This window comes from Laspinema palackyanum D2c, assembly GCF_025370875.1.
Lineage (GTDB): Bacteria > Cyanobacteriota > Cyanobacteriia > Cyanobacteriales > Laspinemataceae > Laspinema > Laspinema palackyanum.
The window spans coordinates 90,460-148,130 of record NZ_JAMXFD010000006.1 but is presented as its reverse complement, the minus strand read 5'-3'; the positions used below and the strand labels follow the sequence as shown (position 1 = coordinate 148,130).

Here is a 57,671-nt window from a genome sequence, read left to right as displayed (position 1 = left end):
ATTGCCAATTGGTATTTTGAACGGGTGATGTTTCCCGGTCAACGGCTCCTGTTTAAGGCCCCTGAGCAGTCCCTGTTAGAAGTCCATACGGGAGGAACGGCAGGGGCGATTCTCTCGGATACGATTCCTTGCGATCGCCTGATTTGTGACGAATAGAAACAGGTTTAACTTGGCATTTTTTTTGAAAAATCCAAGACTGAACCCCCGATGGGTTCGTCGATAAAAGATATCGAATTTAAAACCTGAAATATTGCTGAGATGGTAACCACGGATTACACAGATTTTCACTGATTAATTCAAAGGAAATTAGGGTAATCTGTGGTTAAATATTTTTAAAAGGATGGGTGATGAGTGAACTGCGGGCTGTGATTTTTGATGTGGATGGGACTCTGGCTGAAACTGAGCGAGATGCTCATCGTCCCGCGTTTAACCGGGCATTTTCGGAGGCGGGATTAGATTGGGAATGGTCGGTAGAGTTTTATGGAGAATTATTAGAGATTGGGGGAGGGAAGGAACGAATCCGCCATTATGTGCAGCAGTATCAGTCAGATTTCCCCATTCCCAATCAAAATTTAGATCAGTTTGTTATCGATTTGCATGAGATTAAAAATAAGTATTTTGGTCAGTTAGTGGTGGATAGAATTCCCTTACGTCCTGGGGTGATGCGGTTAATGCAGGAAGCGCAACGGGAGGGAGTACGTCTGGCGATCGCCACGACTTCTGATCCCCATAATGTCGAGGCGTTGTTAAAAAGTGCAATTTCCCAGGATGGTCCGAGTTGGTTTGAAGTGATTGCGGCGGGGGATATGGTTCCGGTTAAAAAGCCCGAACCGGATGTCTATCAATATGCTCTCCAGGCTTTAAATTTACAACCGGAGGATTGTTTGGCGATCGAGGATTCCAATCAAGGATTATTAGCAGCTAAAGCGGCTGGGGTAAAAACGGTAATTACAGTTAATAATTATACCCGCAATCAAGATTTTTCTGGGGCAGAATTGGTGATAGATTCTCTGGGGGAACCGGATGAACCGTTTAGGGTTTTATCTGGAGATGCCGGTGAAGCGACTTATTTTGATTTGGCATTGGCGCGACGGTTGCATCAGAGGGGATGAGTTGTTGGGTTTGTGGGAACTACTTGCACCCGGAAACGACTGAAGTCGTTACTACGAACAGGGGAGAACGACTGAAGTCGTTACTACGAACAGGGGAGAACGACTGTAGGGGCGAGAAAGCGAATCGCCCCCAAAATGGGTTATAGGGAATCAATTTTTCGGGCGGTTTCTGATAGGTTAGCTTCTCGTTGACCTTGCGATCGCGCTTGGGTACAGATTAAACCGATGGGAGTTGATAGGATATCTGCTAGGGTGGCTTTTTGGGCAACTGCTTTTAAGGTATTTAGAGGTAACTCTTTTAAAACCCAGCGAGTTAATCGATAAAGATATTCCCGTTGGTCCAACTCTCTCATCAAATCAATTCCGTGGAGTTCATGTAAGTAGCGATTGGATTTGCCATATCTGCGCCATTGACTTTGTAACGCTTTCAAGGTTGTCCGATGGCGATGTTTGACGATCGCAGTTGGGGCAAATTCAAACTTCCATTCGGTTTCTCTGAGGATGCGCCAGCAGATATCCGCATCTCCTCCGGTTGTTAGATAACTGCGAAATAACCCAACTTCGGCAAAAATAGACCGGCGAATGCCCAGATTTGCCGTTTGTCCGTAGGGACAAAAGGGATGAGCTAAGGTATGTTTTTGAGAGAGAGTTTCTTCCCGTTCCGCATATTGTTCTAAGATGTTATTTCCGGGGAATGCGGCAATTTCTCCCACCACAATTCCCAAATTTTCTTGAATAAAGGGCTGAATTAAGGAGAATAACCAGTTGGGTTCCGGACGACAATCGGCATCGGTAAAGGCGATGAATTCCCCCGTGGCGGCGCGGATGCCGGTGTTACGGGCGGCGTAGGAACTTTGGATTTGTGGTTCGCTAAGGGCACGAAGGGTGATTTCTGGGGTGTTTTGAACCGCATCTTGGAGGAGGGTTGGGGTGCGATCGCTGCTATTGTTATCCACAATAATATACTCTACCTTCTGAGGGGGATAGGTTTGCGATCGCAGGCACTCTATCAAGTCAGGTAAATCTTGTTCGCCATTATAAACCGGCACCACGACGGATACCGGGGGCAAAAACGAGGGAGGCATCGGTTGGGATATAGGTTCAGGGTTCATCAGAATTTATAAAATAATGATTTTAATTGATTTTAATTGATTTTAAATGGCAATGGCGCACGATTGTGCGCCATTGGAGGGGAGTCATTGCGCCGAAGCTGAACGCCAATTAACCTAAAGTCAGACCGAGGATAGCCAGAACCCCACAAATCACATAAAATGCAGCGACGATTTGCAATTCTGACCAGCCACTCAGTTCTAAATGATGATGAATTGGAGCCATTTTAAATAAGCGTTTGCCAATGCCATCGGGTCCTTTGGTGGCCTTATAATAAAGCACTTGGGCAATTACCGAGAGGGATTCTACAAAGAACAGTCCACTGAGGATAAATAAAGCCCAAAGACTATCACTGGTTAGAGCAACGGCAGCTAAGGCACCGCCCAAGGCAAGAGACCCGGTATCCCCCATAAAGACCCGCGCTGGGTTGCGATTATAGGCGACAAAACCGATACAGCTACCACTGATGCAGGCACAGAAAATTCCTAAACTGGGATGGGTGGAGGCGACTAACCCACCTAATCCCAAAAAGGCAACGGCCCCAGTTCCTCCCATCAATCCATCCACGCCATCGGTTAAATTGGTGGCATTACTTTCGGCAACTAGGACAAATTGGGCTAGGACCCAAAAGAAGAAACCCAAGGGTAAAACGATGCCAAAGGGGAGGGTAATATTGGTAATGGTTGGGGGTTGAGTTAAGGCTAATCCCAAACAAAAGAGTGCGCCGAAACCGAATTGTAAGGCCAATTTCATTTTTGGAGAAATGCCTTTATTCGACTTGCGCCTCAGAATTTGCCAGTCATCCAACCAGCCAATAAAACCATAACTGAGGGTGAGGGCGACGGAGGCAGTCGCCTCCGGTGCAAACCCCGACCAAATCAGCGCCACCAGGGTTGCCACCGGAATAAAAAACACCCCGCCCATTGTCGGAGTGCCTGCTTTTTTCAAATGACTTTGAGGACCATCCTCTCGAATCACTTGTCCAGTTTTGAGTCGTTGCAGGGCGGGAACCACCCAGTACCCCACGGCAACCGTTGCCAAAGTACAGGCAAACAGGGGTAGGGTCAAGGTTTCACCGAGATTGGCGATTCTCCCACTCAACCCATCCAGGATGAGCGATGCCCCAGTCACGGCAACGGTTAAGAGCCAAAATAAACGAGTTCCTGACAGGTTCAACGACTGAACCGCTCCCATTTTTGCGTCCACTGATTTAATATCCTCACTCCACACAGACTGTTACTCCAAGCTCGGCGATCGCTTCTCCGGTGAATCTCCATTAAAATACTCTAAAAGTGAACAACAGGTTCAAACGGGGGCGAATTGCTCCAAGAGACCTCTCCTTGGCCCTCTCCTACAAAAAGAGGGAGAATCAGGAAATTTTTTTCTGGCTGTAAGGGCCTCTCCGGCTCCCCCTTCCCTCGGAGGGAAGGGGGTTGGGGGGTGAGGTCTCTTAGCCTACACAATCAAGACCCATCCGAGGCAACCCAAGATAGATTTAACCTAAGTTAATCCTGAAACTCAGCGGTTTAGTCTTCCTCAACTAACTCATTATCATCATCATCGTCATCGTAGGTGCTATCTTCTACAGACATGAGTGCAGCAATTTCTTCTTCATCAATGGCATACTCATTCTCTTTGTCCTCCCGGGCAATCAAGCGACCATTGGATTCTAGCCAATCAAGGATAGACGTTTCTTGTTGCAAAGGAATCACATCAGCAATTTTATAACGAGATTCTTCGCGTAGAGACGGGTTGTACATCTAAAACTCCTGAAAGTAAAGTCGCTCAAACTTAACGAGATCGGGCAAACTGTGGCGGGAGTGGCTGTCTTGGGGAGTGACCCCTTCCTATTCAGAAGTTTGGAGACTCCGGCAGTGTAGACCCTTGTCAACCCTTGTCAACCGCTTCTTAGGAAGCAGAGACGACGGGCTAACCCGTAACAGTACCCCTTGACAATTTTATCGGAAATTGAGTCATTCCCCCGATTTTGGAGAGAGAAAGCATCAATATTGCCTGCATCGGCAACAGAATGGCCTCCATAATGGTAGAAGCTGCTGAGTTGAACTTGAGGAAGTCTGAATGATTGGCAAAACGGAATTATTAGAGGCGATCGCCGGGAAAAATCGCGGAATACTCGCCACCCCCTCCCAAAAACAAGCCATTCTCGCAGCGGTTTCCCAATTGGAGGACCGCAACCCCACCCCCCGTCCCCTGGAAGCAACGGACCTCTTAGGGGGAAATTGGCGACTGCTGTACACCACCAGCGACGAACTCCTCCGTCTCGATCGCTTTCCCCTGGCAAGTTTAGGTCAAATCTATCAATGCGTGCGTCCCAGTCAAGGCAAAATTTATAATATTGCCGAAATTTCTGGATTGCCCTACTTAGATGTTTTAGTCAGCGTAGCGGCTCGATTTGAAGGGGTTTCGGAACGGCGAGTTGAGGTGAAATTTGAGCGGGCTGTTGCCGGATTACAGAGTCTTATTGGGTATCAATCCCCGGACCCCTTCATCGAAGAAATTGAAACAGGCAAAAAATTTCTAGCGTTGGATTTCCAAATTCCTACCGGAGAACAACAAGGGTGGTTAGATATCACCTATCTGGATAGTGATTTGCGGATTGGAAGAGGAAATAAAGATAGTGTTTTTGTATTAACCAAATCATGATGAATGCCAACGCCACCCGAGAAGATTTTCCCGTCACTCGCCAAAATCGCCTCTCCCAAGGCCAACTGAATATGCTGCAAACTTGCCCGCGCAAGTTTCAATATACTTATCTGGAACATCTCTCTTCCCCCGTTACCCCGGACCAACGAGAAAAAATGGTCTGGGGGAGTCGGTTTCACCTGTTAATGCAGCAACGGGAATTGGGGTTACCTGTGGAACTGTTGTTGCAATCTGATGAGCAAATGCAACGGTGTTATCAGGGATTACTGGAGGCTGCACCGGACCTCTTTAAACCGGAGTCTCCTGGAAATCGCCAATTTCGAGCAGCGGAACATCGGCGGATTATGAATTTTCAAGGGTATTTATTCACAGTTATTTATGATTTAATCATCGCTGATGAAACCGGCGCTCAAATCTTGGATTGGAAAACCTATCCCCTGCCCAAAAAAGAGCGCACCCTCGAAGAGAACTGGCAAACGCGGTTGTATCCGTTTGTGTTAGCGGAAACCAGCGATTATGCACCGGAAGATATTACGATGACCTATTGGTTTGTGCGGTCGGCGGAAACAGGGGAGAATGCCAAGTCTAAGTCAGAATCTTGGACTTTTTATTACAATCGCGCCAAACATCAAGAAATGGCAAAACATCTGACTCAGTTGTTGAATCAGTTACAAACCTGGACTCAAGACTATGAGAACAGGAAGCCCTTTCCCCAAGTTGCGGTAACGGAGGGAGTCTGTTACAGTTGTCCCTTTGTGACGCGCTGTCAGCGTGGAGGCGAGTCCGGGTTCCGGGTCAATGAGGGCGATCGCATGACGGCTTTTTCTGACATTGAAGAAGTAGAATTGTAACCCGCCAAGGGAACGGAAAAATGATGACGAAATCAGCGGAGCTCCTTAAATGCAGAACAGATTATCGCCCTTTTAGGACCGGGAATGACAATTTTCCGGGGTATTCCAGCGATCGCCGGGGTGCTTGGGAGTGGGTGCAGTGGTGAGGATGAGTTGACCATTGGGGGCGATCGCCCAGGTATTGGCCTCGACTAAGGGAGGAGTCGGGGGTATCATCGCGGGTTGATCGCCGGTGAACCGCTGTGGGGTTAAATCCCGATTGCTTTGCACGGTTCCCAAATCCTCCAAAATGCGATCGCCATTGAAGGGGTCGGTGGGATTGGGGGGTAATCCTCCGCGTCCTGTCACAATAAACTCACTTTGGGATGCTCCCGTACCACAACCTTCAAAGACCAGATTTCCCAGGTTAAGCATTTCTGAGGGGAGAGCAATTAACCCGTGGGTGGGTTGGAGATCCGGGGTATTGACTGAGACTACTCCATCAATGCCTTGGTTAGAACTGGCGGTAATTTGACTCTTGGGACTCTCAAACAGAGCTTGGGTGAAGATTTGGATGTTCCCGCCCATGCCTTCTACGGCAGTGGCCCTAATTCGACTATTTTCCAGTAAGGCGATCGCATCGGTGGTGACTGCCACATTGCCACCATCTCCGGTTCCTAACGCTTCAGCGGAAATAGTAGACCCTTGTCGCAGAGTCAGCAGATCATTCACCTCTAATTGAACATTCCCGCCTCGACCGGATGCGGCAATTCCCAACAAAAATCCATTATTCAGACTCAAACGATCGCTGGCAATGTTAAGATTGCCTGCCTCTCCCGTCCCTTGAGCGCTGACGGAGATGCCACTGTTTTCTAGGGTCAGCGATCGCGTATCGATTTCTAAAAATCCGGCATCGCCGATTCCCTCGGTGGACGTTTCCAAGGCACTTTTTTCTTGCAGTTCCACCGATTCGGATGCGGCAATTCCCAAAAAACCTGCATTTCCCTCACCTGAGGCAAAGGTGGAGACAATGGATTGATTTTGGAGGCTCAATTGATCGGTTTGGATTAGCACATACCCCGCACTTCCCGCTCCTTGACTGGTGGAAATCATGGAGGATTGGTTTTGGAGTTGGACAGACTCCGATGCGTTGACCCGAATATTTCCCCCGGATCCGGTGGCGAGGGTGGAAGCGATGATTTGCGAGCCGTCTTGTAAGCGTAAGTCACCTGTATCAATAAAGATATCACCGGCGGGACCACTACCGCCCGTGCCTGTTAGCAAATAAGCGCCTTGGAGATCAATGCGATCGCTGGCGCGGACACTCAAGGTTCCCCCATTTCCCTGAGTGAGAGTGCCGGTGGCGATGTGAGCCGAGTTGCGAACGCTGAGTCTTCCGGTTTCCAGGGTGAGATTGCCTGCGTTACCGGAACCGGAACTCACAGTAAATAATCCATCCTGAATCTGCTCCGGTTCAAACCCGCCTTCTACAACCGATTGAACTAAATTAAAGGTTCCGGTTCCGGTCAGTTCTACAAAGTCCGTCGCTCGAATAGTGAGGTTGCCTCCGTCGCCGGTGCCTTCCGTGGAGGTGGAGATGAGCGCCCCATCCCGGACAATCAGCGATCGCGTGTTGAGGGTCAAACTTCCCGCCGGTCCCTCGGACTGAGCTTGGGTTTTGATACTGCTGAGATATTGTCCATCGGGACTGCTGCCGCTGACTTCTATTTCTGAGGCAGTGACGGTGACGATTCCCCCGGGAACTGCGGCGAAGGTGGTGGCGACAATCTGAGCGCCCCCGCGAAGGTTGAGTTGTCCGGTTTGAATCTTAATATTTCCGGCAGGTTGAGTGGCATTGACATAAGCACTGGCAAAGATGCCACTGTTAAACCGACCGCCGAAACTGGTTCCCCCTATTTCGATGGAGTCAGATACCGTGATGCTAATGGTTCCGCCTAGACCTGCACCAAAGGTGGAGGCGGCGATCGCACCCCCATTTTGGAGTGTCAGGGTTTGGGCATTCAAGGTGACATCCCCGGCATCCCCACTGCCCAAATTATCGGCAAACAGTTCGGATTCGATGAGGTGTACCATGCCACTGTTGACGGTCATATTGCCTCCCTTCCCATCCCCAAAGGTAGCGGTAGACATAAAGGCGGAGTCAGTGAGCTTTAGGGAGGGGGTATTCAGAGTGAGATTGCCTCCGTTGCCCGTACCGAAAGTGATAGAAAAAATGCCGGTTCCGACGTCTTCGGGGCGGGTGATTTCTTGGCTAAACAGGCGATCAAGGGTTTGGTTAAAGCGGTTGTCCCCAGTCATGACCACTGCCTCGGTTGCCTCGATGGTGAGTTGGCCTCCGGTGCCACTGCCAAAGGTGGAGGCGGAAATCAAGGCGCGATCGCTTAAGTTCAGGCGTTCCGTGGTGATTTCGATGCCTCGGCCGGTTCCGTTCCCCAAGTTATCGGCTAAAATTCGGGATTGGTCGGTGAGGGTGAGGTCGCGACTGCCGATGCGGATTTGTCCTCCCGCTTCTGCGCTCACGTCGAGCAATGCACCGGCTGAAAGTGCGATATTTTGGGCAGTTAGGTCAATTGTGCCACTCGGTGCTCTCAGTTGCGCGCCCTGGAGGGCCAAGTTGTCCCCCACTAAGGCTAACTGTTGGCCCGTGGGGACTTCTAGGCGAGCACCGTTGAGGGCAATGTTCCCCGGGTTTGTTCCCAGTTGCAACCCCATTGGTGAGCTCACCGTTAACAAGGGGGGGGTGTCTCCGGGATTGGCGGGAAATTCAGTGCGATCGCTAAATTGGATGCGGTCCCCGGCACTGACCACAAATGAACCCCCGATATTTAACTGAGCATTTGCCCCGAATATGATTCCATTAGGGTTTAATAAAAATAGATTAGCGCTGCCATTGGCTTGGAGAATTCCATCGATATTCGAGGGGTTAATTCCCGTGATTCGGGTGAAAATATTTTGAATACTATTGCCCTGATTAAAATAGGCACTCCCCCCGGTGGGCAAGCTAAATTCCGTAAAACTATGGAACAGATTGGGCCCGGCAGGAGTGCCGCCTGTAATGACCAGGCGACTGCCCTCTGGGGTGACGATAGAATTAACGGGAAGTGTGGTATCAGGAACAATTTGAGCGCTGCTGGGATAGGAAAGTAGGCCAATGGAAAAGGGTAAAAGCAACCAGGGGATTTGCCAGGAGGGCTTGGGTTTAACCTGCCGAATTAGAGACAACATAATGGCACGAAAGTGACAGGCCGGATATTATGCCCTAGGGTATCACAAGTTGGGGACAAACTGTCAGAACGGTTTAGTTTTTTATAGGGGGTGCTTAGAACCCTAGTCAAGTCTTCCATTAAGGGGACTGAGACCGGGTTTTTGGCCCTGATAGGGAGCAAGATGTGAGGGGACCCTGCACAGGCAACACCCGCCCGGGGTTGAAACGATTGGCGGTCTAATAACTTAAGGCAACAACCGGCGGGGGATTTATCCCCCGCCTGAGATCTTGCACCTGTTGCAACAACCGGCGGGGGTTTAAACTAACAGCTAAAGTCGTCTAAAGACGACTGAAAACACCACGGGATATAGACTTGCAGTCGGTTTTTAACCGACTTTAGCTATTAGGCGGGGGTTTAAACCCCCGCCGGTGTTGAAAATGCTGCAAGATGTCAGTTGAAACCGACTGAAACTATTAGACTGTAATATTTTTAGAGGGTTTTTAACCGACTTGATTTTGTTAGGCTGGGGTTTCTACCCCGCCTGGTGTTCCCCCATTTTTAGAGGCGATCGCCAAAGTCAAACGGTTTGTCCAGAACAGGGACAACATTATGATAATATGATTAAAATCATCTAACTTTATGAGTAGGAAACCCTTGATGAGTTCTGAGACTCCCCTTTCAGAAGAAAACCCAAGCGAGGCTAGTTTAGAAGCCCTTGACCCTAGACCGGAAATTTATCCTGGGGAAGTTTTTGCGAATGTGGCGGATTTTGATAGTGGCATTCGCCAACTGCTGCCGATTTATGATGACTTATTGGCGGCACTACTGCGTTGCATTCCTGTTACCAGTAAACAAATTTTAGAATTAGGGTGTGGGACGGGGGAACTTAGCCTTAAACTATTGGCTCACTGTCCCGATGCTGAATTAGTGGCGGTGGATTATTCCCCACGAATGTTGAGCGTTTGTCAGGATAAAATTGCAGCAGCAGGCTATGGGGAACGGGTGCGATGGATCGAGGCAGATTTTGGCAATTTGGCAACCTTAAATGTGCGAATTGCACCGCATCAAGGGTTTGATGTCTGTGCCTCTTCGTTAGCGATTCATCATCTTAGCGATCCGGTCAAATTAAAACTGTTTAAATGGGTTCGTCAAAATCTGTCCCCAGGGGGATGTTTTTGGAATGCTGACCCCGTACTATCAGAAACTCCAGGTTTAGAGGCCGTTTATGATGCAGTCACAGAGGAGGGGGTCAAGGCACAGGGAATCACCCTAGAAAAAGTACGGGCTAAATGTGGTCAAACCATTCCCCAGGGATACTCGGGTCCCGATCGCTTGGCAACGGTGTTAGAACAGGTAGAGCTTTTGAAATCTGCCGATTTTGCCACAGTAGCTATCCCTTGGAAACACTATGGACTGGCAGTTTTTGGGGGAATTTCTGGAGCGATTTAGAGCTACGGAGGCTGGGGGATTGGCGAGATAGAGAGCCAGTTTGCCGAAAAGGAGCAGAAACCCGCCGCTCATCGCCCAATTTATCCCGGGGAAATTCTGAGTCGAAGTCAGTCCTAGACGGGAGTAAAAACCGCTATAATTGCCACAACAGGTGGCGATGGGGACTTACCCCGATCACTCCTGTGGTGAAAGATTTCTCTAAATTTTCCGAGTCGGTACAATATTTAAGAGAGTAATCTGGCTCAAGCAATGGTGTCTTAATTCAAAAGACTCGTGTCCCCCTAGCGAGAAAATCAATGTTGGAACAATCACGCTCCCCGATCCGGCGCTATAGTTTTGCTGTGACAACGGTAGTCTTGTCTTTGCTCCTGAAGTTTTTAATTTCTTCAGAACTGATGACAAACAACCCATTTTTGTTGTTTAGCGCAACAGTGGCGGTGAGTGCTTGGTATGGAGGACTTCAGGCTGGATTATTGGCTACACTATTAGCCGCAGCTTGCGGGGAATATTTCTTTTTGTTCCCATTTTATTCCTTCGGAGTACATAGCCCCGGGCAAACTTTAGCCTTGGGGGTATTTCTGCTAGAAGGATTAGGAATTAGTTGGCTGATTTCGGCACTTTACACCTCGCGACAAAAAGCCGAATTGTATGCTCAGGGGTTAGAAAATACCCAGGAACAATTCCGACAGATTGCGGAAAATATTGATCGGCTGATTTGGATGACTGACCCGGAAAAAACCCAAATCTTTTATGTTAGTCCGCAATATGAACAGATGTGGGGGCGATCGCTAGATAGTTTGTATCAGCAACCCTCCTCGTTTTTGGAGGGAGTCCATCCCGAGGACCGCGATCGCGTCAGAACCGCTTTAGCTAAACAATCAAGCGGGGAATATCATGAAGAATATCGCACGGTTCATCCGGACGGCAGGATTCGTTGGGTGCGATCGCGGGCCTTTCCAATTCACGATAATCGTACCGGAAAGGTGTATCGAGTTGCGGGAATTGTTGAAGATATCACCGAACACAAGCAAATAGAGCAGGAGTTTTTACACGCCAATGAGCGGTATCAACGGGCTTCAAATGCCGTCAATTGTGTCATTTATGACTGGGATTTAGAAACTCAGCAGGTGGTTCGCAGTGAAAGCCTCACCCAACTTTTAGGCTATCCCTTAAACGAGGAAGGACAAGATGCCCAGTGGTGGCTTTCTCTGATTCATCCTGATGACTTAGAACCGGCCTTTATTGCGATGAATAAGGCGTTAGAACATGAGAATCGGTTTGATATAGAATATCGCATTCGGCACCAAGATGGCCGATATTTGAATGTATCCGATCGCGGAGGGATTCAGCGAAATGAATCGGGGAAAGCGGTGCGCGTTATTGGCACAACCCTGGATATCAGCGATCGCAAAAAAGCCGAAACCGAATTACAAAAACGAGAAGAACTCTTCCGAACCTCGGTGGAAAACTTGCTGGATTGTTTTGGAATCTATACGTCCGTGCGGGATGAATCGGGAAAAATTATAGACTTCCGCATTGAATATATCAATGCCGCAACTTGTGCCAGCAATGGATTGACTCGGGAACAACAGACTGGAAAAAGACTCTGCGATTTATTTCCTGGACACCGAACCAGTGGACTCTTCGACGAATATTGCCAAGTCGTTGAAACCAGACAACCATTGGTTAAAGATTCCTTTCTGGACGAACAACTCACCACCGAAACCGGAGTCCCTAAAGCATTTGATATCCGAGGCGTTGCATTTGGAGATGGATTTTTGGCAACCTGGCGCGATATCACTGAACGCAAACAAGTGGAAGATGAACTCTACCGACGGGAACGAGAATTTACAGCCTTGGCCGAAAATTCACCGGATATTATTAAGCGGTTTGACCGAAAAATGCGTCTTTTGTATGTCAACCAAGCCATATATCGAGTCACCGGGCGATCGCCAGAAGAGTTTCTGAACACAACTAACCCGGAACTCACCTTTCCCGGAACTCCGTCGGCAGAGTGCCAAGGGGCCATTGCCCAAGTTTTTGCCACGGGAGAGCAAGGCGAAATTGAATGTGATTTAACGGATGTCAAAGGGGTGACTCGCTATTATCAGTCTCGCTTAGTTCCGGAATTTGACCGCGATGGCGCAGTGGAATCGGTACTGTCTCTAAGTCGCGATATCACCGAATATAAACTTGCTCGGGCCACATCGGACCGCAACCAGGAACGGCTACGATTGGCGTTGGAATCTGCAAAATTAGGCTTGTGGGATTATGATTTAGAATCGCAAGAAATTTCGGGGTCCCGGCGATGTTTGGAAATAGTTGGACTGGACATCCCCTCGATGGTCATGAAATATACTCGGTTCGTGGAATGCCTGCATCCCGAGGACCGGGACCGGGTGAATCGGGCCGTACAACGTGCGATTACCGATCAGGCCGATTATGACATTGAGTATCGGATTATCCGAGGAACGGATGAATCGGTGCGATGGCTTGCGGCAAAAGGTCGAGCGTTTTATGATGACCGAGGGACTGCAGTGCGGATGGGGGGAGTCATCCTGGATATTACTGAAAGGAAAAAGGCCGAGGAAGAACGCGATCGCCTGCTCAAACAACTGGAATTTGAGCAACAACTGTTAAAAGCAGTCCTACAACAAATGCCTGCCGGTGCGATCGTGGCGGAAGCGCCTTCGGGGAAAGTGCTGCTGAGCAACAAGCAAGCGCAAGCGATTTTGACGGGTGCGATCGCCGCCGACACACATTTAGAAGAGGATCGCTTGTTCCAAGGCGTTCATCCCGATGGACGACCCTATCAACCGCAAGAATTGCCCATGTCTCGGGCAATTACTTTGGGTGAGACGGTGATTGATGAAGAACTCGAAATTCCCCTCACGAATGGTCACTCTCAGATTTTGTGCCTCAGTGCTAAACCCGTGAAAAATTTAGCGGGACGAATTGTTGCCGGGGTGGTGATGTTCTACGATATTAGCGATCGCAAGTTAGCCGAACGCCAGCGTGAGGAGTTGCTCCTGCGCGAACAGGAAGCCCGGAGGCAGGCAGAAGCCGCCAGTCGCATGAAAGACGAATTTTTGGCAATTGTTTCTCACGAGTTGCGATCGCCCTTAAATGCGATTTTAGGCTGGTCTCGGCTACTGCGTCGTCGCAAACTCAACCCAGAAAAAATGGCTCAGGCCCTGGAATCCATCGAACGCAATGCCGAAATGCAAACCCAGTTAATTGAAGACCTCCTGGACATTTCGCGCATCATTCGCGGCAAAATTCGCCTCTACCTGCGTCCGTTGCAATTAATCCCGGCAATTGAAGCCGCCATCGATACCGTGCGTCCCACTGCCGAAATTAAAAAAATCCAGTTGGTAACGACCCTTGATCCAGGAGTGGGATTGGTTTCCGGAGATGGCGATCGCCTCCAACAAGTCGTCTGGAATCTGCTCTCCAATGCGGTAAAATTCACGGCAGAAGGCGGACGAGTGGAGATTTGTTTAGAACGGGTGGAAAACTGGATACAAATCCGGATTAGTGATAGCGGAATCGGCATCGAACCGGAATTTTTACCTTATATGTTTGAACGATTCCGGCAGGCGGATAGCAAAACCACGCGATCGCATGGGGGGTTAGGACTGGGGTTGGCGATCGTTCGCAACCTCGTCGAACTACATGGCGGCCATATTTTTGCTCAGAGTCCCGGACTTGGAAAAGGTTCTACCTTTGTAGTGCAACTCCCCTGCTTGCAAGATACAAGCGATGGGATAGAGGAGCAATGTGCGGGGTCGTCATCGGTGGAGTGCGATCAATCCTTCTCAGAACTCGCCGGGTTAAAAATCTTAGTCGTGGATGATGAATTTGATACAAGGGAGTTTTTAATTACTGCCTTGGAACAATATGGGGCCGAAGTTTTTGCCGCTGCCTCCACTGCCGAGGCGATCGGCTTAATCCAAAAAATGCAACCGGAAATTCTCCTCAGTGACATCGGAATGCCTGGAGAAGATGGCTATACCTTAATTCGCCAAATCCGCAGCTTACCCCCAGAACAAGGGGGACAAATTCCTGCTGCCGCCCTCACTGCCTATACTCGCACCGAAGACCGCATTCTCGCCCTCGCCGCCGGATTTCAAATGCACATTCCCAAACCTATTGACCCTAGGCATTTGATAGAAGTGGTTGGACAACTGCGGAAAAAATAATCATGCCCTTAAAATTTACTGCAATCCGCAACTTTTCGGAGAATTAATCCCCTTAATTCCCCGACAGTTTTGCGTCAATAATACTCGGATTTTTCTCCCTCAATAAATAAGTGGTCATTTCTCCCTTGCCCTTAATAAATACCTTCCCCCGTTCCTGAAACAGATACTCGCCTTTCAAAAACTGATAGGTTTCCCGAGTCACCTGAATCGCCCCGGGAATACCATGAGATTCCATCCGAGAGGCGAGATTAACCGTATCCCCCCACAAATCATAAATAAATTTTTTAATGCCAATCACTCCTGCAATTACCGGACCCGTGGCGATGCCGATGCGGATGCTAAAATTCTGCCCAGTTTTTTGGTTAAATGTGGCGATCGCCCGCTGCATATCCAACGCCATATCGGCAATGGCTTGAGCATGATCATCCCGAGGTTCCGGTAACCCCGAAACCACCATATAAGCATCCCCAATTGTTTTAATCTTTTCTAACTGATGCAATTCCGCCAAGGCATCAAACTCCGAGAAAATCTGATTGAGCAACTCCACTAAATCCCAGGGAGAAATTTGGGAAGACAGTTCCGTAAATCCGACAATATCGGCAAATAAAACCGAAACATTCGTGTAACTATCCGCCAAATTTTTGGGATTTTGCTTTAACCGAGTGGCAATGGAATGGGGTAAAACATTCAGTAATAAACTTTCTGAAAGTTTTTGTTCTTCTTCCAATTGAGCATAAGCCTCCTCTAAATCCCATCGGGCTTTAAACTCCGCTTTTTGTAACTGTTCATATAAATAAACGGATAAGTTGCCAATAAAACAGACCCAGAAGAAATACAAAGCCAGTACGGAAGGTTTCATCCAACTTATCGAGTTACTGAAGTTTACCCCCAAGGCGGAATTTACCCCCAGAAAATACAAAAACACCCCCAATTGAGCCGCTAAATGGAGATACCAACGCACCGGAGTAAATGTCGCTTGACCGAAAAACATAATTGTCCAAACTAACAGTTCCGGTTGAGCAACTCCTGACAAAGTACGCGAAATCTGCGGAACAATCGTCACCACCCAATAAAAGGCGAAAAAGACTAAACTCGGATAGCGGCGACCTAATTTGCTATGCTGAAGTAACAGACATAACAGTAAACAGATTTCAATACTCACCTGCGATCGCAACCAGTCCGGCCTAAATTCCTCGGGACGGAACAACCAATTGCTCACTTGTAGCAAACTGGCACTCAAAAAGGCCATCAATCCAATCCACAACCCCACATCCAGACGCTTGCGCATGAAACGGTCCCGCCATGCCTGATATTCAGCATTACGGGAAGCATCGGCAGAGAGGGGGGACTTGAGTATCTTAGTCAGTAGGGACGCTACCGGGTTGTTTTCAAGAAAGTCATGCTGCATGGGTGTTTGCCATCCGGTTGAGGGACTTGAATGCCAATCGGTTCTCCTGAGTCTGCCACATTTTGCGCCCAGTGATTAGTCTTTGAGTGTAGCATTATTCCGAAGCGACCTTGACTGGATGATTCGACGTGGAGGATTCTACAGGAAAATCAACGGGATTCGGGAAACAAACCACCCAAATTTCCCGATTAAATTCGGGTTAAAGCAAGGGAAAGAGACGCGGATTTAGGAAAGGGACTCGGATTCCCAATACAAACAAATGCCGCCCAATATTTGGTCCCGGCAAAGGGTGTAAATTCATCCGGTTTTGTAGTTAATTCCTGTAACTGTTTTGCACAGTCATAATTCAATTGTTCAACTTGCGCGATCGCCTCTGGAGTTAACCAATCCTGCCGCAATTGGGAAACCTGGAGAGTTTTGAGATACTCTTGTGCCTCCTCCAACGCCACCGTGCGACCCAAATCCGTCTCAAACAAATTGTGATAAAATCGTTCCATTAAAATCGCCGTGGGTACATCGGGAACCTTCCACAGACTCATCACCACCGTTTCAGCACCCGCCAGAATCAGCGATCGCCGTAAACCCAGTACCCCCTCCCCAATAGACTGATCCCCCAACGCCGTATCACAAGCAGACATCACCACCAACCGCGTCCCCGTCAAATCGAGATGAACTGCATTTTGTGCCGTCAACAACCCATCCTCCGCCTGTTCCGGCAACAACCGTTCTTGCAACACCGTATTCGCCCCAGCAAACGCCAACCCCGATCGCCTCATCGGGTCCTGTAATCCCTGTAACTGTAAGCGTCTCCCCTGTTGCATCACCATTCCTGCGGAGCCGACTCCCCCCATCTCGATAGTCGGCAAACCGAAGAAACCCCAGACATCCGGCAGAGTTTGGTCCAGGGGTAGAAAATAGCCGTGGGTGGCAATATGGACAATTTCCGGGGAGTGGCATCGAGACAGCAAGGACTTCACCGCCTGCGCCTGGGTATATACAGGAACCTCCAATAATTTGGCAATGCGACTCCCCTCAATTTGCGTCCCCGGCAACGGTTTGAATACCTCCTCCGAACCGCGTCCCAAGTCCCGAGAGAGCGATCGCACCTCATCATACTCCGACGGTTTCGAGAGGATTCCCGTAACCGCCACATCCTCCCCAGATTCCCCCCGCAAATTATAATCCGGATTGGCAATCACCAAGGATTCCGTATGTTTCACGGGAATTGGGAACTGAAACCGCAACAAATCTCGTCCCACCGCCAGATAGCGCAACTTATACTCATCCATCAAATAGGCAGTTCCGTCTCCAGACAAAATCCCAAAAGGCAGGGTTGCCAGTTCCCCATCCGGGGCAATGTATAGAGTTTGCTGGGGTTGCAAATACGCCTTCAGGGGTTGAATCAACCGTTGATACAACTCCAGTCCCTCTGGGGTAGTCAAGATTGCCGGAACATCAGATTCCTCTATCGGATCAGTTTTCGGTTTCCCTAATCCTGACAAATCCAAATCGCGATCGCCCTTTTTCCCCTGTTCCTCTCCCGAAACCGACTGCCGGAAGATCCGACAGAGGCGATCGATCTCCTCCGCCTCCCCTAAATCAATCATTTCCACCCCTGCCGCATCCCCCGCAGACAACACAAACGCCAGATACCGCGCTGGAAACGATTGTTTATCTCCATTCGCTTCCACTGCCTGGAAATTACGGACCCGCACCCGCACAAACTCCAGCAGCGTTGCCCCTTTTGGCAGGGATTGAGTAATAGCCTCACGACTGGCAGAATCTAATTGGGTTTGCAGATTCATTTCTGGAATTTGACGACTCAGCGATCGTTCCACGTCCTCTTGTTCTTGCTTTAACCGCGCCAATTGTTGCTGGTAAGCGGGGTACTGTGACAGTTCTGTCGGGACTTTCAACGTAAAAGCACCCACTTGCTGAGTTAATTGCCCCAGTTTCTCCAATTCAGGTTTGAGGTGAGGGTAACGTCCCGATACAATTAGAGTTCTCATCAACAACCCCGCCTCCGTCGCCAACCCCTTGCGCCGCAACACCAAATCCAACCCCGCCCGTTTCGCAGCGGCATCCGTTGGGAAGTATTGGGTAATCAGAGAGAGAAATCCCTCTAAATGGTAATAGTTTTGTTGCATATATTCCAGACGCTGGCGATCGCTGCTAATCGATAAAATTTCACCGATAAGCCGGTTTGTAATTTGGTTCGCCTCTTGCATGAGTCTTAATGCCTCGTGAGGGCGATTCATTGCCGCCATCAGTACCGCCAAACCTCTCAAACTCCTGGCATAGCTAGGATGATTCTCACCCAACTGCACCTTCCAAATCTCCTTTGCTTGCAGGAAAAGGCGTTCGGCATCCGTCAACCGCCCCATTGTTCTGTACAGTTCTGCCAAATTGTGCAAACTGGTGGCATAGTCGGGATGATTCTCACCCAACTGCACCTTGATAATCTCCTTTGCTTGCAGGCAAAGGGGTTCGGCATCCTTCCACCGCCCCATTGCGGAGTACAGTAGGCCCAAATTGTTCAAACTGCTGGCATAGTGGGGATGATTCTGACCCAACTGCACCTCGCAAATCTCTATTGCTTGCAGCAAAAGGGGTTCGGCATCCGTCAACCGCCCCATTGTTCTGTACAGTTCTGCCAAATTGTTCACACTGGCGGCATAGTCGGGATGATTCTCACCCAACTGCACCTTCTGGATCTCCATTGCTTGCCAGTAAAGGGGCTCGGCATCCGTCAATCGTCCCATTGCCGAGTACAGTTCCGCCAAATTGCTCAAACTTTGGGCATAGTCGTGATGATTCTGACCCAACTGCACCTTTTTAATCTCTATTGCTTGCCAGTAAAGGGGTTCAGAATCGGTAAACCGTCCCATTTTTCTGTACAGTATCGCCAAATTGTTCAAACTGGTGGCATAGTCGGGATGATTCTGACCCAGCTGGACCTTCCGAATCTTCATCGCCTGTAGGTAAAGGGGCTCGGCATCCGTCAACCGTCCCATGTCTCTGTACAGTTCCGCCAAATTGTTCAAACTTTCTGCATAGAGGGGATGATTCTGACCCAACTGGACCTTCCGAATCTTCATCGATTGCAGGTAAAGGGGTTCAGAATCGGTCAACCGTCCCATTGCTCTGTACAGTCGTGCTAAATTGTTCAAACTGCTGGCATAGTCAGGATGATTATGACCCAACTGGACCTTCCGAATCTTCATCGATTGCAGGTAAAGGGATTCAGAATCGGTAAACCGTCCCATTACTCTGTACAGTATCGCCAAATTGTTCAAACTGTTGGCATAGTCAGGATGATTATGACCCAACTGCACCTTTTTAATCTCCATTGCTTGCAGGAAAAGGGGTTCGGCATCTGTTAACCGCCCCATGTCTTGGTACAGTCCCGCCAAATTGTCCAAACTGGTGGCATAGTCGGGATGATTATGACCCAACTGCACCTTTTTAATCTCCATTGCTTGCAGGAAAAGGGGTTCAGCATCGGTCAACCGCCACATTGCGGAGTAGAGTACCGCCAAAACGTTCAAAATGCGGGCATAGTCGGGATGATTCTCACCGAAAGCATATTTTCCCAGTTCGCACGCTTCTGTGGCGAATTGAATTCCTTGCTCATACTGACCTTGATGGTAAGCGGTTTCTGCATTCCTATGTAGTGAGATAAGTTGCTCCATCAGATTATCAAACATCAGTCAACCTCTAATACTTGTGTAAACTAAGATTCCGTCCGCTCACAATTGGGCCTATTCCCTTGTCTAATATTCCCAATCCCAACCCAGAATAACCCAACTCTCTGCCTGCGGACCGAGGGGCCCATCTTGATGAAGATTTTGAATCTAACCTCGTCGTCAATCAAGGGATGACGATAGAAAATGCCCACAATTTAGCACAGGCAAGATATCCTGGGTCTAAACTTTTAAAACCAAGGAGATATCATGAATCAATCATCTCTCGAAAAATTTTACCAATCTTTACAGGTTTGCAAATCTTTAAAAACCATTCAATCTCAGCGTTCCACTCTCCCTTGTGAAACCATCCATCTGCTGTGCGACGTTGCACAGGACCCATTCGAGTTACTGGATTTGTGCCAACAGCATGATAGGGAGATAGAACCCGCACTCACCGCTATTGCTGACTATGCTGCCACGGTGGATAACTGGAAAGCGGGGGATTGTCCTTTTGGGGTGAAAGACCATTGTAATATTTTGCACTTTCTCCTGAATGTTCACACCCAACAATTTGAGTTTTTTAGAGGCCGGGAAACCTTCACTCCGGAAATCATCTGTGAATTTCTTAAGGATTGGAAAGGCATTGATTTGACTCCTTTAATTGCATCTCGGGAAAAAACACCCGTTGCCTAATCTGCGGTTAGCTGAGAACGTTCGTAGTAGTGGCGTCACCCGGCGGGGGTTCAAACCCCCGCCTAATAGCTAAAGTCGGATAAATCCGACTGAAATAGCTGAGGGCTGTTCTGATGGATTGAAGGCGTTTAAATTGGATTCATTGCCAGATGCTCAATCGTTAACGATGGGACGGATGCCGGTTTCATCAATAATAAAACCACCTCATCACCCCTCAATCTTCTAGTCGGTTTCAACCGACTTTAGCTATTAGGCGGGGGTTTAAACCCCCGCCGGGTTAGGGGGGTAAACTATCCATGCCCATAAATTACTCCACCACCTCAAACTTTTTATAAAATACCTGTGCATTCCACTGCCGTCCCACTTGCTTAAATATTTCCTGCAACCGTTCATCGGTAACGACAATATCGTTTGGGTTAGACTCCCGACGCCCCCAGGATAAATTAACCGGATTTTCAGTTAGTATTGCTAGAAAATATTCGTCCCCAATCTTCATATATTTCAAAGCACTTGCTAACGCTTGGATACCGGGAATATGTAGCTTTTTCTCGGGCAGCACCTGGGTTTCCTCAGAAAATGCCCCCGATGGACAAAGGCAATACAGCGTACCGGAAACCCCCTGATTAATCAAGAGCAAATGACCCTGATGCGGGAAATGCGCCTGTAAGACATATTCTTCCCCTTTACGAATCGTCACCGGGTCTTTCGCCACATTCACGCATATATCCCTGTCCCCATTCTTTAGCTCAATCATCTGCAATTCTTCCATCCCATAAGTCGCCATTTTCTGCGCCAATTCCCACCCCCGCCGAGGAAATTTTATTTCCCACAACCACTGATAAATGATTTGCCAAGGTGCTTGGTAACCGGGATGTTGCTTTTGCCGCCCTCTTGGTCTTGGTAACGAGTCAAGCACTATCCCATCATCTTCCATCTCTTTGCCAAATCTGAGGATTATCTTTTTATTGACATTCCCTAAACACTGTTCAATATTTTCGGTAAAGGAACCGTTTAATACCTTTTCATCATTAATTTCTACAGCTAAATCGGTATTGCGAATATTTTTGTGCTTCGGATGATAGCGATACCAACAGCAAAACCGCTCGTTGTCGCTCCCTAAAGGTGGAATAACGTCGTTGGTAAAATTATTGAGAAATTCTTCTTGTAACGAGGTGGCTAGTGGAAGGTTTATCATTTCCTCTCTCCTGTGTTGCTTGAATAACCGGGTAGTTAAAAGTGCCGGGTTGCTTACTGTTCTTACTCTACCATAATTTTACAAAACCTTCCGCCAATCCGGGAAAAAAAGGCCTATATTATTTGTCGTTATTTGAATTTATTTTGGCGTATATCAGCTTATTTGAAGTGATTTTTAGGGATTAGTACAGGGTTTTATCCTGGGCAAGTAATCCCTCAAAACGAATATTTAATTTTATTTGTAGACCATTTACAGTGATTTTGCGAATCCATTTAATGGGGATATAGCCGTTCAGAGTTAACCCCATGAGCAACAAAATCTCCCAAAATCAAAAAGTCTGGCAACTGATGGAATGCATTATCCCCAATCTAATTGGACTGTATATTGATAGCTATTTCGGATGTGGATTGAGCTTAGTCCTGTTATTATGGCACTGGACTGGAGACAAAACCGATCGCACTTCCACCCCGCGTCAAAAGGCGATCGCATTGTTGCCGGTGGCGATCGCCTTTTGTGCAATGAATGGAATGGTTTCTGTCCCCGGTGAATCGGGTTCCGTCAATCCGGGAGGGGGAACCTTAAACCAAATGCCGTTGATTGCAGTCCTCCCTCCCAAGACAAAACCGGGTTTTCTTGATACTGTAGAGTTTTAAACCGTCACTGGGAGGGAAAAATTTGAAACAGCAGCGCGATCGCCGTCGTTTGATGATGCCACTGTTGGCGCTACCTTTTCTCGCTGCATCCCTGTTGTCTGGATGCGGAACCAACCCCACCCGCCAGATCCAACAATCGGATGTTTTGCGCTTACTCTACTGGCAAGCGCCAACCATTCTCAATCCTCATCTGTCGGTGGGGTTCAAGGATTGGGAAGCGAGTCGAATTACCTTAGAACCCCTGGCAACGTTCAATAATCAGGGGGATTTAATCCCCGTGTTGGCGGCAGAAGTTCCCACTCTGGAAAATGGCGGAGTGGCGGCAGATGGGTTATCGGTAACCTGGAAACTCAAACCGGATATACAATGGTCCGATGGTACTGCCTTCACTGCTGCTGATGTGGTGTTTACTTATGAATTTATTTCCAATCCCGAAACTGCTTCGGCGAACTCTTCCAATTATGATGCGATCGCCTCAGTAGAAGCAGTTGACCCCCTAACTGTTAAAGTTAATTTTAAGGCGGTTAATCCCGGTTGGTTTTTACCCTTTGTCGGTTCCGAAGGGATGATTTTACCGCAACATATTTTTGCCGATTATACCGGCGCAAATTCTCGACAAGCACCGGGTAATTTATCCCCCGTGGGAACAGGTCCTTATCGCGTCGTCGAATTTCGACCCGGAGATACGGTAGTTTATGAATCCAATCCCTATTTCCGAGAAGCAGAAACCCTCTATTTTAAGCGAATTGAACTCAAAGGCGGGGGAGATTCCACCTCAGCAGCGAGGGCGGTTTTACAAACCGGCGATGCGGATTATGCTTATGGTTTGCAAGTCGAACCCCAAGTTTTAGAACAATTAGAAGCGGGAGGACAAGGACAAGTTATGGCAATTTTTGGTCCGTTAAGCGAACGGATTCAACTGAATCAAACGGACCCCAATCGCGCAACCGCTGCAGGCGATCGCTCTAGTTTACAATTCCCCCATCCCTTTTTGAGCGCTCGCCAAGTTCGCCAAGCATTCAACCTGGCGATCGACCGTAATACCATTTCTGAACAACTCTATGGTGTCACCGGCATCCCCACCCCAAACTTTCTCGTTTCTCCCCCCACCTATCTCTCCCCCAATACCCGATTTGAATTTAACCTAGAACAAGCAGCAGCATTATTAGAACAAGCAGGTTGGCGCGATACCAATGGCAATGGCATCCGGGATAAAAATGGCGTAGAAATGCGCGTTGTTTTTCAAACTTCAGTCAACCCTGTTCGGCAGAAAACTCAGGAAATCATCAAACAAAACTTCCGAAACCTCGGCGTAGAAGTAGAAATCAAAAGTATTGATGCCAGTATCTTCTTCTCCGGCGATCCATCCAATAATGATTCCCTCAATCGCTTCTATGCCGATTTACAAATGGTGACCACCGGCAACACCTCCCCCGACCCCACCCGCTACCTCCAAACTTTCACTTGCGAAGAAATAGCGCGTCCTGAAAATAGTTGGTCCGGTAGCAATACATCGCGCTATTGTAATCCAGAATATGACCAACTCTGGCAACGTTCTACGACGGAACTGAACCCTGAAACTCGGGCGCAATTGTTTATACAAATGAATGATTTATTAGTGGAGGATGTGGCAGTGATTCCGTTAGTCCATCGCGCCGATGCGATCGCCGTTAGCAATTCCCTAGAAGGGGTGGAGTTAACCTCTTGGGATAGAGTCGTTTGGAATATCCACCAATGGCGACGGAGATAGTTTAAACCTAACAGCAAAACCCGGCGGGGGTTCAGTTCACCACAAACGGCGGGGGTTCAGTTCACCACAAACGGCGGGGGTTCAGTTCACCACAAACGGCGGGGGTTAAAACCCCCGCCTAACAGCTAAAGTCGGATAAATCCGACTACAATGCCTTCACTGTATGGGTTTGAGTCGGTTTCCAACCGACTTTAGCTATGAGGCGGGGGTTTTAACCCCCGCCGGATCGTGAACTTGAAATTGAACCCCCGCCGGATCGTGAACTTGAACCCCCCGGGTTTGAACCCCCGCAGGTTTGTCGGAACTCATGAATCTTGTGCCTATGAAAACCTACTTGTTGAAACGCCTGCTGATTTCCATTCCCACCTTAATTGCCATCAGTCTCGTCATTTTCATCATTCTAGCATTAGCACCTGGAGACCCTTTAGGAGAATTTGCCACCAATCCTGCCATCACCGCAGAAGTGCGAGAAAATCTGCGGCGTTCCTTTGGATTGGACCAACCGATTCATATCCGATATGTGAAATGGGCCGTCGCATTTTTTACCGGAGATATGGGATACTCCTTTACCAGTCGCAGTCCCGTCATCGACTTAATTCTGCAACGATTACCCACCACCTTATGGGTCGTCGGTTCCGCCTATCTCTTTGGCATCTTAATCGCCTTTCCCCTCGGCATTATCTCCGCCCTCAACCGCTATTCTCTAGTAGATAAACTAACTACAACCTTTGCATTTTTATGGTTTTCTTTGCCAACCTTTTTCACCGGAGTGCTATTTATCATTATTTTCAGCGTTCAACTCAACTGGTTTCCCTTCATCTATAATAGCACCTTAAGGGTAACTGATTGGAACAGTTTTATCGCCCAAATTAAGCAGTCAATCATGCCAATTGCTGTTTTAGGACTGTATCAAGCAGCGATTTTGATGCGTTTTATCCGGTCCTCGATTTTAGAACAACTGTATCAGCAATATGTCCGCACCGCCTACGCCAAAGGGTTATCCAAATTCACAGTCATCAAGCGGCACGTTTTAAGGAATGCCTTAATTCCCGTCGTTACTCTGGTGGCCCTCGATATTCCCGCAGTATTTACCGGCGCATTAGTCACCGAACAGGTGTTTCGAGTGCCAGGGATTGGTTCTCTGTTAATTGAGTCCATTTATCGGAGTGATACGCCGGTAGTCATGGCCATTACGTTTATTTATGCGGTATTAATTGTCATTTTTAATTTAATTGCCGATTTACTCTATGCGATATTAGACCCCAGAGTGAAATATCATTCATAATCCCATTCTTGATTCTTCCTTTACTCCAGTGATTCCGTTGAAAATATGTCCAATGCTAACCCGATTGAAGCTGAAGTGAGTCCCAATTTTACGCCAAATTTAGGTAAAAAAGCATGGCAGAGATTTTATCAAGATAAAATGGCGGTTTTAGGTGCGATCGCCCTGACCATTCTCCTCCTCTGCGTTATCTTCGGTCCCTTTTTTTACACCACCGCCATTGATGAAATTGACTTCAGTCGGTCCTCAATGGGTCCAAGTTGGAATCATCCCTTTGGCACCAATTCCCTGGGTCAAGATATCCTCGCCCGAATGTTATCTGGAGGACGAATTTCCATTGCCGTTGGTGTCGCTGCCATGTTGGTGGCGATTACTGTTGGAGTGTTCATCGGTTCAGTTGCTGGATATTATGGCGGCATCATTGATGCCTTACTCATGCGTCTGACTGACTTATTTTTAGCCCTTCCGCAGTTACCCTTACTCCTGTTAGTCGTTTATCTATTTCGTGACCCAATTCGGGCAGTTGCTGGACCAGAATTTGGCATTTTTATCCTGGTTGTTTTAGTGATTGGTTCCCTCACCTGGATGTCTGTAGCGAGACTGGTTCGGGCCGGATTTTTAACCGTTAAACAATTAGATTTTGTCACCGCCGCCCGTGCCTTGGGTGCATCCCCCCGACGGATTATTTGGATTCATATTTTACCGAATATTATTGGTCCAGTAATTGTTGCCGCAACCCTGGCGATCGGCAATGCCATTATTACCGAATCCACCCTCAGTTTCTTTGGATTAGGATTTCCCCCAGACGTTCCAACCTGGGGACGAATGCTTTATGATGCGCGGGATTACTTACAAACCTCACCCCATCAAGCAATTTTTCCAGGACTAGCAATTTTTATCACAGTCAGCAGTATTAATTATATCGGGGATGGATTACGCGACGCCCTCGACCCTCAAAGTCGTTCTATTTAATCTCCATTTTCCTCAAACACTGGGGGCCATAAATCAGCAATTTGTAATTCCCATCCCGGAAGCAATTCGGGAAGTGTCAAGATGTCGGTGTCGGTAAAAACGATTGGGGTTTGATTGGGGCGATAGAGGGTAACGGTTAACTCATCCGGGTCAATTAAAATGCCAACTTTCACCCCTTGTTCCAAAAACATTTGGATTTTTTCCCGTAGTTTCGTAATCCTATCGCTTTGAGATTTGATTTCCACCACTAAATCCGGAACCACTTCACTAAAATACCGGACGGTGCGAGGCATTCGCGATCGCGACACATAGGACACATCTGGGGCGGTTAAATCGGCATTCGGTAGAATGAAACCCCCGCTAGAGTCAAAAACTAACCCCAACCGTCGGGGATTCACCCACACATTGAGGAGAAAGCTCAATTGTGCACCAATATAGCTGGAGACAATATCTGATGGACCCATGACAATCAGGTTTCCTTCGCGCAATTCTATCTGGTAATCATTAGAATCATTTTGGAGTTGGGATTGCAGGTTCTTCAAGTGTTCAATGGTTAAAGACATAAGTTTTTATAGGCTCAGTTTATTTAAAACTATTCTACCTCAATTTAGCCCCTTTTGAGTGACATACCCAGCGCCTATTCCCCTGACTTCCCCTTATTTTAATCTCCATTTTCTTCAAACACGGGGGGCCATAAATCAGCAATTTGTAATTCCCATCCCGGAAGCAATTCGGGAAGTGTCAAGATGTCGGTGTCGGTAAAAACGATGGGGGTTTGATTGGGGCGATAGAGGGTAACAGTTAACTCATCCGGGTCAATTAAAATGCCCACTTTCACCCCTTGTTCCAAAAACATTTGAATTTTTTCCCGGAGTTTAATAATACGATCGCTTTGGGATTTGATTTCTACAACTAAATCCGGAACCACTTCGCTAAAATACCGGACGGTGCGAGGCATTCGCGATCGCGACACATAAGAGACATCCGGGGCCGTTAAATCAGCATTCGGTAGAATGAACCCCCCGCTAGAGTCAAAAACTAACCCCAAGCGTCGGGGGCTCACCCAATTACCCAGTAATCGACTCAACTGTGCGCCAATGTAGCTGGAGACAATATCTGATGGACCCATGACGATCAGGTTTCCCTCGCGTAATTCTATCTGGTAATCACTGGAATCATTTTCGAGTTGGGATTGCAGGTTTTTTAAGTGTTCAATGGTCAAAGACATAAGTTTTTATCGGTGGAGTTTATTGAAAAATATCATACCTCAATTTGGGGATTTATGGGGGTTAAGAAACCGGGTTTTTATCCCAAATTTGGATAGAAAATCAAAGATTAGGGCAAAAACCCGGTTTCTGGTTTGGTGTAGGGGGCTAGAAACCGGGTTTTTATCCCAAATTTGGATAGAAAATCAAAGATTAGGGCAAAAACCCGGTTTCTGGTCTTTTGCATAAGATGGAGAAACCGGGTTTTTATCCCAAATTTGGATGGGGACTCGTAAATTAGGGAAAAAACCCGGTTTCTGGTTTGGTGTCGGTTGAAGTGAGAATGTCTAAGGAGTGGTCCGGGCGGGTTGCTTGATCGCAGTGGGTTCGTAGAGATATTCAAACCAATTGCCATCGGGGTCCTTGCCGTAAAATGAGGCAGTCCCATCGCGGTGATCGTGGATTTCGCGGACGTCGGCCCCTTCTGCTTTGAGGCGATCGTAGGCGGACTGAATTTCGGCCCGATCGCTGAAGACGAAGCCAAAATGGGGTCCGGCGTGTTGGTAGCTGGGACTCAGGAGGGCCAATCCATCCTCTCCGGCTTTTAAATAGGCCCAATCAGGGTCCTTCCAGACCACAGTCATGCCTAAGTTGTGATAAAAATGCACTGCGCGATCGAGGTCCGTGACCCGAATGGCAATATGTCCGATCCGTTTCAGCTTCATCATCCTTTAAGTTTTATGAACTTTCTTTCTATTCTTATTCTAAAGTTCTTGCCAGCCCAAAGTGTCCACTTTAAGCTTCAACGCCGAATCTCCCCCATCCTCCCCATCCTCCCCATCAACCAGGGACCAAGGACCAAGGACAAATGACATAAGACAAATCACAAATCTCAGTCAGTTTGCCTGTAAATTTGATAGTCTAGCATAAATAGTTTTGGGAACGGATAGAAGCAGTGGACATTCAAATTGGGCGTGGCAAAACGGCTCGCAGGGCATACGGAATAGATGAAATTGCCTTAGTCCCGGGTACGAGAACGCTAGATCCTTCTTTAGCGGATACGCGCTGGACCCTGGGCGGGATTGAGAGAGAAATCCCGATCATTGCCAGTGCGATGGATGGAGTCGTCGATGTCCGCATGGCAGTTTTGCTTTCTCAATTGGGCGCGATGGGTGTGCTGAATTTGGAAGGCATCCAAACTCGGTATGAAGATCCCGAACCGATTCTCGATCGCATTGCATCTGTCGGCAAAGAAGAGTTTGTCGGATTGATGCAAGAACTCTATGCTAAACCGATTCAGCCCGAGTTAATCGAGAAGCGTATTCATCAAATTAAAAGCCAAGGTGGGATTGCTGCAGTCAGTGCCACTCCGGCAGGGGCCGCCCAGTATGGCGCAACGGTTGCCAAAGCAGGGGCCGATTTATTTTTCGTTCAGGGGACTGTAGTTTCCACGGATCACTTATCTCCCGAATCCATCACTCCCCTGGATTTAGCCAAGTTTTGTCAGGAAATGCCCATACCCGTGATTTTGGGCAATTGCGTCACCTACGAGGTGAGTCTGAAGTTAATGAAAGCGGGTGCTGCGGCAATTATGGTGGGGATTGGACCCGGTGCCGCTTGTACGTCTCGCGGGGTTTTGGGTATTGGGGTTCCCCAGGCAACAGCAGTGGCGGATTGTGCTGCGGCACGGGATAACTTCTACCGGGAAACGGGCAAATATGTTTCGATCATCGCCGATGGCGGTTTGGTTACCGGGGGGGATATCTGTAAATGTATTGCCTGTGGTGCGGATGGGGTGATGATTGGCTCTCCCTTCGCTCGGGCGAAAGAGGCTCCCGGACGGGGCTATCACTGGGGGATGGCGACTCCTTCGCCAGTGCTACCTCGGGGGACGCGGATTCGGGTGGGCAGTACCGGGAGTTTAGAACAAATTCTCCGGGGGCCAGCGGGTCTGGATGATGGGACTCATAACCTCCTCGGGGCGCTGAAAACCAGTATGGGGACGTTAGGGGCTAAGGATATGAAGGAAATGCAGCAGGTGGAAGTGGCGATCGCTCCTTCTTTGCTTACCGAAGGAAAAGTCTATCAAAAAGCCCAACAACTGGGAATGGGTAAGTAAATTTACTAGCCTTCTGTGGTGATGTAAAATTTGTGCAAAGTTTTACACCAGCAGAGCCTTCTGTAGTTTACAATAGAATATAGCGGAGACGCATGTTTCCGTTCACTCCTCACACCACACTCCGCCCGGACTTCTGTTCGGGCGGTTTTTTATTTAGGACGGCTTGTTTAAATGCGAAAATAGACTAAACTAAAATCTGCATCCAAACCAATCGTCCTAAACTAAATCGACTCAATACATGAGATTTAGCCCCGTGCTACCCTCTTGCCAGAAAGTCTGACCACAGGCGATCGGTTCTGGGATGGTAAAATTACTCGTTGAGAAACCCTATAGAAAAGGAATCAAGGGCAATGTCAGCAGCCGCACAAGTTACAGACTCTACTTTTAAGCAAGAAGTGCTTGATAGCGAGGTTCCAGTTCTCGTCGATTTTTGGGCACCCTGGTGCGGACCTTGCCGGATGGTAGCCCCTGTTGTCGATGAAATCGCCGAGCAGTACGACGGTCAGGTTAAAGTTGTTAAAGTCAATACCGACGAAAACCCGAACGTAGCCAGCCAATACGGAATCAGAAGTATTCCTACTTTAATGATTTTCAAAGGCGGTCAACGGGTGGATATGGTGGTCGGCGCTGTGCCGAAAACAACCTTGGCTAATACCCTAGAAAAATATATAGCAAAGTAATCGACTCACCATCGAGACTCCCTTAGTAAACGGATTTTCTGGAGATTTCATAACGAAATGTTGGTTCTTGAGAATTCAGAATTTACAATGCTCAACATTAAACCTTTTAATTGTTAGCGCCTAATTCTTTATTTTCTTTGGACTCCATTCCATCTGAACTTCTCCAGAGCAACTTTGCGATCGCTGGACTCTGCGGGGTCCAAACTCTATCCCGCCCTAGGTTGAACTCGGGCGGGTTTATCATTTCTGCCCTCTGGATCCGGGCAAAACTCTCGACCGAAATCAGTTTTTCTGCCACTGGGGATCGCTTTTCGCTAGAATCAAGGTGCAGCCTTTCTGAGATTTATGGCTTCCCCTTACTCTTCTGACTCTCTCGATCGCCTCCAGGCCCAGATTAATGAACTCATTGATGAGTTGCCAAACCTCAAGTTTAGAAAATGGATTGAGCGATCGCTCTCCACCCTCGTTCGCTTGACCAGCGAAGACATGGAACGTCTGGATTGGAAAATCCTCAGTGCGGCTTTACTCGATATGGAAGCCGCCTTTCAAGCCTTTCATCCCCATCGCCATACCCGGAAAATTACCATTTTTGGGTCAGCGCGCACCCCACCGGAGGCCCCAGAATACCAGATTGCTGAAGCCTTTGGCCGTGCAGTCGTCGAACAGGGATTTATGGTGATGACGGGTGCCGGGGGTGGCATTATGGAAGCGGGCAATAAAGGAGCCACGAAAGCCCACTCTTTTGGCTTAAACATTCAACTGCCCTTTGAACAGGAAGCCAACCCCTATATTGACCCCGGGAATTTAGTCGAATTCAAATACTTCTTTACCCGCAAGTTATTTTTCCTCAAGGAAAGTGACGCGATCGCCCTGTTCCCTGGGGGATTCGGCACTCAAGATGAAGCCTTTGAATGTGTCACCTTGGGACAAACCGGGCGCTTTGGTCCCTGTCCCGTAGTCCTCATCGACTGTCCCGGTGGTGACTACTGGAAAGACTGGGATGCCTATATCCGCAAGCACCTCCTGCACCGGGGATTAATCAGTCCCCATGATTGCAGTATTTACACGATTACCGATAACGTCGAGGTTGCCTGTGAAACCATTCGCAGTTTCTATCGGGTTTATCACTCCAGTCGCTATGTCGGCGATCGCTTCGTGATTCGCCTCAAAACCGAACTCTCCGATGAAGCAGTCGCCCAACTCAATGAAGAGTTTAGCGATATCCTCGTCCGAGGCATCATCGAAAAAAGCCACGGATTACCGGAAGAAACTGGAGATGAAACCTTTGAACTCCCCCGCCTGATTTTCTTCTTTAACCGCCGGGATGCCGGACGGATGTACCAACTGATTCGCCGAATTAACACCCTCGGCGACTCCGATTCTGTAGAATCCTCTCATCCTGAGCGCAAATAAGGACCAAAGATGAGAAAATAATCCCCAGAGTCGTTTATAAAACTTTACAAGAACATGACAGAAATTCAGTTTTCCCGAGGCATCAAGGAAGAGGTGATCCCAGACGTGCGCCTCACTCGCTCTAAAGATGGCAAACAGGGGACCGCGACCTTTTACTTCAAAAATCCGGCCATTCTGGACAAGGACAGCACCGATGAGATTACCGGGATGTACTTGCTGGATGAAGAAGGGGAAATCGCTTGCCGGGATGTCAAGGGTAAATTCGTGAACGGACAAGCGGACGGCATCGAAGCAACCCATGTGATGAAATCCCAAGCGGATTGGGATCGGTTTATGCGGTTTATGGAACGCTACGCCAAGGAAAATGGTTTAGGGTTTAGCAAGGCTTAATCTTGGTCCCCGGGTCTCAACTCAGGCGCGATCGCCTCTGTCCAAATGCTATGACAAACATCCCTCATCCCGACTCTCAACCTGTTGCCGTCCATTGCGCGATTGTTACGATTAGCGACACGCGCACCCCAGAAACGGACCGCAGCGGCCAATTGATTCAAGCGCTATTGACCCAGAACTCTCATGCCGTGGTGGATTATACGATTCTTCCCGATGAACCGGCACAGATTCAGGGCCATCTAGTCGCCTTGGGTCAGCGTCCGGAGTTGGAGGCGGTGATTTTTAATGGGGGAACCGGGATCGCGCCGAGGGATACGACTTATGATGCGATCGCCCTTTTGCTAGAGAAGACTTTACCCGGTTTTGGCGAACTCTTTCGCGCCTTAAGTTACCCAGAAATCGGGTCGCGGGCGATCGCCTCTCGGGCGATCGCTGGCCTTTATCAATCTAAGTTAATTTTCTCCATCCCCGGTTCAACGGGGGCGGTCAAACTGGCCCTCATCAAGCTCATTTTACCTGAATTAATTCACCTCACTCAACAGGTAAAATCGGGAGGACATTGATCCGATTACTTTCTATCTCTCCAAAAGCCTAACCTGCCAAAAACTACATTATTTGGGTCCCTTAACGCGAATACAAACCCTGGGTTTGTATTCGCATCAACCTTTAATCAACTTATTCTTCAAAAGCATAAAATTTAAAATTTGTCAACGACCTAAAGGCAGTTTTTTGATTTCCATCTCTTCAGGGCAAACACCCCAGCCGGTAGAGTGGAACCGGAATAAATGTAGGTCATTATAACCATAATGGGACGGAGTGAGAACGGCAAACGTCCTCACTCAAGCCAGGACTGGCTACTAAAGTGAGCCGGGGATGACCGGGCGATCGCCACCCATCGGGTCCTTCGGCCCGGGAGTTTTGTGGGGGTAATTGTAGGCTAATCTCCATCATTTCAGTTCCCAAAGCCCGTTTCTGCCGAGAGTTCATCCCTACGATGGATGTTCTCTATCCGAGTCATCACAAGCCTTTCGGGGTGAAATCCCCGCATTTTATGTCATTACCGCCATCTTTTATACAGAAATTGAGCCCTTGTTCTCAGTAGTTTTACGGAAAACCGTATAATTACTGAGAAGAAAATCATCTAAATCTGGGCAAGCTCAAACTTAATAATATTTAACAGGAGGAAAAAAATGGTAGCCATCAACGGCACAGAGGCCAACAACGGAAGCGAGACCTTATCTACTGAGTCCGAAATTTTACCGGGACTCAATGGCAATGATACGGTTCTGGGAAGTTCCGGGGATGATGAGATTCAGGGAAATCCCGGATCGAACTACATCCTAGGAAATCAGGGCAACGATTTCCTCTCAGCCGGACCCGATAATGATACCTTGTTTGGCGGACCCGGTAATGATGTCTTGGTGGGCCAATCGGGAAATAACCTCCTGTATGGTAACGAAGGAGACGACTTCATCTATGGGGTTGCCGGGAACAACATCCTGTTTGGAAATCAGGGCAACGACTGGTTAGTTGGGGGCGAGAGCAACGACACTATTTATGGCGGACAGGATGAGGATACGGTGTTTGGGGGTGACGGAAGCGACCTGCTCTATGGCGACAAAGGGAATGACGTCCTCTTGGGCAACGGAGGGAACGACACCCTCTATGGCGAGGGAGGAAATAACCGATTATATGGGAATCAGGGCAATGATTTATTAGTGGGCAATGGGGCAGAGGATACCCTCTACGGTGGACAAGATGATGATACGGTTTATGGGGGTGACGGAAACGACCTGCTCTATGGCGACAAAGGGAATGATGTCCTGTTTGGTAAGGGAGGAAACGATACCCTCTATGGTGGAGAGGGTGATGATCTGATTTTTGCAGATGAGGGGAACAACTGGTTAAATGGTAACGGAGGAAACGATACCCTGTATGGTGGAGAGGGAGATGATACACTGTATGTCGAACAAGGAAATAACTTTCTCTCCGGGGGTGGGGGAAATGATCTCCTAGTTGCGGGTTCCGGGAGCGATACGTTAATCGGAGCAGAAGGGCGCGATCGCATCGTTTTGGCAAGAGGGACCGGAAGTTTCACCCGGAGCGAAGCGAATCTGATTGTTGATTTTACCTTCGGCGAAGATGAAATCGAACTCATCGACGGACTCCGGTTTGACAATTTAAACTTTATACAAGAAGGAGAGGAAAATTCCCCCCAGACCATCATCCAAGATAAACGGACTGGGGAATATTTAGCCATTTTGCAAGGGGTGAAGAAAACAGAAATAGAATTCACTCGCAGCGCGTTTATTGAGCCACCTCCGCCTCCAGATAGTGAGCCGGTGCTGTTTTTTCCGCCCACTAATCCCATTCCCCCGGCACCGAGTCAAGTCTTTGTCGTCAATGAAACCACTCCCCTAGGCGCGATCGCCATGATTTCGACGGAGGAAAATTCCAGTAATACGGAGTATTCCCTGTTAGATGTCATCGATAGTGAGGGAGAGTCAGTATCCAATCTATTTGAACTCGCTCCCGAAACTGGGGAGATTTTACTCACAGCTACCGAGAACCTGAGCCAGTCCAATTATTTCGAGATTGAAATTGCTGTCGCTGACCCGGAAACCAATACCGAAACCTTGGAAGTTTACCGCGTTTATACCTCCATTCAAACCGCGATCGCCGGAACCAACCCGGGAGATACCATTATGGTCAGTAGCGGCACCTACTCCGAACTCCTGGACATCGATAAACCCTTGACCCTTAAAGGGTTTCATGCTGGTGTAGCCGGAAACGATAGCGCTCGTGGGACGAATGAGACGATGATTTCCACTGAAGCAGGTGGAACCACTATCAGAATTCTCGCCAGTAATGTCACCCTGGATGGCATTGAGACCAATGGAGATATTTTGGCCGTCCAACCGGAGAACGGGACAGCGATTGAGAATCTGGTCATTGAGAATGTGCGAGTTTTGGATGCGCTTGATGGCATCAATTTAGAAGATGCGGCCACGGCAACCGTGGAGAATAATTTGATTCAAGGCAGTGGCGGGATTGTCTTGGGACTGTTTGACTCGGCGATGAGTGCGATCGTTCGCCATAACACCCTAGACTCCGTGGATTTTGGCATCTTGGGGTCTTTATCGGAGTCTGAAGTTGAAGAAAATCAGGTGAGATTAGGGGAAAATCGCAATTTATCGAATTTACCCGTCGGCGCAGATCAACAGGGGAGCGGGATTAAGCTGGTTTCTAATTCCGAGAATGTCACCCTGGCGAATAATGCCATCGAGAATGCACCCGTCGGCATAGTGGTTGAACCGGAAGTGACCAATGCGTTCCTGGAAAACAATAGGTTTAGTAATACGCCGGAGGAACTTCGGGTGATGGCGTCGAGGAATCCCGCCATAGCCGTGGTGGAGAATCAACCCCAGATTAATATTATTACCGGGTCTAGCGATGCCGACAGCTTGCAAGGCACTGAGGGAAATGACCTGTTGTTCCTCGGCGATGGGGTGGATACTCTCACGGGGGGAAAAGGTCAAGATATCTTTGTCTATGCCACGGTGAATTCCCCGGGAACTGCCAGCGATCGCATTACGGATTTTAGCTTTGGCGCTGATGGAGATGCGATCGCCTTTACGGAGAATCTATCCGGTGTATCCGGAGGAACCCCAGTCACCCTGTCTAAGGCATCCTTGATGGATGGGACCGAGCGGGTGATTGTGGATACTCAGGCTAATATTTTAGCCATGACGAGCAGTAATGCTCGGATTGGCTATGCCACAGATACGGGAAAACTGTATATCGATGATGATGGAGATTTTACCTCCGGCGCGATCGCCCGGGTCGATGTGGGAATCGGCAATTTAACCGCAGATAATATCATGTTTTTGGATTGATTTTTGGGCACACAAAAAGAGGGACGCAAATCTGATGCGTCCCTCTTGTTCCGGTTGCGGGTCTTGTTAGGGTAGAAAATGCCAGTTCAAGGCAATTTACTGAATCGCTAACGGGTTAGGTTGGAGTTGTGCGAGCAACGAAGCAACCGCGCGAGCATAGCAGGGGTCATCAGAGGTTCCCCGGAGTTGGGGATTGGCTGCTAGACGGCGTTTATCCTCATTGGTCAAGTCGATCGCGATATCCGGCGTGATGCCGAGTTGGGAGATATCGGTACCATTGGGGGTGTAGTAATGGGCGATCGTCACCGTTAACCCTGATCCATCGGAGAGGGAATGGACCGACTGCACCAAAGCTTTACCAAAGGTGGGGGTACCAATAATCGTGGCGCGGCGGTTATCTTTCAGAGCACCGGATAAGATTTCGCTGGCACTAGCGGAGTTTTTATCCACTAAAACCGCCAGAGGTTGCTTGGCGATCGCCGAACGATTGGCGCGAAAATCTTGACTGCCGCCATTGCGATCGACCGTGCGGACAATTTCCCCACTATCTAACCACATCCGAGCGATATCAATACTTGCGTACAATAAACCCCCCGGATTGCCGCGCAAATCCAAGACAAACGCATCCACACCGCGATCGCTCAGTTCGCTAATCGCATCGCGCATTTGTTCCGCCGCATGGGAACTAAACTCGGATAACTGGATATAGCCAACATTGGTTCCCCCTTCAGCGCGGATATTATAGCGAACCGCTTGGAGTTCAATCCGCGCCCGTTTTAACGTGACATCAAATTCCCCTTGAGTTGAGCGATAGACCCGCAAACTCACTTCCGTCCCTTCTTTTCCCCGTATCAATTGGGCGGCTTCTTCGACTTTCATCCCTTGAGTCGGGCGATCGTCAATCTGCAAAATTTGGTCCCCCGATTGCAGTCCCGCTTGCTTCGCCGGGGAATTTTCCATCGGTTCAACCACCGTGATTTTTTGGGTGTCTGTATTGAGCTCTAAACGCATCCCCACCCCAGACATTTCCCCCGAAGTTTGAGTGGTCAACTCCTCAAACTGTTCTGGGTCTAAAAATCGTGTGTAGGGGTCATTTAATTTGGCTAAAGCAACCCGTACTGCGGCGTAAGCTTGTTCCGGCGAGGAATATTCCTGACTTAACAACTCCGTGCGCGTGGCTTCCCAATTCACCTGATTAAATGAGCCATCCACATAGTCCCGATTCACGATTTGCCACACTTCATCCACAATCGCCTTGGGACTATTTTGAAGCTGTGCTCGCACCGCCCGAGAGCCAAGAGGAGTTAATAAGGTCAGAGCTGCAGTGGTGGCAAAGGCTCCACCAAATAGGGCAATTTGCAGCAAAGAGTTCCGTTTTGAGTATTGATTCATGTAAGTTGGGGGATTAGGGGTTTAACGAATAGAGACAATCTGTTAGAGAATTTAATCCAGAGAACCAACGGGTTAAATAAAATTGATTCTTTAGACTCTCAAATTTTTCCAGTTGAGGGACTGATAGTTCTGTTGAGTGGTCGTTAATTTTCCAAATCAAGATGTATTTTTGCCAGCATGAGGATTGTTTTGCTCCCAGCCTTCACCCAGAACGGGTCTAGTCCGGGTCAATTCCGACCTAGCTGGAATTCCTCAACCGTGACCTTGAGCAAGACAAGGGCTACTACTCTCTAATAGCAATAGTGCCAACAATTTGGCTGGTTTGCAACATTTGCTCCCGTTTGTCTTGGAGAGGTTGGTGGCCCTTTAACCCGTAAAGTTATAAAATGGGGTGACAATGGAGTAACCGTCCTTGGTCCCCTGACTAGCAGTGACTTCACGACAACGGAAACGGTTTCCGGATGAGTAAAGCAGTGAGCGTCCCTGAAATCGCCGAATGAATGTTGACACACGGATGATTTAATTGAGGTTGTCTCTAGTGTAGCTAAAATATTTGTCAAGCGCAGTATGTTCCGATGCAATATTTTTTAAGTTAATCTGTAGATGTTGAAGCTCTGTAACTCGGGGATCCGGGTTGAACGCTTTGGGGCAGATACCCCCAGCAGACAAAGCGAACTGAGGTCGAGATTGCCGAGGAAAGTCCGGTAGAAGGAGGCCGTCTGAAGGAGACCAAGCCAGACCTAAAGACTGGGACCATTAGCCTGGGTTACCTCCAATCCGCAAGAATTCAGATCAGGAGGGTGTAGTGGAATCTAAAGTACAAACCGTTACCTCGCGAGGGTGGGGAGAATGGGGGACTGTGGCGATCGCCATTGTCGCCCTCGCTGGAGCCATTATCATGCAGCAGACGGGTCTAGGAAGCCCCCGCCTAGCCCAAACCGACCCCAGACAAGCTCAACAACAAGAAGCCTTACAAGTCCAAATGCTGAGGCGATCGCCCACCCTCGGTTTCGATAACTTGATGGCTAACTATGCCTTCCTCAAATGGGTGCAATATTTTGGCGATGAAGAGATCCGAGACCAAATCGGCTACGCCTTAAATAAAGAATACTTCGATGTCATTACCCGCCTCGACCCCCGCTTCGCCGATATGTATCCCTTTATCTCCACTGCGGTTTCCTTTGCCCAAGGAGAACCGGAATTGGGCATCCAATATATGGAACGCGGTCTAGCGGTGTTGTCCCCGGAAATCAATCCCAAAGCCTTTCTGGTGTGGCGTTTTAAAGGCCTCGATCAACTGCTGTTACTCGGAGATATTCCCGGCAGCATTGAATCCCATGAAAGGGCAGCCCAATGGGCGATCGGCACAGAGTACGAAGACTATGCAGACCTCTATCAAGGTGCAGCAGACTTCCTGAGAACTGAACCCGATAGTACCGGGGTTCGCCTCTGGTCCTGGAATGAGGTTTATCAAAATAGTATCAATGAATCGGTTAAACAACGCGCCGAACAAGAAATACTCAACCTTGGGGCCACTAAGGAAATCACCGAGGACGGTCAAGTGATTTTTCGGCTACCTGATACGGAGTAGGCGATCGCCATGAAGCAAAAATCCCGTCCGCAACCCACTCCCTCCCACTTAGGCACTAGAGGCAGAGGGAAAACACAGAAAATAGTTACCGGAGTTACTGTATTTTTTGTCCTCATCCTCGGCGGATTCTGGGCTGCCCAAATGCTCCGTCTCCAATCCGCTGCCGCTGGGTCTGTAGATGCTATTTTAGTCCTGGGTGGTAGTATCAAACGAGAAATGTACGTCACCCAATTTGCCAGACAGAATCCGGACATTCCCATTGTGATTTCCCAAGGTTCGGCCTCTCCTTGTGTGCAGCTAATTTTCGATCGCGATCGCGCTCCGAATCAGAATGTTTGGTTAGAACGATGCGCCTACTCTACCTTTACCAATTTTACCTTTAGTGGTGAACTCTTAAAACAGTGGGATGTCAAGAAAGTTAAAGTTATCACCTCCGAAACCCATCTGCCTCGCGCTAAGTGGTTAGCACAAATTCTTTTAGGTGCCAAAGGAATTGCAGTAGAAATAGAAACCGTAGAGGAAGAAGGCATTCCTGGCAATAAAGAGTTTTGGCTAAAAACTGCATTAGATGTCACCCGCAGTTTAATTTGGGCCATCATTGATCAGTTCTCTTCCCCCCAATGTCAGCAGGTGGAACGCCTGAGTGAAATTAATATCACCCAATGGCAACCCGACGATTATGAATGTGAACATCAAGGTCAGTTGGATTGATTGCGTCATGGGTCTTATGTCATTGGAGGATGCTCCCGTTTGTAGTAACGACTTCAGTCGTTTCCTCTTTACGAAAGCGATCGCTTTCGTAACGCCCATATCCGCCTCTGCTTCCAGTTGCCAAGCAGGCAAGGGGTAGACGCGGCGATAGCTCGTGTTATGGCATCAGCCATAACACTCTTGGCAACGACTAAAGTCGTTACTACGAACATGAGCAATCCTCCCCATCTCCCCCCTCACCCTTACTCCGCCCGATCGCCTGGACGGTAGAGAGAGGAACTTGATAAAAATAGTTGCGCCGAAACTGTTCTTCCTCAACGGCCGCACAAAAGCGATCGCCAACGTCGAGAGGATGGGTCAAAGGTCCCGGGATCACCTGCAAACTATCTCCCATTGTCTTGACTTGAAAACCTGCGGCGATTAAGGCTTGTATGCCAAGTTCTAAGGTGCGATCGCTAATCGATAACTTAGAACAGACTTGTCCCCGGGTTGCTTGTTGTCCGGTTCGGCTGAGATATTTAGCCACCCCCACCAACTGCTGCCACACTTGCAGGGGGGAAACAGGTTTGGGCGGGGGATAGGCGATCGCCAGTGTCTTTTGAGTCTGGATTGCCAAGTCTAACCATTGATGCAACTCCTCCCAACTACTCGGACAGGTTTCTATCACAATTGAAGTAGTGCGATCAAAATTCACCCCCTCAGCATCGCCTAACTCTGTTTTCTCCTCTTCTCCCTTTTGAATCAGGTGGCGGCGAAAATCCAGAATCGGTAACCCCCCTTCCGGGGATGTGATCACGGTACCCGCTTCTCGGGGACGGACTGCAATCAAGCGCACTTCATACCGTTTTTGATAACTGTTGTAGTCCAGTTCCACCACAGCATCAGCAGGAACCTTCGGCAACTCCTCTTGATAATGTCCCCACCATAGGCCGGGAAATCCGGTTTCACTCGATTCATCCCAAATCTGGAACTCGGTTTTAATATATTCTATTTTCCGCCCTTTGTTATCCTTTATTTTACGATTTCTGGGGTTTTTAAATTGGCAATTTTCAATTAATAGCAAGGGGAATGGGTTACCCATCCCGCAAGGTTCTAATACTTTTAATTCGCGAAATAAGGTCTGACCTAATTCGGCCACAGTACAGCGTAAATCCGCTTGGACAACGGGCATTCCCAAACCCCCGACTGCTCCCATTTTTTCCTTCAACAATCGGTTAATGGCTTCCGTAAACAAGGAAACATTTTGAACAGGTAAGCTTAACCCAGCGGCAAAGGGATGACCGCCGAAACGGTGCAGTAAATGCTCTTGTTCTTTGACTAATTCATACAAGTCAATATTTTTAACCGATCGCGCTGAACCACGGGCCAGGGTCAAGGATCTATTCGAGGCTGAATCGTTGAATAGCGGGATTTTCTCCGGGTTTTCTACCTGAGAATTGCCGGAATCGGTACTTAACAAAATGGTGGGACGGGCGTAGTCTTGGGCGACTTTACCGGCGACTAAACCGAGGACTCCCGCAGGCCATTGGGGGTCTTGTAAGACGATCACGCCAGTGGTCGAGAGGTCGAGGCGATCGAGTTTTTGTTGGACCTGTTTATCCACATCTTTTTGGATAGCTTGCCGTCGGGAGTTGGCGCTTTCAGTGTCCTGGGCGAGTTTTTGGGCAAGACGGCGATCGCGAGTGGTGAGTAATTCCACACAGAAAGAAGCATCGCCATGAATCCGACTGACGGCATTAATCCGTGGACCAATGCCAAAGGAGATATCCGTGGGGCGATCGCCACTGCGTTTGCACAAATCCAACAACTCCCCCACCCCGGGTCGGCGTCGTTCCATCGGGGATTTCTGCCACTCCTGATGTAGGCGTTTGAGTCCCATTTGGGCTAAATATCGACAATCTCCACTCAGTTGTACCAAGTCAGCAATTAAGCCAATGGCAACTAAATCCAATAATCCCTCTAACGGTTCTTGCGGAATTTCTGGCAGTGTGCTATACAGAGCTTCTACCACCTTATAAGCAACAGCGACTCCCGAAAGATGCGCTAGGGGATGGGTTGAGGGAAGAGAACGGGGGTTGATAATTGCTGCAACTCCGGGACGATTCGGGGGTAAAGTATGATGATCCGTGACGATGATATCGATGCCCAACTGATGAGCATACTCGATTTCGTCAAGATTGGTACTCCCCGTATCGCAGGTCACGATTAATGTGGTTCCCGATGCCGCTAAATCGTCAATTCCGGACCGATTCAGACCGTGAGATTGGGTTAAGCGGTTGGGAATGACGTAGGTGAGTTGAGTGAGGGGGGTGAAAAATTGGCCCAGTCCGTCCCATAAGACACTGGTGGCGGTGATGCCATCGGCATCAAAGTCGCCCCAAATTGCCACCTTTTCCCCCTGTTTCCGGGCCCGTTTGAGGCGATCGACACAAGCGGACATTTCCTCGCCGAAATCAAATGGACTGGCGGGTTGATAGTCTTGAGGATTTAAAAACCGGGCCAGTTCCTCTCGGTCCTGAATTCCCCGTTGCCAGAGTAATGCTGCGGCATATTGGCCGGATAAACCCGACTGCTGGGAGTCGAGATGCTGTCGGACTTGTTCGAGGAACCACTCCGGAGGGAGTACGGGTTGTTGCAGATGCCAGGTGACGGGTTGCTGGTTCATATCCTCCCCTTGGACTTGTTTGAAGTTATTATCCCACGGGTCTCTTTAATTTGGGTTGGCGATCACAGGTTTCCTAAAAATCTATCTTCAGAAACATTGACGAATTGCCAATTTTTTATGTCTCTCCTGAACCAGAATGCAATCGAATGGCACGGACTGCCAACGCACCAAACCTTGAGGATAATATGTTAAATTAAACAGAACCCTCCTAGCGGATGCCAAGAATCCCAGAGGACTCAAGTTTTTAAATAACGGGGTTTCGGCCCACCCATTCGAGTTTGAAACCCTCCGAGGGTTTAAACTGTTGGCTTTTATAACGACTCACCTTTTTTGATGATTTTTTTCAGGGAAAGGCTCCCTTAACCCCAATTTAGCCCTAAACTTCCCTAGGTTTTGGGAAAAATTGATTTAAACCGTATCACTTTTAGAGAGAATTTTATGCAAACATCAAATCAAACCAGTGAATTAACATCCCAGCAATGGCATAGTTTATCGGAACAAGAAGTTGCCAATAAACTCGGTTCTAGCAACGAAGAAGGACTAACGACCGATTTAGCAAACCAACGATTAAAAGAATTCGGAACCAATGAATTAACCGGCAAGAAAGCTCAACCTTTATGGTTAAAATTTCTCCTGCAATTTAATCAACCGTTAATTTTAATTTTACTGGTTGCCGGTGCGGTGGAAGCCTTCCTAGAAGAATGGCCGAATGCCTGGGTTATCTGGGGGGTAACGATTATTAATGCGATTATTGGCTTCCTTCAAGAATGGAAAGCGGAAGGGGCGATCGCCGCCTTGGCTAAAGCCGTCACCACCGAAGCCACTTTAATTCGCGATGGCAACAAACAGCGCATCTCTTCCACCGAATTAGTCCCGGGAGATTTAGTCTTACTCAATTCCGGGGACAAAGTACCGGCTGATTTACGATTAATTCAAGTTAAAAACTTGCAAATTGATGAATCGGGATTAACGGGGGAGTCAGTTCCCGTGGAAAAAAACAGCGAGGGCCTCAATACAGAAACTACCCTGGCTGAACGAATTAATATGGCTTATGCGGGGGGATTAGTTACCTTCGGACAAGCCCAAGGTTTGGTAGTGGCTACGGGAAATAATACGGAAACCGGAAAGATTTCTCAACTGATTGACCAACGGACTAATTTAACAACCCCTTTAACCCGCAAGTTTAACAAATTTAGTAAAGTTTGGATGACTTTAGTGATGGGGTTAGGTGCATTAACCGTGGCGGTGGCATTCCATAATTATTATAATAATGAGGCGTCAGAGACATTCGGAAATGTTCAACCCTCGATCGCCGGTGCATTAGAAGCCGCGATCGCCTTGATTGTGAGTGCGATTCCGGAAGGATTACCGGCAGTGGTAACGGTGACCTTAGCCGTTGGCGTGAATCGGATGGCGCGACGTCATGCGATCGTTCGCAAATTGCCTGCGGTAGAAACCCTCGGGGGTGCAACCGTTATTTGTTCCGATAAAACCGGCACCTTGACAGAAAATCAGATGACGGTTCAAGAAATTCATGCTGGAGGTCAGAAGTATTATGTCACAGGTCAAGGCTATGCACCAGAAGGGGAAATTTCCCTTAATGATTCTCCCGTTGACTTCCAACAAAACCCAATTTTATTAGAATGTTTGCGGGCCGGACTTCTGTGTAATGATTCTCATATTGAAGAAAAAGATGGGAATTTGGTGGTCGTGGGGGACCCAACAGAAGGCGCGTTAATTGTTGCGGCGAATAAAGCGGGATTAACCCAAGATGCGATCGCCGAAGAACTACCAAAACTGGATGTGATTCCCTTTGAATCCGAGTTTCAGTATATGGCAACCTTGCATGATACCCCCAATGGACCCACGATTTATGTCAAAGGTTCAGTAGAATCCCTCCTCAAGCGTTGTACCCAAATCTTTAATCGTCAAGGTGAGGTGATTCCTTTAGATGCCGACGCCTTGCATGAGGAAGTCGAAATCATGGCAGAACAAGGGTTACGAGTGTTAGCCTTTGCCAAAAAATCCGTCAGTCCAGGACGGAATGACATCGATCGCCCAGATATCGATGAGGGGTTAATTTTTATGGGATTACAGGGGATGATTGACCCCCCGAGACCCGAGGCGATCGCCGCTGTTGCTGCCTGTCAAAATGCCGGAATTCAGGTAAAAATGATTACCGGAGACCATGCCACCACCGCCGCTGCGATCGCCCGTCGCATGGGAATGGAGAAAAACGGTCGAGTTCAAGCCTTTACCGGCACTCAAATCGGCGACATGGATGACCAAACCCTCGCCAATAACCTAGAGGATAGCGTCGTCTTTGCCCGAGTGGCACCGGAACAAAAACTCCGCCTCGTTGAAGCCTTGCAAGCCCGAGGTGAGATTGTCGCCATGACGGGAGATGGAGTCAACGATGCACCGGCCCTCAAACAAGCCGATGTGGGGATTGCAATGGGAGGTGCGGGAACGGAAGTTGCTAAAGAATCGGCAGATATAATTCTCACCGATGATAACTTTGCCTCCATTGAAGCCGCCGTGGAAGAAGGACGCACGGTGTATAGCAACTTAGTGAAAGCGATTTCCTTTATTTTACCCGTCAACTTAGGGGAATCCATGACAGTGTTATTGAGTGTGTTATTAGGTCGCTACCTACCCATTGAAGCCTTACAAATTCTCTGGCTGAATATGCTCAATTCCATCACTATGACCGTTCCTCTGTCCTTTGAACCCAAATCTCCCCGGGTGATGGAAAAGCCCCCGCGCAACCCCAGCGAATCTCTGTTATCGCCCGATCGCATTAAACGCATTGTCATCATCGCCATTTATAACTGGATTGTCATCTTTGGAATGTTTGAATGGTCACTTAAAACCCATCCCGACCAACTCGCCTTAGCCCGAACCATCGCCGTTCAATCCTTAGTTTCCGGTCGGATTTTTTATCTATTAAGCATTAGCCAATTATTGCCAAATTTAATCGCAAAAATGAAGGGAAACCGAACTTCCCAAAAGGGTGCACCTGCCATTATCGGAGGAATTATTGGGGCAGTCGTCTTGCAAATTCTCTTCTCCCAAGTTCCCCTACTCAACCGCATCTTTCAAACCGCCCCTCTCAATCTTACCCAATGGTTAATCTGTCTAGCTGCCGGATTACCCATGATACCCGTCGCCCTCCTAGTCAACCGCCTAGACCCCCCAAACTAACTCTTCTTTCGTAGTAACGACTTCAGTCGTTCTTAATTGTTCGTAGTAACGACTTCAGTCGTTCCCGAATTCTTCCCCTCCCAAAAACCCCGATCGCCTCACCTTGTAAACAGTCCATAGGCGATCGGGGTTTAATTTGGGCCCACCCCTGCATCATCCAGCTACCTCTTTGGGAGTAAGCGGTTCGGTATTTAAACCCGATGATTTACCACGCACTATCCAGCATCATGCACAAGTGGAAGCGCGAATATATCTGACCCCTGATCGCCAAGGACCCACTCCTTCGAGCAAGCATAAACCTTCTGGGTCATTTATAACTTGCAATCAGACCTTAAATCCTTGATTTAAGTCACCCGAAACCCCTTTTAAAACTAGCCTAGTTCCCCTATATAATGGCTCCCGCTTGAATAAATGTGACTGAGCCTGATTTAGGCGATAAAATCCTCCGTAATGCTAGATTCTTTTAGGGATACCCTGACGCGAAAGTGAGTACCAGGAGGCGGACTAAACCGCAATTGAATCAAGTTGTCGTAACCTTGAACACTGCGATCGCCTCTGGATTCAGCTTCTCGGATGGTGTCTCCTGATGCTGACAAGACGCTCAATTTTAAATGGGGGGGTAACTTTCCCGGTGCAGTCGGTTGGACTTGCAGAAATATCCCCAATTTGCTGTCTTGTTTGGGCATAATTGCCACAATTAAAGCTACAGAATGACCTTGGAGAGACATTCCCCAATCCAGGTAGCGGGCTTTTCTGATGCCTGATTGAGGATGTCCGGGACTAATTTTACCTAAACTGAGTGCCGCTTGCCAACGGGTTTCTTCATCCCGGGCGGTATGCAACAATTGAGTTAAAGCATCGATCGCCTCAGAATTACCAAATCCAAGTTCTCCCAAGACTCCTGCGGCATGACGACGAGTTTGCTCTAATTCATTCGGTTGCAACAAGCGAATCACTGGGGCGATCGCCTGGGTTGTCTCACTTTTTCCACGCACTGCGATCGGGATTGGCGGCACAAACAATGCCTCAAACTGTTGCCATCCCCCGGAAATCGCTTCCAGTCCTTCCTCCGTTACCTGGTGTAACCATTGTCTTAACTCCTGTAAAGGTTGATCCGAGGCAACTTCTGGAACTTTCCCCATCCGGCGATCGCACAGTTGTTGTCGCCATTCCTGATTATCTAACAAAGCGGCCCAGGTTTCAAACGGTATTTCCCCTTGCAATCTGGGGGAATAAATCCCCGGATTCCCCAAAATTATCACCCACTTTTTAGCTTCGACTGCCGATAGTGCCGGTAAGGGGAGAATCGGTTCTCGCACCTGGAGTCCCCGGGTTATTTCTATCACCGTTAAATCCGGGATTAACTCGGTCATTTCTAATTCATAAATTCGACTATTAGCATCATAATTCCCTTGGGTTTTCACCTGTTGATGAGTGGCAAATCCGGGAACTTCTATCCAGCAGTCCTCCTCATCCCCATCTAAACTGACGATGATGGGAAGATAATAATCCCCCACCCAGTTCGGATTGTCTATCCATTCTTGGGGAACCTCTACAGATTCTGACTCAATTTCATCCACGGGAATGAGGATAAATCGAGTGAAATCCAGCTCAATTGCAGTGCCATTGACCAATTCTAAACTCTCAAAAAGTTGCTCTGCTGTCGGCCAAATGGAAGGGGCTGGTAATCCTTCCTCTTGAGCCCATTCTTCAAACCAGGGTAAGAGAGTTTTTACCGTAATCCAATTGAGATAGGCTTGATAGCGGGTGAGGGTATTGGAGTGGCGATCGGCCATCTGCCAAGCCTGTTCTTGGTGATCAGGCGCAATTTTGAAGCGCATTCCTTCCGAAGAGTTTTGAATTCTGGGCTGATTCCATTCATTATTTATAAAGTTCATGATCGAGTTCTCCTGAATCCGATTTGTGTAAGCTGTTTAACCAGTCGTTGGTCAATTGGGTGATATGCTGTCTTTCGACATTTCCAAGCAGAGAGACTTTCAATTCATCGGAAAGCTTCTGAATCAAATAAGATTCTAGTAGACAAATTCCTTCCCAAACTAAGTGATGCACCCTGTCTTTATCCAGTCCTAGTTTCGCGGCTATCTGGTCCAGAGGGACGCGATGGGTGTAGGAAAGTTTCAGAATTTTCTGGATATCAGGAGAAAGTAAATTAAAGCCTTGATTGAGCAGTTGGCTTAAGGCGGATTGGTAAAAATCATAGAGCCACTTGTCTACATACTTCTTTATCCAATTCTCTAGGGTCGTGCATAAACATTTATGCAATTGAGTTTCAATGGTACTCAGTTTAGAGTGGACCTGATCTGCCGTCATTCCGAGGCGATCGCCAATTTGTTGGACCGTCAGTTTTTGCCCATAGCGTAAGGACAATAACTCTCGGTCCTCAGATTTCTGGGTCGCGATCGCCTTCCCCAAGGCTTGAGCAATTAGATCCGCCGGATTAGGCGATAAAAAATTTTTCTGTAACCACCCTTGCACCGAGTTGAGGGCTTTTTCTTCCGGCTGAATTAATTGAGTTAAAGCACTTAACAGATGGGTTTTATAGGTTTTAAGTTTGCGGTTCACACTCGATTGATTAATCCCCCGCAACTCCCCAATTTGATGTTGAGTGAGTCCGATTCCATATTTCAGAATAAGAATCCGATCTTTATCAATCAATACCCGGCGATCGCCTAGTTGAACTTCGAGAATACTGCGGCATCCTCTGAGTTCGGTTTCAAATAACTCATGAATGCGTTTGAGCTGAGTCCCAGGAGAATCCTGTAAGTCTCCTTCAGACTCTTCTTCCAGGATAGCGTCTTCCAATTCAGTTGGGGGCGCGGGTATTTCTAGTCCCTGTTTTTCCTCAAGCTCATCAATTGAATAGACCTGATTTTCCCGTCCTCTTTTATCTTTTAAGGCTTTCAGACAACAGTGCATCCAAGATTCAATCTGTTCTGCATTGCTGGGAGGATTAGCTGCCACTTCGGGCAAAGCAGAAGGCAAGAGTCTCTGAGCATTATAAAAGTTAGCCGTTTCCGCAAAATCTTCCTTTTGGGGTGCAGGCCAAATTTCCCTTCGGGTTCTGCCCCCTCCATTAATATGATTGGCTATATAAACTTTTTTAAACAATTTGCGGGCTAATAATAGTTGTGAAGCTTGGGTTGTACCCAGGTAAACCGATTCTAAAGCCTGGGCTATTTCATAGTCCGGAGCTTTACATAATAACCGCCAGGAAGAGTAACGACCCACATCGGTTTCTGATTTAATATTTCGCATTAAAACCGATTGTAAATAGGTAGAAAATTTTGCCGGTCCATTGGGTTGATATTTTCTGAAAATCTCGGCTAATTTATCCTGTTTTTGGAGCCAGAGTCGGGCGATGGTGAAGGCATCTTCCCATAAAATTTGAGAATGCTGGTGGACAATGGTACGGGCCGCTTGGTGACAAATCGGTTCATAATAACTGGCTAAATGCTGGAATGCCAGTTGCTGGCGATCGGGGGGTTCCCACCCTTGGGGCGGTAGGGAATCGAGGGCGAGGGCAATCCAGAACTGTTCTAATCCTGTCCCATCGTCCTGGCGATCGCACAAGTCGGCAAAGTTGGGGTCTTGGGCGATATATAACTGAATATTGCGCCGTAAACGCGGTTCAGTTTTCCATTCCAGCACCCAGCGCCCCCCTTGGTGATTTAACCGGAGATAGGTACAAAATTGCTTCAGGGTAGGGGAACGCCGGGGTGGCGTGGGAATCGGGTTCGGGTTTGATGGACTTAACATTCTCGTTCTCGGTTCGGGAATCGTGAGCTCACGGAAATCCGTCGTTTCTGGGTTCTAAAGATTTACTAGGGCAGTCCATCGCCAATTATGCAAAAATGCCCCGCATCGCAAAATTAGCCTGGAAAAATCCAGTTTCTGCACCGGATTGAGGGCGGATGGGTAGCGATTTGCTGAGGAAACCCCCTAGAAGGATTCCCGAAGGGAAGACTCATCGGTTGCCGAGGGGACGACCCTGCATATTTTTGAGCAATCTATCCTAATAAAGCGTTTAGAAGGCGATCGCCTCTTGAGGTGAAGTGGCGATCGCCCCGCAGGAGTGACCCGGGCTGATATTGAAGCCCCTACCGCGATCGGTATCGTTGATGGGAGGATGGCATCGAATGAAGTTCTATTGGTTCCAATGGCTGTTCGGCAAACTGTTTTTTCCCCGAAGAAACAGCAGGAGTTCTCAAGGCGCTGAGATTGACTCAGAATTGATCCTACAGCAGTCTAACCAATTGGCGATCGTGGATGAAACCATTGTTCCCTATTTTGGAGGACGGGTCCGGTTTCAGAATTCCTGGTGGCCTGCCTTATGTCTACATCATATTACGTTAGGTCCCGGTGAAGTGGTTTCTGTCGTGGGACGGCATAATATTACGTTGCTGGTTGAACCGATTGGGGCATCTGTACAAAGGGGAGGGAACGACTGAAGTCGTTACTACAAACTGGAGGAGGGGGGAACGACTGAAGTTGTTACTACAAACTGGAGGAGGGGGGAACGACTGAAGTTGTTACTACAAACTAAGGAAGAGAACGACTGAAGTCGTTACTACGAACTAAGAAGAGGGAAGGATGCGATCGCGATCGCCTCTGGGATTGATTTGGATCTCCTGGTTCCGTGATGATTATCTTAAGGTTGGACCTGTGATCATCACGGGTTTATTTTGAATCCGTAGTTAGATTAGAGCAAGAAAATCACAGGGATTGATGGATGTAACCGTTTAATCCTTCGCCCTTGAGGAGGGACTGCAAATGATCGGAATGTTCTGGATCGCACTGGTAACCAGTTTAACGGCCTGGTTTTGTTATATGAATACCTCAGAAGAAATTCCCCGAATTCTGGCGATGGCTGTCGGGACCCTGGGGGTAGGCTGGGATATAGTGATTGCCCCTTGGCCACTTCAACTCGCCCTCGTTCTGTTGATTTTGTATTGGACTCGCCATGTTTCTCCCCCACCCACAAAAGCCAGCTAACCTCTCCTTTATTGCCTTCTCAAAATAGTCGCATTCTTTTCTAGCGCTTGTGTCCAATTCGTGCTATGGAATCCGGGGCTAGAGGTTCCGCTTCTTCTGTGTTCCAGAACCCGATGACATCTCAAACCCTGTTTATTGAAATAAAAATAGAGCGAGATTGACTTAATGTGATTTACAATACGATACCAGCCTGGGAAAAATGATAGATTCATTGGGGATTCAACTTTGAACCCCTCCCTTCTACAATCTGCTCCCTCGATGAAGATTGTTGATACAATATTGTTAGGGATTGCTGAAATAGCCTATAATTAATGGGTTGAAACTGCCCAGATTTTTTGCGAAGCTTTTCAGGGAATATCAGACTGGAGAGTGGGAGAAAATGTGGGAAAGCGATCGCTTCAGGGAACTCTCAATACATCAAATCAAACCTTCACTACGGCGCAGGACAATGTCCCGGCACTATCCTCGTTTATCTTTCGGGGAAATGGATGAGCAGATTGCGCTTCAGTGAAGAGAATTGGCTGGGTAGTAACCGATGGGGATCGTCGATCGCCCGTTAAGTTTAGAGGGCTTTAGGTATAAAAACGGATTGACTGTTCTAACAGCGATCGCCTTTCAGGTGAGGGATGAACAGAAGCACCGAGGGTAGAAAATTCACCCCTAACTGACCGATGCAAGGTAGAGATCCCCGCCACCGGATCGAGGCGACCCTTGAACAACTCAATCTTAGAGAATCAGTCCCCAGCCAAACCCGCCAAAAATTAATCCCTAACTGTGCGACATCAGGTTATAAAATAAGAGAATATATAGCGCAAAAGTTGGTGCTTTCGGGGTGGTAAAAGCTATCATCAAAGATAATCCAGTAAACATTGAACTAAACCAACATCGGCGATCGCACTCAGGAGCAACCCTCACGGTCCTCCGCCCCACCCGTCCTCAGTTCTGGGGATATCTTCAGAATCAACCCAAGCGCGAGCCAACCCCTTGGGGCCAAAGTGCTTAACCGGCTTAAATTTGGGGAATACTCTAGTCAAGCATATTAAATCAACCAGCCATGACAAACTTCGCATCACAGCGGCGTGCTCTAGTTGTCCAGAATGCGTTTTCTCCCTTCGGCAATAAGCTGATCCAAGCAGGCTATGCCGATCGCGAACAAGTTCAACGCGCCCACATCGAAAGTCGGAAATCAGGAAAGCCTCTTACTGAGGTCCTCGAAGCCATTACCGGAAAGCAACTGCCTCCCGAGTTGCTCAGGCAGTACAAAAAACAACAGCTTTTTGAACTGAAAATTGTCTACGGTGTCGAAGCCTTGGATCCAGAAATCACCGAACTCTCACCGGAACAACTCGGTCCACTCCTAGAGACCTTGCTTCCCCTAGAAAGCTGCCGTCGCCATCGCATCCTGCCCATCTCCCGCAACGAAGGCGATTCCCCATCAGTTTCCGTAGCAATGGTCGATCCCGATAACTTAGCCGCCCTTGACGACTTGACCCGCATCCTCAGACCCCAGGGACTGAGCCTACGCCGACTGGTGATCACACCAGAAGACTATAACAACTTACTCAATCAATATTCTGACGAAAAGGCCAAAGAACAACAGGCCAAAGCAGAAAAAGCTAATCAACTCGATTTAAACCTCAATAGTGACGTCTTCAATGAGGTAGATGGGGAATCCCTCGATGACGCCCCAGAAGAAAATGAAGACATGAACCTGGATGCGGCGTTGCGAGGGGCCAACGACGCACCGATTATTAACACCGTTAATAAAATCCTGGCCAAAGCCCTCTCCGATGGCGTCTCCGATATCCACGTCGAACCCCAAGAAGAGTTTCTCCGAGTGCGGATGCGGAAAGACGGCGTACTCCACGAGTTTGCCCGGTTACCCAGTAAAATTACAAATGCCTTGACCTCGCGGTTCAAAATTATTTCCGACATGGATATTGCCGAACGTCGGAATGCCCAGGATGGACGGATTCGGAGGATCTTCCAGGGACGTACCGTGGACTTCCGGGTGAACTGTCTGCCGTCGCGATATGGCGAAAAACTCTGTTTACGGATTTTGGACAACTCTTCCACCCAGTTGGGGTTGGATAAGTTAATTTCCAATCCTGAGAGTTTAGCCCTAGTCCGGGAAATGGCGAGTCGTCCTTTTGGGCTGATTTTGGTGACGGGACCCACAGGTTCAGGGAAATCCACCTCGTTGTATTCGGTGTTAGCCGAACGCAACGACCCCAGCGTCAATATTTCCACAGCAGAAGACCCGATTGAATATGCCTTGCCGGGGATTACCCAATGTCAGGTGATTCGGGCCAAAGGATTAGACTTTACCAACTTGTTGCGGGCCTTTATGCGGCAAGACCCGGACATCATTCTGGTGGGTGAAACTCGGGATAAAGAAACGGCGAAAACGGCTATTGAAGCAGCCTTGACGGGTCACTTAGTGTTAACCACCCTGCATACCAACGACGCGGCAGGGGCGATCGCCCGTTTAGATGAAATGGGGGTTGAGCCCTTCATGGTCGCCGGTTCTCTGATTGGGGTATTGGCCCAACGCTTGATGCGGCGTGTCTGTAGCGAATGTCGCATCGCCTACACCCCCACTCCCCAAGAACTCGGTCGCTTTGGTCTCTCCGTTTCTGGGGAAAATAATGTCACGTTCTATAAAGCCAACATCGTGGCCCCCGCAGAGCGCAAAGCCGCCCAAGACGCCGGGACTTTATGTCAGAAATGTGGGGGCGGTGGATATAAAGGCCGGGTTGGGGTGTATGAAGTCCTCAAAAACACTGAAAATCTGCAAATGTTAATCTCTCAAGGTGCTCCCACCGAAAGGATTAAGGAAGCCGCAGTGGAAGAAGGGATGGTGACTTTGCTCGCCTATAGCCTGAATCTGGTTCGGGAAGGTCATACCACCTTTGAAGAGGTTGAACGGGTGACTTTTACCGACTCCGGCTTGGAAGCTGAACTCAAAGCCAAACGCAAGACGGGTCTGACTTGTAAGGCTTGCGGGGCTGGTTTGCAGCAGGAGTGGCTCGATTGTCTGTACTGCTTAACCCCCCGCTTCCAACAAGATTGAGGCGATCGCAGCCTAACTTTCCTCGGCGATTTACTTTCAATACAATCTAAACAGAGATTATCGGAGAAAACGCGACTATGGCAGGTCTGGTCATTGAAGATATTATGGAGTCCCTGGTTGAACAAGGTGGCTCAGACATCCACATCCAAGCCGGTGCACCCATCTACTTCCGCGTCAGCGGGAAACTGACTCCTCAGCCCCAATTTGGGGAAAGTCTCGCCCCGGAAGAATGTCAGCAAGTCATCTTCCAAATGCTCAACAACCAACAACGCAAAACGTTAGAGCAAAACTGGGATTTAGACTGCGCTTACGGGGTTAAAGGTTTGGCCCGTTTCCGGGTAAACGTTTATCGGGAACGCGGCTGCTGGGCCTCTTGTTTGCGGGCCTTGGGTTCCACCATTCCTAATGCCGATAAGTTAGGGGTTCCCCAGGTGATCCGGGAAATGACTGAGCGCCCTCGGGGGCTATTGCTGGTCACGGGTCAAACGGGTTCGGGAAAAACCACCACGATGGCCGCATTGCTGGATCTGATTAACCGCACCCGCGCCGAACATATCCTCACGGTAGAAGACCCCATCGAGTATGTGTTTCCCAATATCAAGAGCCTATTCCACCAACGGCAAAAAGGGGAAGACACCAAGAGCTTCTCCAATGCGCTTAAAGGGGCCCTGCGTCAAGACCCGGATATTATTCTAGTTGGAGAAATGCGGGACTTTGAGACGATTTCTCTGGCCGTATCTGCCGCAGAAACGGGTCACTTGGTCATGGGAACCCTGCACACCAACTCCGCTGCCGGTACCGTAGACCGGATGTTGGATGTGTTTCCCCCAGAAGTAAAAGCCCAAATCCGCGCACAGATGGGGATTTCCTTAATTGGCATTTGTAGTCAAAACTTGGTTCCCAAGCTGGGCGGCGGTCGGGTCTGCGCCCAGGAAGTGCTCGTGAATAATGCTGCTATTGGTAACTTAATCAAGGAAGGAAAGACGGCCCAGATTTACTCCATGATCCAAACTGGGGGTCGCTTGGGAATGCAGACAATGGAAATGGCCCTGGCTAAACATTACAAAGAGGGCAAAGTCTCTTGGGAAGCGGCGATGAGTAAAGCGGTGAAAGCCGATGAACTGGAACGATTGATCGGACCCTCTCCGGCCCTCAGTAATGCAGCGGCAGGGCACTAATTGGGTGGGCAGGATATTGGGGGAGTGCGTCAATTCCTCCCCCTCAATCTTTCTGATCTCCCAGGGGAACCCTCCATCAAGAGCGGCTGTTGTTAGGATGGAATCGGCCCTTACGTTAGACATTTACTGATGCTTCGAGTCATTCCATCCCTGCACTCTCTCAATTTATCTCGAATAGGAGGTTAATTATGGCGACAAACGTTATTACAACTGAAGAAAAAAAGAAAGGTTTTGATTTTGCCGCATTGGAAGAAAATCTCAATGTGGCAATGGCTAAAATGACGGTGAAAGACAAAGCTGTTTTTTCCCGTCAGTTAGCCGTGATGTTTAACTCCGGTGTGGCGTTAATGAAGGCGATCGCCATGTTGGGGGAAACCTCAGATAATGCCAAATTAAAAAAGGCCCTGCGTCAGATTAAAGGGGAACTGGAAACCGGGGTTCCGCTTTCCGAGGCGATGTCCAAATTCCCCGATATCTTTGATGACCTCTACTGTGCAATGGTCGAGTCCGGAGAAATTGGGGGGGTGCTTGACATGGTGCTCAACCGTCTCGCCATTGCTTTAGAAAAATCTGCCAAAATTCAAAACCACATCAAATCCGCCTCCGCTTATCCGAAAGCAGTGGGAAGTATTGCGATTATCGTGTTTTTTGCAATGACCACCTTTCTGCTGCCGACCTTTGCTGGCATTTTCGAGGAATTGGGTGCAGAGTTACCCATGTTTACCCAAATTATGCTGGGAATCAGTGCGTTTACTACGGATTGGAGAAAAATGCTGGTTTTGATTGTCTGCCTTTTCCTCCTGGTGACTGCCTACAAAACGTTTTATAAAACTCCCCAGGGTCGCTTAATCTGCGATCGGATGTACTTGAATCTGCCCATTATTGGTCCACTCATTAAACTCACGGCGGTTGCTCGTTTCTGTGGCACGTTTTCTATGTTAACGGGCGCAGGCGTCCCCATGCTCAGTTGCTTTGATATTGTGGCCCGTACTGCGGGAAATCAGGTGATTGCTAATGCCATTAGTAATGGGAAAGCCGAGGTGGAACAAGGGGGGAGCTTAACGGAAGCCTTTGACCGAGAAAATATCTTTCCCCCAATGGCAATTTCCATGATGCGAATTGGAGAAGAAACCGGGGAACTGGACAAGATGCTGTCCAAAGTTGCCGACTTTTATGAAGATGAAGTGGAACAAGCGGTGAAAGGTCTCACCAGTACCCTGGAACCGATTATGATGGTGGGCATTGCGGCAATGGTGGGTTCGATTTTGATGTCTATGTATCTGCCTATGTTTGCTGTGTTTGACCAACTCGGATAAACCGAGGGGGATGAGCTGGATTGACGAACCGATTCCTGAGCTTGAAATGCCAAGAACTAGCGGGGTTGATTACAAATTTCCCCCGCTTTCAATCGGATTTGGGTTTCCTGATACGGCTCATTGACTGGAATGCCGACTCCTTGTAGGTCAATCCAGAAGTTGAAACGTCTTGAAAAATTATGTCTCTTAAACAATACCATTACGAACAGTTACTCGCTGACTATAGCAATCGGGCTAGTGCGATCGCCCTGCTGCGGCAGTATCGAACCTATTTGGAAATGATTCCAAGTATGCGCCGTCCCCAGGAAAGCGTCATTCCCATTCCCTTACCCAATATCCGCATTCGCGAAACCATTTCTTCCCATTCTCCCAGTGGATTAAATGCCAACTCCGGAGATGTGATTTCTTTACCCTGTGATGTCGCCATTCTGATGTGTGACCCGGATTGGAAGGTGAAAATGGGGGTGGAAATCTTTGTGTTTATTCATCGTCCAGAAGAAGATTTTTCCGATTTACTCCGCCGCTGGCGACAAACTCAAATGTGGTTGTCTCATGCCTACGAGTGGTTAATGCCTCTGCGTTATCAATACATCATTGGAGAAGGGTCTGACACGATTTATCCCTTGTTTGTGGTGTTTGATGACACGGCAGAGCGCATTAAACGCGGTCTGAAAGGGGCTTCTCTCCCCTTCGTGGTTCAAAACCTCAGTGGGTTAATTGACGAGGATGAACCCTTGGAGAAAACGGAAGAACTTGTCATGTTCCAGGAAGAAAACCCGATTGAAGAATAGTTGCTTCCCCTGCACCGATATAGGGGATTATAGGAATGAATCAAGGGTTATTCAGGTGCAGTTACGATCGCCCTTTCCGGTAATTATTAAGTGAATAAATTTACCCGATATGGGTGAAATTGTCAAGCCCTTTCTCGAAGTTTTAGACTCATTCCCTGATTGCACTTCCAAGTCCCGATCGCCGGGAAAAATCCCAAGAGTTTGCGATCGCAAAATCTGTCTTTTCGTTGCCCAATTTTAACTGGCCTAGATGCCACTTCTCAAACTGGCACAGGGTTTCTAATTCTTTAACCCTTCGGCAATAGAATCAAGCCAAACAAGCTCAGGAAACAATCAAATTTTTACCACTCTGAGAACCAGAGATTGAGGGTGTTTTTTATGAACAAAGTTCCTTCGCAACAACACACAACAGCCTGGATTATTCAAGTTTGGGCTTCCTTTGCGATCGCCTTAGCAGCGACTGGCGTCGGCATCGTTAACTTACCCGTCACCAATTGGGTCAAAGGTTATATGGGAATGGGTGTCCTCTTCACCGTCGGCTCCTCGTTTAGCCTCGCCAAAACCCTGCGCGATCGCCATGAAGCGGAAAAACTCACCTCCAAAGTAGAAGAAGCGCGAGTCGAACGAATCCTCACCGAACATAACACCTTGAGATAAACCCAAAAAAGCCCCAACAGTCATCAACCGTTGAGACTTTCTTGCAAATCGCCCCGCGTCCTACCCCTGTTCGTAGTAACGACTTCAGTCGTTATCCAGTCTCAGCCTGTTGTTCGTAGTAACGACTTCAGTCGTTATCCAGTC

Annotated in this window: 44 protein-coding genes (1 of these 44 running past the window's edge); 28 read left to right on the top strand and 16 right to left on the bottom strand. The window is 48.3% G+C overall.

Going from position 1 to position 57,671, the window contains the following annotated elements; all coding sequences use genetic code 11:
* Together NG795_RS10165 and NG795_RS10160 are read left to right on the top strand one after the other, a co-directional pair.
* On the top strand, nucleotides 1-156 hold the 3' portion of the coding sequence (locus NG795_RS10165) for a DUF1830 domain-containing protein (protein WP_367288551.1). Its footprint begins 105 nt before the window's first position; 156 of the gene's 261 nt are visible here — the last part of the coding sequence; its start codon lies off the left edge, out of view; its stop codon occupies nucleotides 154-156.
* 191 nt (nucleotides 157-347) lie between these two features.
* Nucleotides 348-1,112 carry an HAD family hydrolase gene (locus NG795_RS10160; protein ID WP_367288550.1) on the top strand — a complete coding sequence of 255 codons (765 nt, stop codon included), beginning with the start codon at nucleotides 348-350 and terminating at the stop codon, nucleotides 1,110-1,112.
* Between the two features lie 140 nt (nucleotides 1,113-1,252).
* Here the strand turns inward: NG795_RS10160 and NG795_RS10155 are convergent, their stop codons facing one another.
* The 3 genes from NG795_RS10155 to NG795_RS10145 form a co-directional block, all read right to left on the bottom strand.
* Nucleotides 1,253-2,224, bottom strand: coding sequence for a glycosyltransferase family 2 protein (locus tag NG795_RS10155; RefSeq protein ID WP_367288549.1), 972 nt, complete (start codon nucleotides 2,222-2,224; stop codon nucleotides 1,253-1,255).
* Nucleotides 2,225-2,333: 109 nt separating this feature from the next.
* Nucleotides 2,334-3,416 carry a phospho-N-acetylmuramoyl-pentapeptide-transferase gene (gene mraY, locus NG795_RS10150; RefSeq protein ID WP_367288698.1) on the bottom strand — a complete coding sequence of 361 codons (1,083 nt, stop codon included), beginning with the start codon at nucleotides 3,414-3,416 and terminating at the stop codon, nucleotides 2,334-2,336.
* A gap of 332 nt (nucleotides 3,417-3,748) precedes the next feature.
* Nucleotides 3,749-3,982, bottom strand: coding sequence for a DUF3134 domain-containing protein (locus NG795_RS10145; protein WP_367288548.1), 234 nt, complete (start codon nucleotides 3,980-3,982; stop codon nucleotides 3,749-3,751).
* 319 nt (nucleotides 3,983-4,301) lie between these two features.
* On the opposite strand from NG795_RS10145, the gene NG795_RS10140 reads away from it, so the two are divergent.
* Both NG795_RS10140 and NG795_RS10135 read left to right on the top strand, forming a co-directional pair.
* The gene (locus tag NG795_RS10140; RefSeq protein ID WP_367288547.1) at nucleotides 4,302-4,886 is read left to right on the top strand and encodes a PAP/fibrillin family protein; all 585 of its coding nucleotides are present in this window, start codon (nucleotides 4,302-4,304) and stop codon (nucleotides 4,884-4,886) included.
* The gene (locus NG795_RS10135; RefSeq protein ID WP_367288546.1) at nucleotides 4,883-5,737 is read left to right on the top strand and encodes a PD-(D/E)XK nuclease family protein; all 855 of its coding nucleotides are present in this window, start codon (nucleotides 4,883-4,885) and stop codon (nucleotides 5,735-5,737) included. Before NG795_RS10140 ends, NG795_RS10135 begins: the two co-directional genes overlap by 4 nt.
* 72 nt (nucleotides 5,738-5,809) lie before the next feature.
* Here the strand turns inward: NG795_RS10135 and NG795_RS10130 are convergent, their stop codons facing one another.
* Nucleotides 5,810-8,962 carry a two-partner secretion domain-containing protein gene (locus NG795_RS10130; RefSeq protein WP_367288545.1) on the bottom strand — a complete coding sequence of 1,051 codons (3,153 nt, stop codon included), beginning with the start codon at nucleotides 8,960-8,962 and terminating at the stop codon, nucleotides 5,810-5,812.
* 638 nt (nucleotides 8,963-9,600) lie between these two features.
* On the opposite strand from NG795_RS10130, the gene NG795_RS10125 reads away from it, so the two are divergent.
* Nucleotides 9,601-10,392, top strand: coding sequence for a class I SAM-dependent methyltransferase (locus NG795_RS10125; protein WP_367288544.1), 792 nt, complete (start codon nucleotides 9,601-9,603; stop codon nucleotides 10,390-10,392).
* Between the two features lie 296 nt (nucleotides 10,393-10,688).
* On the top strand, nucleotides 10,689-14,594 hold the full coding sequence (locus NG795_RS10120) for a PAS domain-containing protein (protein ID WP_367288543.1): 3,906 nt from the start codon (nucleotides 10,689-10,691) through the stop codon (nucleotides 14,592-14,594).
* Between the two features lie 52 nt (nucleotides 14,595-14,646).
* On the opposite strand, the gene NG795_RS10115 is transcribed toward NG795_RS10120, so the two are convergent.
* The gene (locus NG795_RS10115) at nucleotides 14,647-16,002 is read right to left on the bottom strand and encodes an adenylate/guanylate cyclase domain-containing protein (RefSeq protein ID WP_367288542.1); all 1,356 of its coding nucleotides are present in this window, start codon (nucleotides 16,000-16,002) and stop codon (nucleotides 14,647-14,649) included.
* A gap of 188 nt (nucleotides 16,003-16,190) precedes the next feature.
* Nucleotides 16,191-19,709, bottom strand: a complete 3,519-nt coding sequence (locus NG795_RS10110; RefSeq protein WP_367288541.1) for a CHAT domain-containing tetratricopeptide repeat protein — start codon at nucleotides 19,707-19,709, stop codon at nucleotides 16,191-16,193.
* Nucleotides 19,710-19,955: 246 nt separating this feature from the next.
* Between NG795_RS10110 and NG795_RS10105 the strand changes: the two genes are divergently transcribed.
* The gene (locus NG795_RS10105; RefSeq protein WP_367288540.1) at nucleotides 19,956-20,381 is read left to right on the top strand and encodes a hypothetical protein; all 426 of its coding nucleotides are present in this window, start codon (nucleotides 19,956-19,958) and stop codon (nucleotides 20,379-20,381) included.
* 307 nt (nucleotides 20,382-20,688) lie between these two features.
* Here the strand turns inward: NG795_RS10105 and NG795_RS10100 are convergent, their stop codons facing one another.
* Complete coding sequence (locus NG795_RS10100) at nucleotides 20,689-21,576, bottom strand: DUF4384 domain-containing protein (protein WP_367288539.1); 888 nt, start codon at nucleotides 21,574-21,576, stop codon at nucleotides 20,689-20,691.
* 305 nt (nucleotides 21,577-21,881) lie between these two features.
* Here NG795_RS10100 and NG795_RS10095 point away from each other — a divergent pair, with 305 nt between their 5' ends.
* The 4 genes from NG795_RS10095 (at nucleotide 21,882) to NG795_RS10080 (ending at nucleotide 26,233) form a co-directional block, all read left to right on the top strand.
* Complete coding sequence (locus tag NG795_RS10095) at nucleotides 21,882-22,229, top strand: hypothetical protein (RefSeq protein ID WP_367288538.1); 348 nt, start codon at nucleotides 21,882-21,884, stop codon at nucleotides 22,227-22,229.
* A gap of 52 nt (nucleotides 22,230-22,281) precedes the next feature.
* Nucleotides 22,282-23,979 (top strand): peptide ABC transporter substrate-binding protein, encoded by a 1,698-nt coding sequence (locus NG795_RS10090; protein WP_436836045.1) that lies wholly within the window; start codon nucleotides 22,282-22,284, stop codon nucleotides 23,977-23,979.
* A gap of 322 nt (nucleotides 23,980-24,301) precedes the next feature.
* On the top strand, nucleotides 24,302-25,264 hold the full coding sequence (locus tag NG795_RS10085; protein ID WP_367288536.1) for an ABC transporter permease: 963 nt from the start codon (nucleotides 24,302-24,304) through the stop codon (nucleotides 25,262-25,264).
* A 45-nt stretch (nucleotides 25,265-25,309) separates the two neighbouring features.
* Complete coding sequence (locus NG795_RS10080) at nucleotides 25,310-26,233, top strand: ABC transporter permease (protein WP_367288535.1); 924 nt, start codon at nucleotides 25,310-25,312, stop codon at nucleotides 26,231-26,233.
* Here NG795_RS10080 and NG795_RS10075 read toward each other — a convergent pair.
* The 3 genes from NG795_RS10075 to NG795_RS10065 all read right to left on the bottom strand — a co-directional run bounded on the left by NG795_RS10075 (nucleotide 26,230) and on the right by NG795_RS10065 (nucleotide 28,163).
* A complete protein-coding gene (locus tag NG795_RS10075; protein ID WP_367288534.1) occupies nucleotides 26,230-26,796 on the bottom strand; it encodes a Uma2 family endonuclease in 567 nt (188 codons plus the stop codon). The two genes, NG795_RS10080 and NG795_RS10075, sit on opposite strands and share 4 nt — an antisense overlap.
* A gap of 98 nt (nucleotides 26,797-26,894) precedes the next feature.
* On the bottom strand, nucleotides 26,895-27,461 hold the full coding sequence (locus tag NG795_RS10070; protein ID WP_367288533.1) for a Uma2 family endonuclease: 567 nt from the start codon (nucleotides 27,459-27,461) through the stop codon (nucleotides 26,895-26,897).
* A gap of 324 nt (nucleotides 27,462-27,785) precedes the next feature.
* Nucleotides 27,786-28,163: a VOC family protein gene (locus NG795_RS10065; protein ID WP_367288697.1), complete on the bottom strand. Its 378-nt coding sequence runs from the start codon at nucleotides 28,161-28,163 to the stop codon at nucleotides 27,786-27,788.
* Between the two features lie 230 nt (nucleotides 28,164-28,393).
* On the opposite strand from NG795_RS10065, the gene NG795_RS10060 reads away from it, so the two are divergent.
* The 5 genes from NG795_RS10060 (at nucleotide 28,394) to NG795_RS10040 (ending at nucleotide 32,603) form a co-directional block, all read left to right on the top strand.
* Nucleotides 28,394-29,557, top strand: coding sequence for a GuaB3 family IMP dehydrogenase-related protein (locus tag NG795_RS10060; RefSeq protein WP_367288532.1), 1,164 nt, complete (start codon nucleotides 28,394-28,396; stop codon nucleotides 29,555-29,557).
* 317 nt (nucleotides 29,558-29,874) lie between these two features.
* Complete coding sequence (trxA, locus tag NG795_RS10055; protein ID WP_367288531.1) at nucleotides 29,875-30,237, top strand: thioredoxin; 363 nt, start codon at nucleotides 29,875-29,877, stop codon at nucleotides 30,235-30,237.
* Nucleotides 30,238-30,582: 345 nt separating this feature from the next.
* Complete coding sequence (locus NG795_RS10050; RefSeq protein ID WP_367288530.1) at nucleotides 30,583-31,650, top strand: LOG family protein; 1,068 nt, start codon at nucleotides 30,583-30,585, stop codon at nucleotides 31,648-31,650.
* A gap of 54 nt (nucleotides 31,651-31,704) precedes the next feature.
* Nucleotides 31,705-32,040 (top strand): photosystem II reaction center protein Psb28, encoded by a 336-nt coding sequence (psb28, locus tag NG795_RS10045; RefSeq protein WP_261197672.1) that lies wholly within the window; start codon nucleotides 31,705-31,707, stop codon nucleotides 32,038-32,040.
* Between the two features lie 50 nt (nucleotides 32,041-32,090).
* Complete coding sequence (locus tag NG795_RS10040; RefSeq protein ID WP_367288529.1) at nucleotides 32,091-32,603, top strand: MogA/MoaB family molybdenum cofactor biosynthesis protein; 513 nt, start codon at nucleotides 32,091-32,093, stop codon at nucleotides 32,601-32,603.
* 232 nt (nucleotides 32,604-32,835) lie between these two features.
* On the opposite strand, the gene NG795_RS10035 is transcribed toward NG795_RS10040, so the two are convergent.
* On the bottom strand, nucleotides 32,836-33,027 hold the full coding sequence (locus NG795_RS10035) for a hypothetical protein (protein WP_367288528.1): 192 nt from the start codon (nucleotides 33,025-33,027) through the stop codon (nucleotides 32,836-32,838).
* Between the two features lie 203 nt (nucleotides 33,028-33,230).
* On the opposite strand from NG795_RS10035, the gene NG795_RS10030 reads away from it, so the two are divergent.
* Nucleotides 33,231-35,936 (top strand): NosD domain-containing protein, encoded by a 2,706-nt coding sequence (locus NG795_RS10030; RefSeq protein ID WP_367288527.1) that lies wholly within the window; start codon nucleotides 33,231-33,233, stop codon nucleotides 35,934-35,936.
* A 96-nt stretch (nucleotides 35,937-36,032) separates the two neighbouring features.
* On the opposite strand, the gene ctpB is transcribed toward NG795_RS10030, so the two are convergent.
* Nucleotides 36,033-37,328: a carboxyl-terminal processing protease CtpB gene (ctpB, locus tag NG795_RS10025; protein ID WP_367288526.1), complete on the bottom strand. Its 1,296-nt coding sequence runs from the start codon at nucleotides 37,326-37,328 to the stop codon at nucleotides 36,033-36,035.
* A gap of 805 nt (nucleotides 37,329-38,133) precedes the next feature.
* On the opposite strand from ctpB, the gene NG795_RS10020 reads away from it, so the two are divergent.
* Entirely contained in the window at nucleotides 38,134-38,919 is a 786-nt protein-coding gene (locus NG795_RS10020; RefSeq protein WP_367288525.1) for a hypothetical protein, read from the top strand.
* 9 nt (nucleotides 38,920-38,928) lie between these two features.
* Nucleotides 38,929-39,630, top strand: a complete 702-nt coding sequence (locus tag NG795_RS10015) for a YdcF family protein (protein ID WP_367288524.1) — start codon at nucleotides 38,929-38,931, stop codon at nucleotides 39,628-39,630.
* A 68-nt stretch (nucleotides 39,631-39,698) separates the two neighbouring features.
* Here the strand turns inward: NG795_RS10015 and NG795_RS10010 are convergent, their stop codons facing one another.
* Entirely contained in the window at nucleotides 39,699-39,842 is a 144-nt protein-coding gene (locus NG795_RS10010; RefSeq protein ID WP_367288523.1) for a hypothetical protein, read from the bottom strand.
* Nucleotides 39,833-42,295 carry a single-stranded-DNA-specific exonuclease RecJ gene (locus NG795_RS10005; protein WP_367288522.1) on the bottom strand — a complete coding sequence of 821 codons (2,463 nt, stop codon included), beginning with the start codon at nucleotides 42,293-42,295 and terminating at the stop codon, nucleotides 39,833-39,835. The genes NG795_RS10010 and NG795_RS10005 overlap by 10 nt, the downstream gene beginning before the upstream one ends.
* A gap of 438 nt (nucleotides 42,296-42,733) precedes the next feature.
* Here NG795_RS10005 and NG795_RS10000 point away from each other — a divergent pair, with 438 nt between their 5' ends.
* Nucleotides 42,734-45,499 (top strand): cation-translocating P-type ATPase, encoded by a 2,766-nt coding sequence (locus tag NG795_RS10000; protein WP_367288521.1) that lies wholly within the window; start codon nucleotides 42,734-42,736, stop codon nucleotides 45,497-45,499.
* A gap of 428 nt (nucleotides 45,500-45,927) precedes the next feature.
* Here NG795_RS10000 and NG795_RS09995 read toward each other — a convergent pair whose 3' ends face one another.
* Together NG795_RS09995 and NG795_RS09990 are read right to left on the bottom strand one after the other, a co-directional pair.
* The gene (locus tag NG795_RS09995) at nucleotides 45,928-47,397 is read right to left on the bottom strand and encodes a DUF1822 family protein (RefSeq protein ID WP_367288520.1); all 1,470 of its coding nucleotides are present in this window, start codon (nucleotides 47,395-47,397) and stop codon (nucleotides 45,928-45,930) included.
* A complete protein-coding gene (locus NG795_RS09990; RefSeq protein ID WP_367288519.1) occupies nucleotides 47,381-49,276 on the bottom strand; it encodes a sigma factor-like helix-turn-helix DNA-binding protein in 1,896 nt (631 codons plus the stop codon). The genes NG795_RS09995 and NG795_RS09990 overlap by 17 nt, the downstream gene beginning before the upstream one ends.
* A gap of 380 nt (nucleotides 49,277-49,656) precedes the next feature.
* Between NG795_RS09990 and NG795_RS09985 the strand changes: the two genes are divergently transcribed.
* The 8 genes from NG795_RS09985 to NG795_RS09950 all read left to right on the top strand — a co-directional run bounded on the left by NG795_RS09985 (nucleotide 49,657) and on the right by NG795_RS09950 (nucleotide 57,527).
* A complete protein-coding gene (locus NG795_RS09985) occupies nucleotides 49,657-49,968 on the top strand; it encodes an NfeD family protein (protein ID WP_367288518.1) in 312 nt (103 codons plus the stop codon).
* A 322-nt stretch (nucleotides 49,969-50,290) separates the two neighbouring features.
* Nucleotides 50,291-50,512: a hypothetical protein gene (locus tag NG795_RS09980; protein WP_367288517.1), complete on the top strand. Its 222-nt coding sequence runs from the start codon at nucleotides 50,291-50,293 to the stop codon at nucleotides 50,510-50,512.
* Between the two features lie 832 nt (nucleotides 50,513-51,344).
* A complete protein-coding gene (locus NG795_RS09975) occupies nucleotides 51,345-51,515 on the top strand; it encodes a hypothetical protein (protein WP_367288516.1) in 171 nt (56 codons plus the stop codon).
* Nucleotides 51,516-51,566: 51 nt separating this feature from the next.
* Complete coding sequence (locus tag NG795_RS09970; RefSeq protein ID WP_367288515.1) at nucleotides 51,567-53,585, top strand: GspE/PulE family protein; 2,019 nt, start codon at nucleotides 51,567-51,569, stop codon at nucleotides 53,583-53,585.
* A 77-nt stretch (nucleotides 53,586-53,662) separates the two neighbouring features.
* Nucleotides 53,663-54,763, top strand: coding sequence for a type IV pilus twitching motility protein PilT (locus NG795_RS09965; RefSeq protein ID WP_367288514.1), 1,101 nt, complete (start codon nucleotides 53,663-53,665; stop codon nucleotides 54,761-54,763).
* 188 nt (nucleotides 54,764-54,951) lie between these two features.
* Nucleotides 54,952-56,079, top strand: a complete 1,128-nt coding sequence (locus tag NG795_RS09960; protein WP_367288513.1) for a type II secretion system F family protein — start codon at nucleotides 54,952-54,954, stop codon at nucleotides 56,077-56,079.
* Nucleotides 56,080-56,258: 179 nt separating this feature from the next.
* Complete coding sequence (locus NG795_RS09955) at nucleotides 56,259-56,870, top strand: hypothetical protein (RefSeq protein WP_367288512.1); 612 nt, start codon at nucleotides 56,259-56,261, stop codon at nucleotides 56,868-56,870.
* A 378-nt stretch (nucleotides 56,871-57,248) separates the two neighbouring features.
* On the top strand, nucleotides 57,249-57,527 hold the full coding sequence (locus NG795_RS09950) for a YiaA/YiaB family inner membrane protein (RefSeq protein WP_367288511.1): 279 nt from the start codon (nucleotides 57,249-57,251) through the stop codon (nucleotides 57,525-57,527).
* Nucleotides 57,528-57,671 lie beyond the last annotated feature (144 nt).

What these genes read in the sequence shown, in the direction of transcription:
- NG795_RS10160 (WP_367288550.1), top strand. Translation starts at nt 348, where the DNA reads ATGAGTGAACTGCGGGCTGTGATTTTTGATGTGGATGGGACTCTGGCT.
- NG795_RS10155 (WP_367288549.1), bottom strand. Translation starts at nt 2,224, where the DNA reads ATGAACCCTGAACCTATATCCCAACCGATGCCTCCCTCGTTTTTGCCC.
- mraY (WP_367288698.1), bottom strand. Translation starts at nt 3,416, where the DNA reads ATGGGAGCGGTTCAGTCGTTGAACCTGTCAGGAACTCGTTTATTTTGG.
- NG795_RS10145 (WP_367288548.1), bottom strand. Translation starts at nt 3,982, where the DNA reads ATGTACAACCCGTCTCTACGCGAAGAATCTCGTTATAAAATTGCTGAT.
- NG795_RS10140 (WP_367288547.1), top strand. Translation starts at nt 4,302, where the DNA reads ATGATTGGCAAAACGGAATTATTAGAGGCGATCGCCGGGAAAAATCGC.
- NG795_RS10135 (WP_367288546.1), top strand. Translation starts at nt 4,883, where the DNA reads ATGATGAATGCCAACGCCACCCGAGAAGATTTTCCCGTCACTCGCCAA.
- NG795_RS10130 (WP_367288545.1), bottom strand. Translation starts at nt 8,962, where the DNA reads ATGTTGTCTCTAATTCGGCAGGTTAAACCCAAGCCCTCCTGGCAAATC.
- NG795_RS10125 (WP_367288544.1), top strand. Translation starts at nt 9,601, where the DNA reads ATGAGTTCTGAGACTCCCCTTTCAGAAGAAAACCCAAGCGAGGCTAGT.
- NG795_RS10120 (WP_367288543.1), top strand. Translation starts at nt 10,689, where the DNA reads ATGTTGGAACAATCACGCTCCCCGATCCGGCGCTATAGTTTTGCTGTG.
- NG795_RS10115 (WP_367288542.1), bottom strand. Translation starts at nt 16,002, where the DNA reads ATGCAGCATGACTTTCTTGAAAACAACCCGGTAGCGTCCCTACTGACT.
- NG795_RS10110 (WP_367288541.1), bottom strand. Translation starts at nt 19,709, where the DNA reads ATGTTTGATAATCTGATGGAGCAACTTATCTCACTACATAGGAATGCA.
- NG795_RS10105 (WP_367288540.1), top strand. Translation starts at nt 19,956, where the DNA reads ATGAATCAATCATCTCTCGAAAAATTTTACCAATCTTTACAGGTTTGC.
- NG795_RS10100 (WP_367288539.1), bottom strand. Translation starts at nt 21,576, where the DNA reads ATGATAAACCTTCCACTAGCCACCTCGTTACAAGAAGAATTTCTCAAT.
- NG795_RS10095 (WP_367288538.1), top strand. Translation starts at nt 21,882, where the DNA reads ATGAGCAACAAAATCTCCCAAAATCAAAAAGTCTGGCAACTGATGGAA.
- NG795_RS10090 (WP_436836045.1), top strand. Translation starts at nt 22,282, where the DNA reads ATGATGCCACTGTTGGCGCTACCTTTTCTCGCTGCATCCCTGTTGTCT.
- NG795_RS10085 (WP_367288536.1), top strand. Translation starts at nt 24,302, where the DNA reads ATGAAAACCTACTTGTTGAAACGCCTGCTGATTTCCATTCCCACCTTA.
- NG795_RS10080 (WP_367288535.1), top strand. Translation starts at nt 25,310, where the DNA reads ATGTCCAATGCTAACCCGATTGAAGCTGAAGTGAGTCCCAATTTTACG.
- NG795_RS10075 (WP_367288534.1), bottom strand. Translation starts at nt 26,796, where the DNA reads ATGTCTTTAACCATTGAACACTTGAAGAACCTGCAATCCCAACTCCAA.
- NG795_RS10070 (WP_367288533.1), bottom strand. Translation starts at nt 27,461, where the DNA reads ATGTCTTTGACCATTGAACACTTAAAAAACCTGCAATCCCAACTCGAA.
- NG795_RS10065 (WP_367288697.1), bottom strand. Translation starts at nt 28,163, where the DNA reads ATGAAGCTGAAACGGATCGGACATATTGCCATTCGGGTCACGGACCTC.
- NG795_RS10050 (WP_367288530.1), top strand. Translation starts at nt 30,583, where the DNA reads ATGGCTTCCCCTTACTCTTCTGACTCTCTCGATCGCCTCCAGGCCCAG.
- psb28 (WP_261197672.1), top strand. Translation starts at nt 31,705, where the DNA reads ATGACAGAAATTCAGTTTTCCCGAGGCATCAAGGAAGAGGTGATCCCA.
- NG795_RS10040 (WP_367288529.1), top strand. Translation starts at nt 32,091, where the DNA reads ATGACAAACATCCCTCATCCCGACTCTCAACCTGTTGCCGTCCATTGC.
- NG795_RS10035 (WP_367288528.1), bottom strand. Translation starts at nt 33,027, where the DNA reads ATGAACTCTCGGCAGAAACGGGCTTTGGGAACTGAAATGATGGAGATT.
- NG795_RS10030 (WP_367288527.1), top strand. Translation starts at nt 33,231, where the DNA reads ATGGTAGCCATCAACGGCACAGAGGCCAACAACGGAAGCGAGACCTTA.
- ctpB (WP_367288526.1), bottom strand. Translation starts at nt 37,328, where the DNA reads ATGAATCAATACTCAAAACGGAACTCTTTGCTGCAAATTGCCCTATTT.
- NG795_RS10015 (WP_367288524.1), top strand. Translation starts at nt 38,929, where the DNA reads ATGAAGCAAAAATCCCGTCCGCAACCCACTCCCTCCCACTTAGGCACT.
- NG795_RS10010 (WP_367288523.1), bottom strand. Translation starts at nt 39,842, where the DNA reads ATGTTCGTAGTAACGACTTTAGTCGTTGCCAAGAGTGTTATGGCTGAT.
- NG795_RS10005 (WP_367288522.1), bottom strand. Translation starts at nt 42,295, where the DNA reads ATGAACCAGCAACCCGTCACCTGGCATCTGCAACAACCCGTACTCCCT.
- NG795_RS10000 (WP_367288521.1), top strand. Translation starts at nt 42,734, where the DNA reads ATGCAAACATCAAATCAAACCAGTGAATTAACATCCCAGCAATGGCAT.
- NG795_RS09995 (WP_367288520.1), bottom strand. Translation starts at nt 47,397, where the DNA reads ATGAACTTTATAAATAATGAATGGAATCAGCCCAGAATTCAAAACTCT.
- NG795_RS09990 (WP_367288519.1), bottom strand. Translation starts at nt 49,276, where the DNA reads ATGTTAAGTCCATCAAACCCGAACCCGATTCCCACGCCACCCCGGCGT.
- NG795_RS09985 (WP_367288518.1), top strand. Translation starts at nt 49,657, where the DNA reads ATGAAGTTCTATTGGTTCCAATGGCTGTTCGGCAAACTGTTTTTTCCC.
- NG795_RS09980 (WP_367288517.1), top strand. Translation starts at nt 50,291, where the DNA reads ATGATCGGAATGTTCTGGATCGCACTGGTAACCAGTTTAACGGCCTGG.
- NG795_RS09970 (WP_367288515.1), top strand. Translation starts at nt 51,567, where the DNA reads ATGACAAACTTCGCATCACAGCGGCGTGCTCTAGTTGTCCAGAATGCG.
- NG795_RS09965 (WP_367288514.1), top strand. Translation starts at nt 53,663, where the DNA reads ATGGCAGGTCTGGTCATTGAAGATATTATGGAGTCCCTGGTTGAACAA.
- NG795_RS09960 (WP_367288513.1), top strand. Translation starts at nt 54,952, where the DNA reads ATGGCGACAAACGTTATTACAACTGAAGAAAAAAAGAAAGGTTTTGAT.
- NG795_RS09955 (WP_367288512.1), top strand. Translation starts at nt 56,259, where the DNA reads ATGTCTCTTAAACAATACCATTACGAACAGTTACTCGCTGACTATAGC.
- NG795_RS09950 (WP_367288511.1), top strand. Translation starts at nt 57,249, where the DNA reads ATGAACAAAGTTCCTTCGCAACAACACACAACAGCCTGGATTATTCAA.